The organism is Arthrobacter sp. efr-133-R2A-63, assembly GCF_030209795.1.
GTDB classification, from domain to species: domain Bacteria; phylum Actinomycetota; class Actinomycetes; order Actinomycetales; family Micrococcaceae; genus Arthrobacter; species Arthrobacter bambusae_A.
The window spans coordinates 1-56,846 of sequence record NZ_JARVRG010000032.1; the positions used below are offsets into that span (position 1 = coordinate 1).

The window sequence follows — 56,846 nt, forward strand, 5'->3', positions numbered from 1 at the left end:
ACAACCAGGAGCCGCTCATCCATGCCTCTTGACAACCAGACCCACATATCAGCTCCCCAACTGACTCGCAGTAGATGCCGTTATGAGGCCCCAAAACGACATCAAATGCGAGTCAGTTGGGTGGGGGTGGAGGCGTCGGCGTCCTTCAGCGCCAGGTAGATCTTGTCCCGGGCGATGGGGAGCGCCGCGAACCTCACCCCGGTAGCGTTCCGGATGGCGTTGGCCAGCGCAGGCGCCACGGGGTTGAACGGGCTCTCGCTCATCGACTTCGCGCCGAGCGGCCCCATCTGGTCGTTCGTTTTCGCGAAGTACACCTCGCTGCGCGGCACGTCCGCGAAGGAAGGGATGTGGTACTGCCGCAGGATGTCGGTAGTGACCTTGCCTGCGTCGTTCACGCGGACTTCCTCATACAGTGCGACACCCAGTGCCTGGGCGATTCCGCCTTCCACCTGGCCGCGGCATTGCCGTGGATTGACCACGACTCCGGCATCGGCCGCCTGCACACTCTGCAGGATCCTCAGCTCCCCCGTGCCTGTATTCACGGCAACGCGGAATCCGTGGACGTTGAACGCGACCGAACGCGGGGTCCCTCCCCAACGCCCTTCGGCTACGGGTTCAACGCCCTGCTGCCGCGCGGCGTCGTACACCTCGGTGAAGGGAACCAGCCGCGAACCGCAGCGCACGGCGCCGTCCTCGAGCACGCAGTCCGCCTCCGGCACACCGGCAACCTCGGCCGCCACCGCCCGGATCCGGAGCGCGAGCTCCTGCGCCGCGAGCAAGGTCGCTTGCCCCGCCACCACGGTTCCTGCGGAGCCGAACGCGCCGGTATCGTGCTCCACGAGGTCCGTATCGGACTGGCGAACGGCCACGTTCGACGCCGTCGTGGACAGGGCGGTTGCCGCCAGTTGGGCGTGGACCGTGGTGGTGCCGTTGCCGAACTCGGCGGTCCCGACGGCGGCGTCGAACGTCCCGTCCGGCAGGAGCCTGAGGCGCGTGTGGGCGAAGTGCCCTCGAGGCGGAACGGTGTCGATCATGGACAGCGCGGAACCGACGCCCGTGACCCACCCCGGGCCGAAGTTGTCGAGGCCGGCATCCCGGTAGCGTTTCTCGCCCCGCTCGAGGGCATCCCGCACCAGAGCCACGCACTGGTCCAGTCCGTAACTCCCGTAGAAGACGTCCTCCTCCGGTTCCGGGTGCGTGGACAGCATGTGGTCCCCCGGCCGGACCATGTTCTTGAGGCGGAAGTCCAAGGGGTCCATGCCGATTCCCACGGCGAGTTCATCCATGGCGGACTCAATCGCGAAGATCATCTGGCTCAACCCGTAACCACGGAAGGCACCGGCCGGGACCGTGTTGGTGTACACGGCCTGGGCATCCACCTTCTTGTTGTCGCAGTTGTAGACGGCCAAGGACTCGCCGCAACCGTGGAACATCACTCCGGGCGCGTGGTTTCCGTACGCACCGGTGTTGGTGACCACGTCCACCCTCATCGCGGTCAAGTGGCCGTCCCTGCTGGCTCCGGCTTTGACCTTGATGGTGAAGGGGTGGCGAGTGGTGGTTGCGGTGAACTGTTCGGTGCGGGTGAACTCCACTTGGACGGGCCGGCGCAGCTTGAGCGCCGCCATGGCCACGAGGTCCTCGGTGAGCACTTCCTGCTTGCCGCCGAACCCGCCGCCCACGCGGCCGGCCACCACGCGGATGCGGTCTTCGGGAAGATCGAACACGCGGGCAAGAGTGCGCCGGACCAGGAACGGGACCTGGCTGGAGGAACGCACCATGAGCCGGTCCTCCCCTGGGTTCTCTGAGGGCTCCACCCATGCGATGGAGCAGTGCGTTTCCATGGCGACGTGCTGCACCCGCTGGGTCTGGTACGTGTTCTCGTGGATGAAGTCGGCCGCCGCGAATCCGGCTTCGACGTTCCCCAGCTCGGAGTGGACCTCCGCCACGACGTTGTTCTGCGGGCGGGAAATCCGGGCCGTTTCTCCGTCCTTCTCCCCATGGATCGCGGGCGCACCGGGCAGCAATGCGTCCTGCGGCGAGAAGACAGCGTCCAGGAGTTCGTACTCCACTTTGATGGCCCGGGCCCCGGCTTCGGCTGCGCCCACCGATTCGGCGACGACGGCGGCAACCCGCTGGCCGATGAAGCGCACCACGTCGTCGAGGACGCGGGTGTCGTCGGGATCATCGGTGTAAAGCTCGTGCTGGGCCGTCGAGAACAACCGGTCCGGCGCGTCCTCATGCGTGAAGACCGCGACGACGCCGGGTACCTGGAGGGCCGTCGTCGTGTCGATGGAAATAATCCGGGCATGCGCGTGCGGCGAGCGCAGCAGTTTGAGGTGCAGCAGACCCGGGAGCTGTTCTGCCGGGATGTCGAGGGTGTAGCGGGCGGTGCCGGTGACGACGGCGTGCCCCGCCGGGGCGGGTACGTTGTCGCCGAGCTGCCCGGAGCCCTTGGCGACTGCGGCGGAACCGGCTGGCGCGCCGGAGCACGCCACGCCGCCGTCGGGCGCGTGACTGCCACAGACCGCGTCCGCGATCGAGCGGTAGCCTGTGCAGCGGCACAGGTTTCCCTTGAGGTTTCGCGGGAGGTTCGCCTTCTGTTCCTCGTCGAAGGTGGCGGCGGTCATCATCATGCCGGCCGTGCAGAAGCCGCACTGGAAGCCCTGGTTTTCCAGGAACTTTTCCTGGACCGAGTGCAGCTCGCCCTCGCTGGAGAGCCCCTCGATGGTGGTGACCGAGTGGCCTTCGGCGCGGACGGCCGGGTAGATGCAACTGTGCACGGGTTTACCGTCCACGTGGACGGTGCACGCGCCGCAGTCGCCGCCGTCGCACCCTTTCTTGACGCCGAAGTTGCCCTGTTCGCGGAGGAACGTCCGAAGGCACTGGCCCGGGCGGGGTGCGGCCTCGGCGGCTGTTCCGTTGATCTCGATTGCCATGCTCAGGCCTCCTTCTGCTGCTCGGTGCTGAATTCAGGTTGCGTGGACGGTTGCGGCGACGTGGCATGCGGCGGCCAGAAATCGCCCGATACGGTGGGCGGTCCGTCTGGAACCGGATCGAGCAACTCGGAGCGGATCTCCTCGGCCAGGCGAAGGGTCATGTCGCGGCGCCATTCCGGGAGCCCGTGGATGTCGTCGTGGTACAGCTCCGCAGGGATTGAATGCCCGACGGCGGCGGCCAGCCGCTCGGCGTCGGGCAACTCCGCTGCGGCGAACCGCAGTTGCCCGGGCCGTTTGGTCGCGGCGGTGACGCTGAGGACCAGGCCGCCGTCGGCGTCGAGCCTTCCGATCAGCAGCACCCCGGATCGCCCGAGGTTGCTCAGCGAGAGTCGGCGGAAGGCCACCCTCCCCGCCAAGGCCGACGCCGGCAGGTGGATGCTGCGCAGGAGCTCGCCGGGTGCCAGGCAGTTTTTCCCGTCCCCGGTGACGAACTCGGCCACCGGAACAGTTCGGCTGCTGCCGTGGCGTCCGAGGATGGTGGCCTTGGCATCCAGGCCGGCGCACAGCGAAATCATCGGCCCGGCCGGGAGCGAAGTGCACACGTTGCCGCCAACGGTGGACATGTTCCACACCTTGAAGGACGCAACGAAAGAGTCGCAGCAAGGCCGGAAAAGATCCAGTCCCGGCCAGTTCCGGCCGGCCACGGCGTCGGACACGGGCACAGCGTAGAGCTCGGCGATGGTGCAGGTGGCGGCCAGCTCAATGCCGGCGTCGCTCACGGTGACGGCGGGCCAGCCTGCTTGCCCCAGATCGAGCAGCCGTTTGAGGGGTTCTTCGCTGCCCACCGGGCTGCCGTAGGAAAACAGGACCGTGCCGCCGGCAAGCCAGGCATCGCCGTCGCGCCACTGGCCTGGATCCGTGGTGGCAACCACAGACTCGATGGTGTTCATGTCCATGGGGTCACCTTGCTTTGTTCGAGGGTGTTGGTCTGATGGATCGGTCCCGTTCCGTCTTTGAGCGAACCCCGGGCGGAGGCCGGGTGCGGAGCGCGGGATGCGAGGATTTCGGCGGTAATGGAAACGGCCACTTCGGCGGGAGTGACCGCGCCCAGATCCAGTCCGATCGGCGAATGAAGGCGTTCGAGGGCCTCGGCCGGGACGCCGCAGTCCAGCAGTCCGTCGATCCGCTGGCGGTGGCTGCGCCTCGAACCCATGGCTCCCACATAGGCGAGATCCAAATCCAGGGCGGTTTCCAGCAGCGGAATGTCGAACTTGGGATCGTGGGTCAACACGCACACGACCGTGCGGGAATCGATCCGGTCCGCGGCTGCTTCCGCGGCAAGGTAGCGGTGCGGCCAGTCGGTGACCAGGCGGTCGGCGGCAAGGAATCGGCCCTGGCTCGAAAAGGCAGGCCGCGCATCGCACAAAGTGACGTCGTAACCCAGGAGTTTCCCGGCGGGGAGCAATGCAGCGCCGAAGTCGTTGGCGCCAAAGATCAACATCCGGGCTGCGGGCAAGCGGCTTTCCACGAAGAGGGTAAGGGGTTCGGCTTCCACCGCTGAGCCCGCGCAGCCCTCGGCCGGAGCGAGCCGCACCAAGCCCGCACGGCCTCCATGCAGGAGTGGTTCGAGCTGGACCGCGGCCGCGCGGATCACGGCGTCATCCCCGCCGAGAAGGGCCGAAAGTTCCCGTGAACCTGCGGCGGAAAAACCCGCCGGATCAGGAACGACGACGGCGCCTCCCGCCGCGTCGAGCCTGCGGATGAGTGCCAGGGAAGAGCCACCGGCGCTGTTCAGGAGTGCCAGGTCAAGCCCGGCGGCGCTGGTTGATTGGATTGGCTGGATGTGGACTTCCAACTCGCCACCGCAGGTGAGTCCGACGGCGAACGCGTCCTCGGCACTGTAGCCGAACCACTCGAGGCGGCTGCCGCCGTCGTGCATTGCTTGAAGGGCGGCCTCCACCACGGCGCCTTCCACGCAGCCTCCGGAGAGGCTGCCAAGCACGTCGCCGTATTCGGAAACCAGCATTGATGTGCCGAGGGGCCGGGGCACGGAGCCTCCCGCGGCCACGATGGTGGCGACGGCGCACCGTTGGCCGGATACAGCGGGCCGCCAGGTGCCCAGCGAGGGCATCAAATCCAGCATGGCAACACCTCCATAACCGAGGTCCCGGACCGGAAACCCGCCCGGGGCAGTGTGCGATCTTGCCTCATATTCTCATTCCTTGCGTCGGTACAGGAGAGCTTCGGGTAAACAGGCACCCCGTTGCGTAAAGAGGACCGGGGCGGGCCTCTCATTTCCCGCCCCGGTCCTTGGCGGAGCGGCCGCATCTCGCCGCCGCCCGCCGTCGTCGTCCGCGTTGTGCGGGTGGTGACGATCGGCGGACGCCTATTCATTGCGGTGACTTGCGGCCGGACCGCCGTCTCAATGGCCGGCTACGCTCCTGGCCGGCTACCCTCCCATGAGCGTGCTGATCGGGCCGCGGGCGAAGTAGATCAAGAAGCCCACGGTCACTACCCACATGAGCGGATGGACTTTCTTGCCCTTCCCTGCTGCCGAATGGATCACGGCCCAGGAGATGAATCCGACGCCGATGCCGTTGGCGATGGAGTACGTCAGCGGCATGGTGACGATGGTGAGGAAGGCGGGCAGGGCCACGGAGAACTTGGAGAACTTGATCTCGCGGATCTGCGCCATCATCATGGCACCCACGACTACCAACGCCGCGGCTGCGACCTCGAGCGGAACCACGCTGGTGAGCGGGGTCAGGAACATCGAGCCCAGGAACAGCAGCCCGGTGACTACCGACGCCAGGCCGGTACGGGCTCCTTCGCCAATGCCGGCCGCGGAGTCGATGTACACGGTGTTGGACGAGCCCGACGTCGCGCCGCCGGCTACCGCGCCCAGGCCTTCGACGATGAAGGCCGACTTGAGCTTGGGGAACGTCCCGTCCTTGTAGGCCACCCCGGCGCTCTTGGCGAGGCCGGTCATGGTACCCATGGCGTCGAAGAAGTTGGTGAACACCAGGGTGAACACCAGCATCGTGGCCGCCAGGCCGCCGATCCTCGAGAACGAACCGAAGAGGTCGAAGTGGCCCACCAGGCTGAAGTCCGGGGCGGAAACCAACTGGCCGGACAGTACCGGGGTGTTGAGGTGCCAGCCACCGGGATTGGCGGCGCTGCCAGGCCCGATGTGCATGACGGCCTCGACGACGGCGGCGAGGACCGTGGTGGCGACGATTCCGATCAGGAGGCCGCCTTGGATCTTGCGGGCCACGAGGATTCCCATGACCAGCAGACCGACAATGAAAACAAGGGTTGGTATTGAGGTGATGGAACCATCGGTGCCGAGCTGGACCGGCGGCCCGCCTTTCGTGGGGCGGACGAAGCCGGAATCGACGAAGCCGATGAAGGCGATGAACAGGCCGATGCCAACGGTGATGGCGGCCTTGAGTTCCTTGGGCACAGCCTTGAAGATCGCGGTCCGGGCACCTGTGACACCGAACAGGACAATCAGGATGCCGTTGATGACCACCAGGCCCATGGCTTCCGGCCAGGTTACTTCGTGGATGACGGCTACGGCGAGGAACGAGTTGATTCCCAGGCCCGCGGCGAGCCCGAACGGCAGGTTCGCGATCAGGCCGAAGAGGACCGTCATGACGCCGGCGGTCAGGCCGGTGACTGCCCCGACCTGCGCCGCGGACAACCATCCGCCGGCCACGTCCGTGGGTGCGTTCTGGGCGGAGAATCCCCCCAGGATCAGTGGGTTGAGGATAACGATGTAGGCCATCGTGAAGAACGTGACGATGCCGCCGCGGAATTCGCGGGCCAGCGTGGAGCCACGCTTGGTGATCTGGAAGAAACGATCCAGGAAGGAGTTCGACGCCGGGGGCTTGGGGCTGCTGCCCCGCCGTGCCAGTCCGGTTGCCGTGTGCTTTTCGCGTGCCTCTGTCTGCCCTGCGCCGGAAGGCGCAGCCTGCTTTTCAGTTGCCGTTCGCATTTCTGCGGGGTCCAGGATTGTCATTTTCAGCCACCGGCCCTAGTAGTCAATCCTGGAGTCAAGCGTGTTCCAGGTGTTGAACGGTTCCAGGATGGCCGGCGCCTGGGGGTCGCCCAGTTCCAGTTTGGCGACCGGCATGAGGGTATTCCGGTCGTCGTTCTCGAAGTATTCGTAGAAGACGGCGTCGTCGAAGCCGACGGACGCGGCGTCGTGCCGGTCCGCTGCGAAAACCACATTGCCGATGCGGGCCCAGAGAGCCGAGGCCAGGCACATGGGGCACGGCTCGCAGCTCGTGTAGAGAGTGGCTCCGCTGAGATCGAAGGTGCCGAGCTCGCGGCAGGCGTTGCGGATCGCGGTGACCTCGGCGTGCGCCGTGGGGTCGTTGGTAGCGGTGACCCTGTTGACGCCTTCGAAGGCGCGGCCGTCCGCAGTGACAATGACGGCGCCGAACGGCCCGCCGCTGTTGAGGACATTGGCTGTTGCCAGCTCAATGGAAGTGGCCAAGAAATGTTCGGCCGTGACGGTGGTACTCATGTGCGACTTCCTTAGTGCTGAGGAAGCCTGTAACCAGGGGGCATCTGAACATGACAGACCAGTGCTGCGATTACCAGGCTTCAGCATGTGCTTTTGAAGGTTTCGCCTGGTAGATAGCTTCCCGGAGTCCGGGTGCCCGCCTTTGGCAAATTGAGATTAGCACCGGAGTTGTGAGCCGCGCCATAGTTTCTGGAAAAAAAGTTTCAACATGTGAAATTCCAGCTTGGTGGCGGGCAGGTGGCTGGGCGAGCGCCGGGCTTGGGCGCCGGTCACATTGACGCACTTCGGGGAGCCACCTACGCTGGGTGCCACCGGCAGGATTGACCTCCGGAACCTGGATCAGCAGACAGGAACCACTGAGCTGGAACGCAACTACGCCGACCAGACAAGGATCCCCGTGTCCCCGACATCCGTTTTCCAGCCAACCACTCCCGCAACAGACCCGGCCTCTTCCCGGCTCTGGATCAAGAATCCCCTCGCAGTGTTCACCGCCAACGGCCTCGACGCCCGCGGCGGCATCGTGGTCAGCGATGGGAAAATCGCCGAGCTCGTCCCCGCAGGCAAGAGTCCATCCGCGCCGTGCCATGAAACGTTCGACGCCGGCAGCCACGTCCTGCTGCCCGGGCTCATCAACACGCACCACCACTTCTACCAAACCCTCACGAGGGCCTGGGGCCCGGTGGCCAACGCTCCCCTGTTCCCCTGGCTGCAGAACCTGTATCCCGTGTGGGCGCGGTTGACGCCGGACAGCCTCGAACTTGCCGTGAAAGTCGCGCTCGCCGAACTCCTGCTGTCCGGCTGCACCACGGCAGCCGACCACCACTACCTCTTCCCCGCGGGACTCGAGGACGCAATCGACGTCGAGGTCGGCGTCGTACGCGGACTCGGGATGCGCGCCACCCTCACCCGCGGGTCCATGACGCTGGGCGAGGACGACGGCGGACTGCCGCCGCGGTCCACCGTCCAGCGTCCGGAGGTGATCCTCGCCGACAGCGAACGGCTCATCGGGAAGTACCACGAACGCGGAGATGGGGCGGTCATCCAGATCGCCTTGGCCCCCTGCTCGCCGTTCTCGGTGACTAGGGAGATCATGGCCGAGAGCGCCGCCATGGCCGAACGGCTGGATGTCCGGCTCCACACGCACCTCGCGGAAACCATCGACGAGGAAGATTTCTGCCGCGAGATGTTCGGACTGCGCACCGTGGACTATTTGGAGAGCGTCGGGTGGCTCGGAAAGCGCACCTGGCTTGGCCACGGCATCCATTTCGACGACGACGAGATCGCCCGGCTGGGTGCCGCGGGCACCGCCGTCGCGCATTGCCCGACGTCGAACATGCGGCTCGCGTCCGGCACCGCGCGGGTGCTGGAACTTGAGGCCGCCGGGGTTCCGGTGGGGCTGGGAGTGGACGGTTCGGCGTCGAACGATGCCTCCAACATGGTCCTCGAAGCGCGGCAAGCGTTGTACCTGCAGCGGCTGCGCTACGGCGCGGACGTCCCGGTGGAGCGGGCGCTCGGCTGGGCGACGCGGGGGTCCGCCGCAGTGTTGGGGCGCACGGACATCGGCCAGATTGCGCCCGGCATGCAGGCAGACCTTGCCATGTTCACGCTTGACGGGCTGCGCTTCTCCGGCAGCCACGATCCCATCGCGGCCTTGCTGCTCTGCGCCGCGGACCGCGCCGACCGTGTGATGGTGGGTGGAAAATGGCGCGTTGTGGACGGGCAGATTCCCGGCCTGGACATCCCGGAACTTATTGCCAAACACTCAGCCGCCGCACAGAAAATCATCAGGGCTTCGGAGTAGCCTCTCGATTAGGTCGTAGATCAGGAGGCACATCATGACCGTCCCCCAGCACAACACGCCGACTCCTCCAGGTTGGTACCCGGACCCCTCGGGCTCCGGGCAACTACGGTGGTGGGACGGCAACGCCTGGACCGGGAACGCGTGGAACCCACCGGCTCAGGCCGGCGCAGGTCAGGCGGGCGCAGGTCAGGCCGGCGCGGCTCAGGCGGGCGCGGCTCAGGCCGGCGCAGCGTGGCCCCCGGCCGCGAGGTCCGGGCAATACGGCGGAACGGGGCAGTACGGGGGACCCGGGCAATACGGCGGAACGGGGCACTACATGGGACCTGTCCAGTCCGCGCCGCGCCCGGAAATCAGCAAGCAGACCCCGGTCTACAATCCGTTCATCTGGCTCGTCACGCTGCTGCCTGTGATCACGCTGATCATCCTGCTGCTCTGGAACCCGGTCTTCCACGTGAGGTACGTCGGTGCCCGCCGCGTACCGACCCTCGATCCCAGCGCATTCAGCGTTCCATATTTCCTGCTCGTTATTTCAGCCTGGCTCATCTACGGAGTCAGCGTTCTCTTGTCCTACCTCGACTGGCAAAAGCTCCAAAGGGACGGGGTAGTCCGCCCCTTCCACTGGGCATGGGCCTTCCTGGGCGCCGGAGTCTACGTGGTAGGCCGTTCAGTGATCGTCCACAAGGTCGCCCCGCAGCGAGGGCTCGCACCGGTTTGGGCACTGATTGGCCTGACTGCACTGAGCTTGATCCTGGTGTCGGTCAAAGCGGGCTCGATCGTTTCCACCCTCGCCAAGGCCATGCAAATGTAGCTTCGCCGGACGGATTTTCCATCGCACGACGCAAAACGGCGGGAGGCACGACCCCTGAGGGGCCGTGCCGCCCGCCTTTTTTGGCTCTGTTGCGCAGAGTCCTTCATCCCCGGGGCAGGAGCCCTAGGAACGCTGGCGGCCGAATACCGGGAGGGCGCGCAGCCAGCGGGAGAACGTCCCGGGCATACGGTCACAATCGGCCGGAATGTAGAAGTCGGGATCCGTGGCGCCGAACGGCAGGTACAGTTCCTGGCCGGGCGCCGGGAAGTCCACGACGTTGTTCTTATCCTGCGAGTCCATCTGTCCTCCTGTTTCATGCGCTCAAGTTCTCCGTGGCGATGTGGCTCTTCTCAGTTGAACTTCCACATACTGGAAAACAGTTTTTGTTATATGGAAATCGTAAGGGGGATTCCGGAACCGCGTCAAGGGGTGCCCAAGAGGCACGCCATCGCCGCCACCCGCCGTCGGTCACAATCGGAAAGTAGATAACGATTCTTCGGAAGTGATGTACACCACTGGCAAACGTGGGCTACGCTTTCTTCAATTCGTGGCGCAGGTCACGTAACCTGGGAGCAGCAGGCAGGGTCGTAATGAGCTGGCATCAACGGATGCCGGCTCTTTTTTTGTTGGGTCGGCTCCACCAGAAACGCGTATGAAACACGCGCTTAATTTCATTGGTGGACCTTAGTGGTTCCACCTCATAGAAGTTGGGATATGACCATGAGCAACAACATCGTCCTCGGCGACAACCAGTACGGCAAGGCAGAAGTCCGCGTCGTCAAAGTCACCCGCGACACCGACCGCCACCAGATCGAAGACCTCAACGTCACCTCGCAGTTGCGGGGCGACTTCCAGGCTGCGCACCTCCAGGGCGACAACGCACACGTCGTCGCCACGGACACCCAGAAGAACACCGTCTACGCCTTTGCCCGCGAGGGCATCGGCTCCCCTGAAGCCTTCCTCCTGCGCCTGAGCGAACACTTCACCTCAAGCTTCGAGTGGGTCACCGGCGGCCGTTGGGAAGCCGAGGCCTACACCTGGGACCGCATCCAGGCACACGGCTCCGAACACGACCACAGCTTTGTCCGCAAGGGGCAGGAAGTCCGCACCGCCGTCGTGGTCCGGGAAGGCAACACCACGCACGTCATCTCGGGCCTCAAGGACCTGACCGTCCTCAAGACCACGCAGTCCGGCTTCGTGGGCTACCCCCGCGACCGCTACACCACGCTGCCCGAGACCACGGACCGCATCCTGGCCACCGATGTCTCGGCCCGCTGGCGCTACAGCACCGGCCTTGACGTCGCCGGGACCGACTTCAACAAGAGCTACGAAGACATCAAGGCCCTGCTTCTGGAAGGCTTCACGGAGAACTACTCCCACGCTCTGCAGCAGACCCTGTTCGACATGGGCAAGAAGGTGCTCGAAGCCCATAGCGAAGTGGACGAGATCAAGTTCTCCATGCCCAACAAGCACCACTTCCTGGTGGACCTTAGCCCGTTCGGCCTCGACAACCCCAACGAGGTCTTCTTTGCCGCCGACCGCCCGTACGGCTTGATCGAAGCCACGGTCCAGCGCGACAACACCACACCTGCCCCGGCTGCGTGGAACGGCATCGCCGGCTTCTGCTAAGCCCCCAGGTACCCGCCCAACTGGCTCGCAGTAAGTGTCGTTTTGGACCCTCAAAACGACATCAAATGCGAGTCAGTTGGGCAGCCATACCCAAAACCACATTGTTAGCCAGACAAAGTTAGCCAGACAAAGACGTCTGCCATGAACCAAGAGAGTCTGCCATGAACACGAAGAAGAAATCCCGCCCCGCAGAGTCCGGGCCGGCCCGACCCGAGGACAAGCGCCTCTCGCTCGGAAGCACGTTCGCCTACGGCTTCCAGCACGTCTTGACCATGTACGGCGGCATCATCGCCCCGCCGCTCATCATCGGAGCCGCCGCAGGCATGTCCTCGCAGGACATCGGCCTCCTGATCGCGGCCTGCTTGTTTGTGGGTGGCCTCGCGACCATCCTGCAGACGGTCGGCATCCCGTTCTTCGGATCGCAACTGCCACTGGTCCAGGGCGTGTCCTTCGCCGGCGTCTCCACCATGGTGGCGATCGTCAACGGCGGGGGCGGGATCCAGGCGGTGTTCGGCTCTGTCATGGTGGCCTCCCTCATCGGCCTGCTGATCACACCCCTTTTCTCAAAGATCATCAAGTTCTTCCCACCGGTAGTCACGGGTACTGTCATCACCACCATCGGGCTGACGCTCATGCCCGTCGCGGCCAACTGGGCCATGGGCGGCAACAGCGCCGCACCCAACTACGGAAGCGTGGCGAACATCGGCCTCGCGGCGGCCACTATGGGCATCGTCCTGCTCCTGAGCAAGATCGGCAACGCGGCCATCTCCCGCCTGTCCATCCTCCTGGCCATGGTCATCGGAACCGTCATCGCCCTCGCTACGGGCATGGCCGATTTCTCCAAGATCGGCCAAGGTCCGGTGGTGGCTTTCCCTACGCCTTTCGCGTTCGGTGCACCCACCTTCGAGATCGCTTCCATCGTTTCGATGCTGATCGTCATCCTCGTCACCTTGACCGAAACCTCGGCTGACATCATCGCCGTCGGGGAAATCGTGGAAACCAAAGTCGATTCACGCCGTATCGGCAACGGCCTCCGGGCGGACATGCTCTCCAGCGCCATCTCGCCGATCTTCAATTCCTTCACCCAGAGCGCCTTCGCCCAGAACGTCGGCCTTGTAGCCATCACCGGCATCAAGAGCCGCTTCGTGGTCAGCGCCGGCGGGTTCATCCTGGTGATCCTCGGCCTGCTGCCCGTCCTCGGGCGAGTTGTCGCAGCAGTTCCCACGCCGGTCCTGGGCGGCGCCGGCGTCGTACTCTTTGGAACCGTGGCCGCCAGCGGCATCCGGACGCTCTCCAAGGTGGAGTACCGCAACAACATGAACCTGATCATCGTGGCGGCGTCCATCGGCTTTGGCATGATCCCGATCGCGGCCCCGAAGTTCTACGACCAGTTCCCGGCGTGGTTCTCCACGATCTTCCACTCGGGCATCAGCTCGGCCGCGCTCATGGCCATCCTGCTGAACGTGCTCTTCAACCACCTCAAGGCCGGCAACTCGGACAACCAGTCCGTGTTCGTGGCAGGAACGGGCCGCGTGGTCAGCGAAGCGGACATTGCCTGCCTCGCGCACGGCGACCGTTTCGAGAACGGCAAACTGATCGACGCCGAAGGCAAGGAAGTGCCGCTCAAGTCGGACAGCCCCGCCGAGCACTGACGGCCCTCCTCCGACGCCCGCTCACGTATATGGGCTGTTTTTGAGACCCTCGCTCACATGAAGAACTGCTCCCCGGAAATTGGACTGAGAATTTCAGTTCCGATTTCCGGGGAGCAGTTGTGTTGATGCAACTTGTTCAAGGAGCGTAAGTGAGCGAGCGTCCGCCCGAACCCCCACATAGGTGAGCGAGCGAGCGTCCGGGACGGGTTAGTTCTGGTTCAGCTCGGCCGAGATTGCCAGGGCTGCCTCGCGCAGGAGCGGCACGGCGCGGTCGGCAAAGTGCTGGTCCACGCGGGACACCGGTCCGGACACGGAAATGGCGGTAGGCGTCGGAGCGTTGGGGACGGCCATCGCGAAGCAACGGACGCCGATCTCCTGCTCTTCTTCGTCGATCGAGTAGCCTCGTTCGCGGATCCGGTCGAGATCGGCGAGCAGGGAGTCGATGTCCCCGATGCTCTTGGCCGTGGGGGTCGGCATTCCCGTGCGGGCCACGATCCCGCGGACCACCTCGTCGTCGAGCTGGGCCAGGATAGCCTTCCCGACGCCGGTGTCGTGCGTGTGTGCGCGGCGGCCCACCTCGGTGAACATGCGCATCGAGTGCAACGACGGAACCTGGGCCACGTAAATGACCATGTCGGAATCCAGCACGGCCATGTTGGACGTTTCGCCGAGCCGGTCCACGAGGGACTTCAGCTGGGGGCGGGCCAAGGCTCCGAGTTGCTTGTTGGCGCCTTCGCCAAGCCGGATGAGGCGGGGGCCCAGCGCGTAACGACGATTGGGCAGCTGCCGGATGTAGCCGAGGGACACCAAGGTGCGCAGCAGGCGGTGGATGGTGGGGAGCGGCAGGTCCGTCGACGACGACAGTTCGCTCAACGTGACGTCTCCGCCGGCGTCGGTGATGAGTTCCAGCAGTTCGAAGACGCGCTCGACGGACTGCACGCCTCCCGAGGGCTTTTCAGCCATTCCGTTGTCTCCTATGGCTCGGAATCCGACAACTCTTATCCGCATCGTGAAAAGAATTGCTTAGAACACTCAAGATACAGCACGCGACGCCGGAATGCTCGCTCACCAAGCGGGGCTTGTGTTTCCACTTTGTAGATAATAATATCCATAATACGAAAACATTCAGTTTGAGCGGAGGCCCGTCACGGGCCTTGTACGAGGAGGAAATTCAATGGCGAACCCGAGCCCCGGAAATTCGATCACCCTGCGCGTCGCCGCGCCGTCGAGCTTCACTGCTACGAGCGAGCTGGCCGCAGCCGTCGGCGCTGCCGGCGCAGCCGTCACCGCACTGGATGTGACCGAGTCGCACCACGACACCCTGGTTGTCGACGTCACCTGCAACACCACGGACGAAGACCACGCCAACCGCGTCAAGGACGCCCTCAACGCGCTCGACGGCGTCACGGTCCAGCACGTCTCGGACCGCACTTTCCTCATGCACCTGGGCGGCAAGCTCGAGGTCGTCCCGAAGGTGGCCCTGCGCAACCGCGACGACCTTTCGCGCGCCTACACCCCCGGCGTCGCACGCGTTTGCCTCGCCATCGCCGAGGACCCGGCCGCTGCACGCAACCTGACGGTCAAGCGCAACACGATCGCCGTCCTCACCGACGGTTCGGCCGTCCTTGGCCTGGGCAACATCGGCCCTGCCGCGGCGCTGCCTGTCATGGAGGGCAAGGCCGCACTGTTCAAGCAGTTCGCCAACGTCGATGCCTGGCCGGTCTGCCTGGACACCCAGGACACTGAAGAAATCATCATGATCGCCAAGGCCATGGCCCCCGTCTACGGGGGTATCAACCTTGAAGACATCGCAGCCCCGCGCTGCTTCGAAATCGAGAAGCGGCTCCGCGACGAGCTGGACATCCCCGTCTTCCACGACGACCAGCACGGAACCGCGATTGTCACCCTCGCGGCCCTCGTCAACGCATTGCGCGTCGTCGACAAGAAGCTGTCCGAGGTCAAGATTGTGGTTTCCGGCGTCGGTGCTGCCGGCTCGGCGATCATCCAGCTCCTCAAGGCCCAGGGCGCGCAGCACATCGTCGCCGCAGGCCGCTCCGGCGCCATCCACTCAGGCGAAAAGTACGACGACGAGCACCGTTCCTGGATTGCGGCGAACACCAACGAGGCCGGCTTCTCCGGCACGCTGCACGAAGCCCTCAAGGGTGCCGACGTGTTCATCGGCGTCAGCGCACCGCACGTTATCGGCGAAGAGCAGGTCGCCTCGATGGCCGAGGACGCAATCGTGTTCGCCATGGCCAACCCGACCCCGGAAATCGACCCGGTGATCGCGTCCAAGCACGCAGCCGTGGTCGCCACAGGCCGGAGCGACTTCCCCAACCAGATCAACAACGTGCTGGCCTTCCCGGGCTTCTTCCGCGGACTGCTCGACGCCGGAGCATCGGACATCATCCCGGAAATGCTCGTGGCCGCCGCAGAGGCTATCGCCAACCGGGTCGCAGATGATGAACTGAATGCGAGCTACATTATCCCCAGCGTCTTCGACCCCCACGTTGCAGCCGACGTCGCCGCAGCCGTAGCCAATGCAGCCAACGCGGCAAACGCGCGGCAGCAGCAAACGCAGGCCACCAGCGCTCTCTAGGAAAGGACCATCCCATGGCTCTCACAGTCACAGACCCCCGGCCGATCGAACGAGCCGAGGAGATCCTGACTCCCAAGGCGCTGGCCTTCGTGGAGGAACTGCACCGCCGTTTCGCGGGCACCCGCACCGAACTCCTCGCGGCCCGCGTCGCCAAGCGCGAAGAAGTGGCCCGTACCGGCCGCCTCGACTTCCTGCCCGAAACGCAGGACATCCGCGACGGCGACTGGAAGGTCGCCGAAGCACCCAAGGCATTGCAGGACCGCCGGGTCGAGATGACCGGCCCGGCCTCCCCTGCCAAGATGGCCATCAACGCCCTGAACTCCGGCGCCAAGGTATGGCTCGCCGACCTCGAAGACGCCAGCACGCCGACGTGGGCGAACGTCATCGATGCCATCCTGAACCTCCGCGACGCCGCCCAGGGCACCCTGAGCTACACCTCCCCGGAGGGCAAGGAATACCGGCTCCGCACGGACGCGCCGCTCGCCGTCGTCGTCGCCCGCCCCCGCGGCTGGCACATGGACGAACGGCACCTGCTGCTCGACGGCGAACCCACCGTGGGTGCGCTGGTGGACTTCGGCCTGCACTTCTTCCACGTGGCCAAGCAGCTCCTGCTCAACGGCCACGGCCCGTACTACTACCTGCCCAAGATGGAAAGCCACCTCGAGGCCAGGCTGTGGAACGACGTCTTCGTCTTCGCCCAGGACTACCTCGGCATCCCGCAGGGCAGCGTCCGCGCCACGATGCTGATCGAAACCATCCCGGCCGCCTTCGAAATGGACGAGTTCCTCTACGAACTGCGGGACCACGCGTCCGGCCTGAACGCCGGCCGTTGGGACTACCTTTTCAGCATCGTGAAGTACTTCCGCGACGCCGGCGAGTCCTTCATCCTGCCGGACCGTGCGTCCGTGGTCATGACGGCCCCGTTCATGCGCGCCTACACGGAACTGCTGGTCAAGACCTGCCACAAGCGCGGCGCTTTCGCCATGGGCGGCATGGCTGCCGTCATCCCGAACCGCCGCGAGCCCGAGGTTACTGCCCAGGCGTTCGAGAAGGTCCGCGCGGACAAGACCCGCGAGGCCAACGACGGCTTCGATGGTTCCTGGGTGGCCCACCCGGACCTCGTCTCCACGTGCCGCGAAGTGTTCGACTCGGTGCTGGGCGAGAAGCCGAACCAGCTGGACAAGCAGCGACCCGAGGTTTCCGTGACCGCCGAGCAACTGCTGGACATTTCCTCCGCCGGTGGCCACGTGACCGAGGCGGGGCTTCGCTTGAACCTCTATGTCGCCGTCGCGTACACCGCCGTGTGGCTCTCCGGCAGCGGCGCCGTTGCCATCCACAACCTCATGGAAGACGCCGCCACCGCGGAAATCTCCCGGTCCCAGGTGTGGCAGCAGATCCGCAACAAGTCCGTCCTGGCTGACACCGGCAACACGGTCACCCGCGAACTGGTGACCAAGATCCTGGGCGAAGAGACCGACCGCCTGCGCAGCGAGGTCGACGCCGAGACCTTCGGGAAGTTCTACGAGCCGGCCAGCCGCCTGATCGCGGACATCTGCCTGTCCGAGGACTACACGGACTTCCTCACCACTCCCGCCTACGAGCTGGTGTAGGAATGGCCGCATCCTCCTTCTCGGCGGCCGATCTCGCCGCGATAGACTCCCAGCTGGCCGCGACCGACCAGCTGCTGGAACGCAACTACCCTGGCGACGACGGCACCCGCCAGCCCGTGCACACCGTGTACGTCCCGGCGGACCGTTTCACGCCGTCGCTCTCCGCAGAATGGGGCGCTCAGGCGATCACGACGGCGGAGGCCCACGGCGGTCTCGAAAGGCTCGGCACGCTTCTGGGCCAGGAGCCTGAACTGGCTGCCGCCGTCGCCACCCGTGTGGCTGCCAAGTTGCGCAGCGAACCGATCGAGGACTTGCGCCTCGACTTCGAGGACGGCTACGGCGACCGCGGTGACGAAGCGGAAGACGTCGCGGCCGTAGCGGCGGCCCAGGCTGTCAGCGAAGCCGTTTCCGCGGGTTCCGCCCCGCCGTTCATCGGCATCCGCTTCAAATGCTTCGAGGCCCCCACCCGGGCACGTGGCCTGAAGACCCTTGACCTGTTCGTCTCCACGCTGGCCTCCGCCGGGGAACTGCCCGAGGGTCTTATCCTGACACTGCCGAAGGTCACCACAGTGGCCCAGGTACAGGCGATGGACTTCGCAGTGTCCCGGTTGGAAGAGATCCACTCCCTTCCGGCGGGCCGGCTCCGTTTCGAAGTCCAGGTGGAAACGCCGCAGCTGATCCTCGGCCCGGAGGGGACCTCCCCCGTTGCCCGGCTTCCGCACGCAGTTCCGGGCCGTATCAGCGCATTGCATTACGGCACCTACGACTACTCCGCTTCGCTGCAGATTTCCGCGGAGTACCAGTCCATGGAGCACCCGGTGGCCGATTTCGCCAAGGAAGTCATGCAGCTGGCCGTCGCGGGAACGGGCATCCGGCTCTCCGACGGCTCCACCAACATCATCCCTGTGGGGGACAACGTGGAAAACGCGTGGAAGCTGCACGGTCGTTTGGTCCGCCGCTCCCTTGAACGCGGCTATTACCAGGGCTGGGACCTGCACGCTGCCCAGTTGCCGAGTCGCTTCGCGGCAACGTACGCCTTCTACCGCGAGGGCCTGCCTGCCGCCGCGGCCCGCCTCCGCAACTACGTGGAGCGTACCGAAGGCGGCGTCATGGACGAACCCGCCACCGCCCGCGCCCTGGCCGCCTTCGTCCTGCGCGGCGTCCAATGCGGAGCGGTGGGTTCCGAAGAAGTGCTGGCGCTTGCCGGCGTCGAACTCCCCCGGCTGACTGCACTGGCGCATCCGCGGCTCGCACACACCACCTCCAAGTAAGGATCCAATGATGGGAAAGTACTACTACCCCCAGGGCGGGCTGCCGCCGCAGACCCACCTCACCACGGAACGGGCCATCGTCACCGAGGCCTACACCGTGATCCCCAAGGGTGTCATGACGGACATCGTGACCAGCACCCTGCCGGGCTTCTCCAACACCCGTTCCTGGATCCTGGCCCGCCCCATTTCCGGATTCGCCACCACGTTCTCTCAGTTGATCGTTGAGATCGGCCCGGGAGGCGGCGCTCCCAAGGCCGAGTTCGAGGCCGGCGTCGAAGGCGTCGTCTTCGTCACCAAGGGCAAGGTCAACCTGACTCTCGACGGCGAACTGCACGAGCTCGAGGAGGGCGGTTATGCCTACCTCGCCGCCGGTGCCTCCTGGGGCCTGGAAAACGTCTCCGACGACATCGTCTCCTTCCAATGGATCCGCAAGGCCTACGAACGGCTTGAGGGTTACGAGGCAAAGTCCTTCGTAACGAGTGATGCCGAGGTGGAACCCACCGCGATGCCGGACACCGATGGCGCCTGGAAGACCACCCGCTTCACGGATTCCAGCGACCTGGCCCACGACATGCAGGTGAACATTGTGACGTTCCAGCCGGGCGGGGTCATCCCGTTCCCGGAGACCCACGTCATGGAGCACGGCCTCTACGTGCTTGAGGGCAAAGCCATGTACCTGCTCAACAATGACTGGGTGGAAGTGGAAGCCGGCGACTTCATGTGGCTCCGCGCCTTCTGCCCGCAGGCCTGCTACGCCGGCGGTCCGGGCCAGTTCCGTTATTTGCTGTACAAGGACATGAACCGGCAGATCAAACTGACCTAGGACTCGTCCTTCCGGCTTCCCCAACTGGCTCGCAGTTAATGTCGTTATGAGCGCTCATAACGACAACTACTGCGAGTCAGTTGGGTTTGGGGGGCACCTGCGTTCTCGGCGTTGACCCCCTCGCTTGGGAAGAGGACGATCGAAGCTAGGGGGCAAGGGCGCCCAGCCGTTGCCCTGCAGCGTTGCTTCAGGAGGCAGCCATGGAGGCTGCGCGGGCCTCTCGGACTTCCCGGACGTCGCGGCGAGCGCGGGTCGCCGCGGTCCTGGCTTTGAGCTTGGTGTCCGGAGCTTGCACCTACCCCCTGACAAGCGAACCCCCGGCGGACACTTCGCTATCCGATTCGCAGGCGGCACTTCCTGAGTCCCCTGTTGCGGATTTCTTCGCGCATGAAATGCTCAACCGGGGTGCGCCGGCCGTCGTCGTCCAGATCAAAGTCCGGGGTCGGGAATGGTCCCAGGCCTATGGAAGCCAAGACGTCGAAACCGGCGAACCCGTGGCCGTAACCGACCGGATCCAGGCCGGCGGCATCACTCAGTCGATGGTGGCGGTCTCGGTGCTCAAGCTGGTCCAGGAAGGAAAGCTTGGCCTTGAGGACCCCGTCACGGAATACTTCCCGGAATTCGAGCAGCTCGACCATCCGCCTGGCCCCGTCACCATCCGCTCCCTTCTGAACCACAGTTCCGGCCTGCCCGATGCGCCGGAAGCCATCTTGAAGTCCATGCCGCCCAAACAGGCCATCGACACGAGGTTCAGCATCCAGGACTATCTCCGGATGGCCGGGACGGTGCCGTGGGCGAACGCAAACTTCCAGCTCTTCCGTTACTCGGATGCCAACTACTTCGTCCTCGCCGCGATCCTGCAAAAGCTCCGCGGCCGACCACTCGGCGATGTCCTGAATTCGGACATCTTCGCGCCGCTGGGAATGAGCCACACCTCGCTGGCAGCCGAGCCGGATCGCGATGCCCGCGACATGATCCAGAGCTACGAATTCATCGACGGCGAGCGCATCAACGCCTCGCAGCCGGAGTATCTCATCGCTTCCCCCGCAGAGGGGGTCATCTCGACGGTGGGCGACATCAACACGTTCTACGCAGCGCTCATGCAGGGCCGCCTCCTGACGGCGGACACCCTCCGCGACATGCAAACCATGTGGCAGGAGGACCACGGACTCGGGCTGCAGCGTTGGAATGACGAATGCACCAACGGTTTCTACTACGGCTATGGGGGCAGCACCTGGTTTGCGAGCATCGCGTTGTCCACGAGCGACGGGAGCCGCCAGATAGCGATGAGCTTCGCCTATCCCTCCGACACGGAAAAGCACCTTGAGTCGACCGACGGGAGCGGCCAGCCGGAGTTCGAACAGCTCCGGGAGGTGGCCATCGCGGCGATGAACGGACTCTGCTGATTCACTCCGATGCCGGCGCCCCTGACCATGCAATTCCCCTCCTGCTAGGGTCTGACCATGGATGAGAATCTGGGGAAATTCATCGAGGACTTCGCAACACTGACCCGATTGGCCCAGTCTGGATTGGACCAGTCCGACGCCGAGCAGCTGCTGCAGGCGCTGACCGGGCATCTCGGCGTGCCCGCACATGAACTATCCGTGGTGGCGGAGGAGATCCCGCCGCACCGGTTGGTGGATGTGGACATCGTCATGGAAAGGCTTGCCGGCCGGGATCCGGACTATCGGCTGGTAGGCATCGGCGGTGGCGATCAACGCCACCATATGTCCTTCAGCGATATGCTCCAGCAGTCCCGGAGCTATCCCCGCTTTCCCATCGCCCAGCCGGATTACACCAACCTGGCCACGGGGCCGGATTCCCAGCGCCAGGCCGTGGCGCTGGGACTGTGGCTTTTCAACTATGGCGGCTCGCCCGTGGCAGTTCTCCAGTGCGAGGCCAAGATGGAACGACACCGGCAGACTGTCTCGCTCGAAGTCCTGGCCACCCGCCCTGCCGTCGCATCCGGGCTTCTGGCGGAGGTGCGTCGCGACATGGAACGCCAGAGTGTTTTCAAAGGCCAGATCGTCGCCCTCGCAGTCAGCGATTACGGGCCGAACATCAGCGGGGTGACCTTCATCAGGCGCCCGGAGCTGGCCAGCAGCGACGTGGTCCTTCCGGCCGGCCTCCTCGACAAAGTGGAGGGCCACACCCTGGGCATTGCCCGGCAATCGGCCATCTTGGCTGCGCACGGACAGCATCTCAAGCGCGGCCTCCTCCTCTACGGGCCGCCGGGCACCGGTAAAACACACACGGTCCGGTACCTGCTGAGCCAAAGCGAGGGTACGACGGCGGTACTCCTCTCCGGCGGTTCGCTCGCCAGGATTGCCGAGGCAGCCAAGATGGCCCGGGCCTTGGCGCCGTCCATCGTGGTGCTGGAGGACTGCGATCTGATCGCCGAGGACCGCAGCTTCGGCCACGGACCCAGGCCTTTGCTTTTCGAAGTGCTCGACGCCATGGACGGGTTGGACAACGACGCTGACGTCGCGTTCGTGTTGACCACCAATCGCGTGGAACTTTTGGAACGCGCACTCTCCCAGCGGCCTGGACGAGTGGACCTGGCGGTTGAAATACCCCTTCCGTCCAAGCACGAACGGGTGAAGCTATTGAAGCTGTATTCGAGCGGACTCCAGTTCTCCCCTTCGGCGATCGAAGGTGCCGCTGCCCACACAGCCGGCACTACGGCGTCGTTCGCCAAGGAACTGATCCGACGCTCGGTGGTAGCGGCCGCCGCGGCAGGCAAGGCTCCCGGCGATTCGCACCTGGGCGACGCGGTGGGCCAGCTCATGGCCGATGGCGAAGCCCTCACACGGAGCCTGCTCGGAAGCGACGACCGTGGGCCCCTCGCAAAGGAGTAGCCGCCGCCCAAGCTCAGTACGCCAAGGGCGCGCTCAGCCGGGGTTGCCCTCCTGTTCGGGCTCTTGGTCCGCGGGCGTCCACGTGAGCTTGACCGTGGCTCCGCCGTTGTTCTCGTCGATCCTCAGGCGCAGTTCCTCGCCGTAGAGGAACTCGTGTTCAAAATGCCGTCCGTCAATCCGAGCCGCATCCAGGAGCTTCGTCATCGCCGTTGCCATCGCCCGGCCCCAGTCATGCGGATTCTTGCTGGACGCGTCTTCAAGGGCTGAATAGCTGACCATAGATCAATTGTTCTCCGGCGCACGAAGTTCTGCCAGCGTCAATCTTGGCGCAGGTCCGTGACTGTGGAGACGGGTCAGTTGGCAGGATCCGCAGGCAAGCGAAGTCCCGCCGCGGCCATGTCTGCCGCCAGGACACCAGCGAGCTTGGCATGCCCGGCAGCATTCAGGTGCACGCCGTCCACCAGGTCCCCGGCGACCTGATATTTGGTGATCCAATCGCCCACGCTGAAGAAGGTCGCTCCGGCCTTTGCCGCGATAGTGCCCAGTAGCGCGTCAACCTGCGTACGGCGGCCACCGCCGGCGTTGGTACCCCTTGCCAGGGTTCCGATCATCGCAATCTTCGCCAGCGGATACCTCTTCCTGAGGGCTGCAATGAGCCTGTTGGCATTGCTCGTGATCTGCTCATCGCTCACTTTGCGGGAAGCATCGTTGCCGCCGCCTTGGAGGACGATCAGGGGTGGCGTCCCATACGGCAGTACCCAGTCTCCGCGTTGCAACGCATCGATATAGTTGCCGGTGGTGCTCGTGGCGGCCACGAAACCCGTTCCGCCGCGACCGACTGTGTACACCTTGTAGCCAATGGCGCCCAAGGCTGCCCGCGGCCAGGATCCTTCAGGCTGGGACTGTGAGTCGCCAATCAGGACGGCCGTGTGCCGGACGTCCGCGAGGATGATCTCGTTCCGGTTGTCGCCGGGATTCTTGTACAAGGACCCCACGGGAAGCTTCGACGGGTCCTGCCCCGAATCAACCTTCCTGGGACCTTGGCCCGCTGCCGCCGGACTCCCCGAGGGGGCAATCGGCGCCGCTGTTTGCCTGCCGCCGGATGAGTCGGACGGTACGGTGGCCGCTTGCGAACAGCCGGCCAAGAGCACTCCGGCGGCGATCACGGATGCAGCGAAGCGGAATATGCGAGATTTGTGCATCGTCCTGTACCGGGCTTGCTTTCTGTTCGGTTTAGCGGTGGTGAAGTACCATTCCATTACTCATAGGCGGGTGACGGTGCGAGCCGCCGGCCTGCCTACGTCGGAGTCTATTGGATCGGGACCGGGAAGGTCACCGCGACGTCGGAATTAACCTCGTCGGACGGCCGGTGTGGAAGAATTTCATTTCGCCCCCATCCTTCCGACGCACAGATAGGAACCCCGTGCACGCACCGGCGCCCAAGCCGGGAACCCCACCTGTCCCGGACGTCCGCTTGCGGCGATCATGGACGGGAAGGCTGCGCTCAGCGCAGCTCACGTTGGGCTTTGTCATCGTTTTCTGGGGATTGGGAGTCCTGACCTCAAGTCTTGCCACCGGACCGGACGCGCAGTGGCGGCTCAACGTCGCCCTGACCCCCCGCTCCTTGCCTGATCACTGGGAGGCCATCGTGGCTTCCGCCGCCTGGGCCAGGGATCTGACGGGCTATGTGCTGGATACTGCGTTGGTGCTGCTGCTGGGTGTGCCTTTGGAACGGCGAATGGGGCGGCGAGCGTTCGCCATAGCTGCGGTCTCCAGCCAGATTCTTGGCGTCGGCATTGCCCTTGGATTCCTTGCTGTGGCCCAGGGCCTGCTCGGTAACTGGACCGAGGAGATAGGCAGTCACCTCTTCTTCGGTCCGAGTGCATTCATCATCGGTACGGCGATGGCGGGAACTGCGTCCGTGCCAACCCTGTGGAGGCGCCGCATCCGGCTGGTCGTCTCCGCCCTGCTCCTTCTCCTGGCCCTGTACAGCGGAGGCTTTGCGGATCTGGTCAGGCTCGGCGCCGCAGGTGCGGGCATGGCTCTCGGTCCATTCCTGATGGGCCGTCGGCCGCGGTTCGCGCGCCCGGTCAGTTCCCGGCACGAAGGCCGGGTGCTGCTCTCGCTGCTCATTGCCGCATCGGCGATCGGACCGGTGGTCGCCGGCCTGATCCCGCATGCGGTGGGACCGTTGTCCATCCTGCGTTTCCTGTTTACCAACATCCAACCTGTCGATCCCCAGACACTCCAGAGCCTCTGTTCGGATCCGGCGCAAGCGAAGGACTGTGCCGTCGCACAGCTGCAGTTGCGCGCCGGCGCCGGTGGGATCTTCATGGCCATCCTTCCGTCCTTCCTCCTGCTCCTGCTTGCGGAGGGCCTCCGCCGTGGACGGCGCTTTGCATGGGTGGGGACGCTCGTGATCCAGGTGGGCCTTTCCGTCCTGGCCGGAATTGCACTCGCCGGAGTCCTGCAGCCGTCTACTTCGGACACCGGTGCGAGCGAGGGGATCGTCGCAATCGAAGGTTCGGCCTCCTCGCAGCCATTCACCTTGGCACTCCCCCTCCTTTTGCCCCTTGCGTTGACCATCATCCTGCTCGCAACCCGGAAGCTGTTTCACGTCAAGGCGCCGAAGGGGACTTACAGACGCCTCGCCATCAGGGTTCTCGCGATGGCGGCCGTGCTCAGTGTTGTCTATGTGGGCGCCGGGCTCTTCCTTGCCCGGGAATTCTCCCCTGTTCCGGGGCTGCCGGACCTACTGGCGGATGTCCCTGACCGCTTCCTTCCGCTGGGCTTCGTCCTGGACGTGCCCCCGGCCATCTTCCCCCTGGGCACGGCCGCCGTTCTCGTGTACGAGGGCGTGGGGGTCGTCTTCTGGGCCGTCGCGGGTGTCCTGATCTTCAGGACTTTCCTCCACCAGTCCCACACCCGGCACGACGCCAGTACGGAGCGTGCCCGGAAGGTCATCAAGACGTGGGAGGGAAGCTCGCTGTCCTGGATGACCACCTGGCCGGGAAACATGTACTGGTTCTCAGCGTCCGGGCAGTCCTTTGTCGCCTACCGGGTCAGCACGGGGGTCGCCCTCACGCTCGGCGGCCCGGTGGGCCCCAAATCCGAGATGAAGGCCGTCTTCGACGAATTTGTCCTCTATTGCAGGGGCAATGGGTGGACGCCGTGTTTCTACTCCGTACCCCAGGAATTGCGCGACCACGCTGATGCCTCCGGTTGGAGCTCGGCACAAGTAGCCCAGGAAACGATCCTGCCTTTGCATTCGGTGTCCTTCAAGGGGAAGAAGTTCCAGGACATCCGCACGGCGTTGAACAATGCCTCGAAGGCGGGCATCCGCTACGAATGGACGCGTTACGCCTCGGCGCCGTTCTCCGTCCAGGTCCAGATCGAGGAAATCTCCGAAGAATGGGTGGCTGACAAGAACATGCCCGAAATGGGCTTCACCCTAGGCAGCCTCGACGAGCTCGACGACCCCGAAGTGCGTTGCCTGCTCGCAATCGACCAGCGCCACACCGTTCACGCCGTCACCTCCTGGTTGCCCGTTTACCGCAACGGGCACATCGTGGGCTGGACCCTGGATTTCATGCGACGACGCAGCGGCGGCTTCCGTGCCAGCATCGAATTCCTCATCGCTTCCGCGGCCCTCAGCCTCAAGGATGAAGGATGCGAATTCGTGAGCCTTTCCGGTGCGCCCTTGGCACGGGTCGAAGAGGATCCTTCCGAGATGCCACGCCCGAGGCTCCGATCCCGGCCTCCGGGCAACCTCGACCGCTTGCTCGACTGGTTGGGGGCGACTTTGGAACCGGTGTACGGGTTCAGGTCCCTCTTGGCGTTCAAGGCAAAGTTCCGGCCCCGGTACGAGCCCCTCTACATGCTCTACCCCGATGCCGCGTCCCTGCCTGCCGTTGGAACCGCCGTGGCGCGGGCCTACCTGCCAATGCTCAACCTCGGGGCCGGGCTTGCCTTGGCAGGCCGGATCTTCCGCTGGCCCAAGCGCGCCGGAACCTCAGCTCAAGGCCGCTCCTGAAGCCGGCTACGATTCATGCGACCCTGGCGACGTGTCCGACGGCGGGACCCCGCCGATCGGTACATTGCTGTGGTGCGCTTTGCCGTGGTGAAGTTGCAAGGCACTGAGCACCATGCCGAAATGGCTGAAGGCCTGGGGGACATTGCCAAGTTGCCGGCCCTCCTGGACGTCCCATTCTTCGCTCAACAGTCCCACATCATTGCGCAAGGCCAGAAGCCGCTCGAAGAGTGCCGTCGCCTCCGCGCGGCGCCCGGCCCCCAAAAGCGCGTCCACCATCCAGAAGGAACACGCAAGGAAGACTCCTTCCCTGCCCGGCAGCCCGTCGTCGCTGTCCTGCGGACGGTAGCGCAGCACAAAGCCGTCTTCCGTGAGCTCGCGCTGGATGGCGTCAATGGTGCCGATCACGCGTGGATCGTCGTGCGGCAGGAAGCCTACTTTGGGGATCAGGAGAAGGCTCGCGTCCAGTTCCTTGCTCCCATAGGACTGGACAAAGGTGTTGCGGTCCGCGTCGAATCCGTGGGTCATGACTTCGTCATGGATGGTGTCCCGCAAAGCCTCCCAGCGATCCAAGGGGCCGGGCATCCCCGATTCACGGATTCCGCGGACCATGCGGTCAGCTGCAACCCAGGCCATCACCTTGGAGTGCACGAAGTGCCGCCGCGGGCCGCGTACTTCCCAGAGCCCGTTGTCCGGCTGGTCCCAGGTGCTCTCAAGGTGGCGCATCAGGGCGGTCTGGATTGCCCAGGTCTCATCGCCGACGTTCATCAACGATGCGCGGGTCAGGGACAGGCAGTCGAGGACTTCTCCCCAGACGTCCAGCTGAAGCTGCTCCGCTGCCGCATTCCCGGTGCGCACCGGCGTCGACCCCTGGTACCCCGAAAGCCAGGTCAGCTCCGCCTCAGGCAACCTCCGGCGTCCGTGCAGGCTGTACATGATCTGGAGGTCGGCCGGGTCGCCTGCCACAGCACGCAGGAGCCAGTCCCGCCACGCGGCGGCCTCCTCGGTATAGCCCGCTGCGAGGAAGGCCTGGAGGGTCAACGTGGCGTCACGGAGCCAACAATAGCGGTAGTCCCAGTTCCGCGGGCCGCCGATCTGCTCGGGCAGCGAGGTGGTGGCGGCGGCAACAATGCCCCCGGTGGGCGCGTAGGTGAGGGCCTTCAACGTGATCAAGGAACGCAGTACGGCTTTCCGGTAAGGCCCCCGGACGGTGCAACGCTTGGACCAGTCCATCCAGAACGCCGCGGTGTCGTCGAGCGCGATATCTGCCTCGACCGTGCGTGGCCGCCGTTCGTGGCTCGGAGCCCAGGTCAGCACGAAGGGGATGTGGTCGCCGGCGTTCACCGTGAATTCGCTGACCGTCGTGAAGTCCTTGCCTTTCAACGGCGCCGGGGTCTTGAGGTAGACGGAGTCCGGACCGGCAACGGCGCGGAGGCCATGCCTGTCGCGGCGCACCCAAGGCACGACGTGCCCGTAGTCGAACCTCAGGATCAGCTCGCCGCGCATCTTGACCGTCCCGCGGATCCCTTCAACAACCCGCACGATGTCCGCGACGGCGTCGCGCGGGGGCATGAAGTCGATGACCCGGACGTGCCCCTCCTCGGTTTCCCAGTCTGTTTCCAGGATGAGGGTTCCGTCCCGGTACTGCCGGCGCGTGCAGATTCCCCCGGCCTCAGGCGCCAAAAGCCAGCGCCCTGCTTGCGGTGAATCCAGGAGCGCGGCGAAACACGCGGGCGAATCGAAACGTGGGAGGCACAGCCAGTCTATGGAGCCCGTCGTGCTGACCAGGGCCGCGGTGTGCAGGTCCCCGATCATCGCATAGTCTTCGATTCTCTGGCCGATAGGCGGTTGACCGTTCACAGTCCCTTTCCTAGTGCTGATTCAATGGCGGTTATGGCCTTGGCAGTGATCTCTTCCCGCTGGCCGGAACCTTCCACAGCGAGCACGATACCGCGCTCGGAGTACCGCTCCACCACGGCCTGCGTCTCGTTGCGGTAAAGCTCCAGCCGACGCCGGATCACCGGCGCTGTGTCATCGCTGCGGCCCCGCTCCTGCGCCCTGCGGAGCATTCGCGCCACGAGTTCGTCGTCGTCGACGGTTAGTTCGACGACGGCGTCAAGCTCCTGCCGGTTGCCGGCCAGGATGCCGTCCAAGGCATCGATTTGAGCCGTTGTGCGGGGGTATCCGTCCAGGAGGAACCCAGCCAGGACATCGGCGCCGCCAAGCCGCTGGCGGACCATGGCATTGGTGACGTGATCCGGCACGAACTCGCCGCTGTCCATGTACTTGCTCGCTTCGGCTCCGAGTTCCGTCCTGCCTCCAACGTGCGCGCGGAAGATGTCTCCGGTGGAAATGGCGGGTATACCGAAATGCCCGGCAATATGTTCGGCCTGGGTGCCCTTGCCCGAGCCGGGAGGGCCCATGATGATCAATCGCAAATGTCACCTGTCCGTTCGTGAAGCGGTTTCGCGTGCCCCGGCATTGTGGCTCGAGCTTAGCAACTGCGGAGCGCTCGCGGCAGGGCTTGACTCGCCCCTAGACCGTGGCGGGGTCGGTGTTGGCACCGCAAAGAATCACGGCCACGCGTTCCCCTTCGGCAGGAACATACGCTCCGGAGTTCACGGCCGCGAAAGCAGCTGCTGCGCCGTGTTCCACGACTATCCGGTACTGCTCCCAGAGCAGCGAGCGCGCCGCGGCGATGTCGTCGTCGGACACCAGGACCGTCCGGACGCCCGTGCGGACGGCCACGTCGAAACCGATCCGGCCGATCTGCCGGGCGCCGAGGGAATCCGCGGCGATCCCGGAGACGGCAACGTCGACAGGTGCGCCTGCGGCGAGGGCCGAATAGAGGGTGGGAGCATTGTCCGGTTCGACGCCGACAACCCGGGCGTGGCCTTCGACGGCGGCCGCGATTCCCGCCATGAGCCCGCCGCCGCCAACGGCCACCACCACGGTGTCGATGTCGCCCAGCTGGTCCAGGAGCTCCGAGCCCACGGTTCCGGCCCCCGCGGCGATTTCGGCTTGGTCGTAGGCATGGCAGTAGACCGCCCCGGTTTCCGTGGCGTAGTCGAGGGCGGCCTCAAATGCTTCGGCGTACTCGGTTCCGCGCTGGACCACCGTGGCTCCGCTGGCCTTGAGTTTCCTGACCTTCACGGCAGGGGCGGTTTCCGGGACAAAAACGGTTGCGGGCACACCGAGTTGGGCTGCGGCGTAGGCATTCGCCAACCCCGCGTTGCCGCCCGAGGCGACGACGATCCCGATTTCTTCCTTGAGCTCGCCGCGTTCCCGTGCGGCCAGCACACGGTTGAGCGCGCCCCTCGCCTTGAACGTCCCCGTGTGCTGCATGAACTCGCATTTGAACCACAATTGTCCGGCCACCGTCCCGGCATCCGCCTCGAAGACGGGTGTGCGGCGGATCCTCCCCGCAATCCGGGCAGCGGCTTCATCGACGTCGACGCGTGTGATCATGGGAGGTCCTCGTTCCGTGCGGTCCGATCGTGGGCAGGCGCTAGCCTCAGGCTATCGCCTACCGTGTGGGCTCACGCCGGTGGGGACTTAGAAGGACTCGACGTCGGCCGATCCGAGCTGCTGCCGGCGGGCCTGGCGGTTCCGCAACCAACGGCGGGCAAGGTCCACGGCGGCCCAGATTCCAGCGAGGGGAGACAGCACAACCACGCCGTAGATGAAGATCAGCCACGTCAGGATTGCCAAGGGCTGCTGGGCTCCGCTCAACCAGGACAACCCGCCGAGCAAGCCGATTGTCCAGAACAAAACCACGCCCAACAGCACGGCTCCCGCCGGAAAATACTCGCTCCTCACTACAGCCATCAGCGTCTCCACCGGCTGCCACCTGCCTTCCATCACCGCGCCCGAATAACTTCAGTATGCATCCGCAAAAACGCCGGACACGGTCAGCGCGCGGGCGAAGTGACGAACATAACCACGAGGGCCGTGTCGCCACGGATTTCAGGGCCTATGTGAAGGGACGAATGGCGGCGTAATCTGTAAACACGCACGCTCGATAGCTGGAAAAATGGCTCCGAAGAACAGCCCGAAAAGTGGTTTGGCGCGGGTCCTGCGAAGGATCTTCGGATTCTTCGTGGTGAGTGCGCTGTGCGGCGTGCTGGCTGCCGGGCTCGTGGTCCCCGGCGTAGCGTCGGCCGGGATGGCCGTCAGCGGTTCGATCGAGTACTTCAACAACCTCCCGGGTGATCTGGTGGTCAACCCGCCGTCGCAGTCCACGAAAGTGCTCAGCGCGGACGGAAGGACGATCGCCACCTTCTATGCCGAGAACCGGGTTCGGGTCAGCCTGGACCAGATGTCGCCCTACATCAAGGAAGCGATTGTCGCCATCGAGGACAACCGCTTCTACGAGCACGGCGGCATTGACCCCCAAGGGATTCTCAGGGCATTGGCATCCAATTTCACCAAGGGCACCAACGAGGGTGCCTCGACCCTGACCCAGCAGTACGTGACCAACGTACTCAACGAGTCCCGTTTGGCGGCAGGCCAGACCGGGCAAGTGGTGCTCAGCGGTCAGAAAACCATTGGCGACAAGGTGCGCGAAATGAAACTCGCCGTCGAACTGGAGAAGAAATTCACTAAAGACCAGATCCTGGAGGGCTACCTCAATATCGTGTTCTTCAACCGGGACGCGTACGGCATCGAAGCCGCGGCGCAGCACTTCTTCAGCGTTTCCGCCAAGGACCTGAGTCTTCCGCAGGCCGCCCTGCTCGCCGGCCTCGTCAATAGCCCCAGCTACTTCGACCCCTCCGTCCATCCGGACAACGCCATCCAGCGCCGCAACCTGGTGCTGTCCGACATGCTCGCTCAGGGCAAGATCCAGCAGGCAGCGTATGCCGCCGCCGTCGTCACTCCCTTGAAGCTCACCATCACACCAGCGAAGCAAGGCTGCGCCGCCGCAAACATGGCCGCGTACTTTTGCGACTACATCTCCCACCTCATCCTCAACAACCCTGCGTACGGTGCCAGCGTCACGGACCGGGAACAGCTCCTGTACAGCGGCGGCTTGACGATCACCACCACGCTGGACAGCCGGCTCCAGGCAGTCGCCCAAACACAGGTCGATGCCACGGCAGGCGCGAACCCGGACAAATGGGGCGCCTCCTTGGTCACAGTGCAGCCCGGCACGGGCAAGATCCTGGCCATGGCGCAAAACACGGTATTTCTTCCCCAACCCAGAAAATTCGATACCCAACTCAACTTCAATGTCGATTCCAAAGACGCCAACGGCAATGATCTCAACGGAGCCGGAGGCTTCCAGCCGGGTTCCGCCATGAAGCCGTTCACTTTCACGGAGTGGCTCAACGAGGGCAAGTCCATGACCACGGTGGTGGACGCGTCGAGGAGGGTCTACCCACTAGGATTCCCTTGGAGGGACAGCTGCGGGCGGGTACTGGGCGGCTACAGCACGGCCCAGAGAATTGCCGGCCTGGGCACAGCTGACGATCTCCGCAACAACGACGAGGGCTACTACCGTCCCATGCCCGTCAACTATGGGCTCTACAACTCCATCAACACCGCAACCTTTGCCGAGGCGGCCCAACTGGACTTCTGCGGCATCCAGAAGGTGGTGGACGCGGTGGGCCTCCACAGTGGCGTGGACAACGCACCGGTCAACATGCACCAATTGGGCAATCTCCTCGGCGGCACCGAAATATCGCCGCTCGTGATGGCCGACGCCTTTGCCACTTTCGCCGACGACGGCACGTACTGCTCGCCGATCGCCATTGTGGGCATCACCGATCCCTCCGGCGGGAAGCTGCCCGCCCAAGCCGGTTCATGCCACCCCGCCATCAAGCCCGAGGTTGCCCGGGGCGTCAACTCGGCACTCCAGGACGTCTTGAAGCGGGGATCCGGCATTTACATTCAGCCGAAAGTCCAGGACATGTTCCCCACCGCGGCAAAAACGGGAACGAACAACAGCAACGGCTCCACGTGGGTGGTCGGATACACCACGGGGCTCGCCACGGCGTCCTTCTTCGGCGACACCATGGCAGGACAGAGCCGGGCCGGACAAAACGTCACGATCAACGGCAAGTTCTACACCGCCATCGACGGATACATGCTGGCGGGGCCGCAGTGGGCCAACTACATGACACAGGTCGCCGGGCTGTACCCGGCGGCTGCTTTCCCTGCGCCGCCCGCGTCCATGACGGGCACGCCCCCGCCGAGTCCTTCCCGGTGAGAATTCCGGTCGATGAGGGACACGACGGCCTGCACAACCCCGGGGGTTACGCGGATTTCCTGTGAGTTCCGGAAGAGTTCGGCTACCCGCAATTGAACCTGTCGTGAACGTTTCTGCCGTGCGGCCCAATTCGGGGGACGGAGGCCCTCCCCGCAACAAGAATCAATCGGGGACGCATTCTCGAACGATAAGAACGCAATAGCGAAGGGTCTTACTTCCATGAAGACAGCCAAGAAAAACAGGCTTGCCACAGCAGCGGTCCTGGGGGCCGTGCTGGTGGCCGGGTCCGCGGTGGCGCCGGCGATGGCCGACGACGCTTCACGCGGCGGCCAGGACGTCCAGGGCCAGCAGGCATCAGACGGCAGCAAGGGCCAGGGCGGCCAGGGCGAAACGGCGAAGCACGTCCTGCTGCTTTCGGTGGACGGCCTTCACCAGAAGGACCTGGATCTCTACGTGAAGAACCACCCGACGTCGGCGCTCGCGTCGCTGGTCAACCACGGCACCAGCTACACGCACGCCCAGACTCCCGTGCCCTCGGATTCCTTCCCCGGCATGGTCGGCCAGCTGACCGGCGGCAATCCCGGGACCACCGGCGTCTACTATGACGACACCTTCAACCGGGCACTCCTGCCGGCAGGCACTACGGATTGCAAGAACACCGCGCCCGGCGCCGAGGTGGCCTTCACCGAAGCGGCGGACAAGGACCAGAACGCCCTCGACGCCGGCCAGGGCCTGCCCGGGCTTCCGGGCAGCATCCTGAACATGACCGGACAGCCCGGTTCGCTCCTGGACCCCGCAGCCCTCCCGGTTGACCCGGCGACGTGCAAGCCGGTCTACCCGCACCAGTACTTGAAGGTGAACACGGTCTTCGAAGTGGCGAAGAGCGCTGGCCTGACCACCGCATGGTCGGATAAGCACCCGGCCTATGAAATCCTGAACGGCCCTTCCGGGAAGGGCCTGGATGACCTCTTCACCCCGGAAATCAACAGCAAGGCCGCCGCTCCGTTTACTGGCGACTGGACGCAGGACAACGCCGCTACCCAGCAGTACGACGGCTACAAGGTCCAGGCCGTGCTGAACGAGATCGACGGCAAGGACCACTCCGGCACCAAGACAGCCGGAGTACCGGGCATCTTCGGGATGAACTTCCAGGCCGTCTCGACGGCACAGAAGCTCCCGACGTCGGACGGCCTCACCGGAGGTTACCTTCAGGGCGGCACCGTCCCCGGGCCGCTTTTGAGCAAAGCCCTGGACTTCGTCAACGCTTCCGTGGGCAAGTTCGAGTCCGAGCTGGCCGCTTCCGGTCACGCCAAGGACACCACGGTGATGCTTTCGGCCAAGCACGGACAGTCGCCGATGGACTCTTCGACGCTGACCAGGGTTCCTGACAGCGCAATCATCGATGGCCTGAACGCGGCATGGAAGTCGGCGCACCCCGGCTCGGCAGACCTCGTGGCCTTCTCCACCGACGACGACATCATGCAGCTGTGGCTTTCGGACCACTCGCAGGCGGCAGCCAAGTTCGCCAAGGACTACCTGGCAGCGCACTCGGCCGCCGGCAACGACGTCAACGGTGCCGCCAAGACCGTGACAACCTCGGGGTTGAGCAAGGTCTACGCGGGCAGTGAGGTTGCAAACTACTTCGGCACCAAAACCAGCGACGCACGCTACCCGGACATCCTGGGCATCGCTCAGACCGGCGTGGTGTACACGGGCGGCAAGGCCAAGATCGCTGAACACGGCGGAGCCAGCGCGGACGACCGCGATGTGCCCCTCGTGATCTCAGGCGGCAACGACCAACACGCCCGGACCGTGACCACCGCCGTTGAGACGACGCAGATTGCGCCGACCATCCTGAAGACGCTTGGCCTGGATCCGAACAAGCTGCAGGCCGTGCAGATCGAGGGGACCAAGGCACTCCCCCAGCGCTGATCCAGCGCACTTCGAACACTGGAGGGGCCCCGCGGCCGGACGGCCGCGGGGCCCCTCCCTTGTGATCTTCGAACCCGTGGCCGCACGAAATGAACCGTTCGGCTGGCGAAGCTGCATTGGGCGCCACGCGACGTCTGCTTACAATCAAACGTCAGCAACTACTGAGGGAACCATGAAGAAAATCACCACAGCCCTGCTCGCGGCCGGGCTCGTCCTCTCCGCATCGGCTTGCTCCGCACCGCAGCAGCTGAGCACCGCGGACACCTGCAGCCGGGTCAAGACCGTCATCTCGAACCCCACGAACACCACGGACAAAACGGGAACCATCCGGGTAGCCAACCAGCTCCGCCCGATCGAAACCGTGTCCTCGGATGAGCTGAAGCCCACCCTGAAGACGATCGTGGACTACCTTGACGAGTCCTCGAAGGACAGCCCGGATACCGCGAAGCTCAACGCGCTGAAGAACGATTACCAGAACGCGGGCACCAACTACAGCAAGTACTGCGGCGGCTAAAGCCAGCTTGCATTCCGGACCCGAGGACTGGCCATGGCTGCCCAGTCCTCGGGTGCATTGCGTCGGTATGGCGTGCGCTGTGTCGGCTTCATCCTGCCTGTGAACGGACGCTGACCGCATGGATGGTTCGAACCCGCGGGACGTTTTCCGGATTCCCGGCTACCTGGCTTTCTGGTCGGCCTACACAGTGTCGGGTTTTGGAACCTACATCACCACTTTGGCCCTGCAGGTCCTGGTGCTGGATTCGCTCCGAGGAACAGCAACCGACGTCGGTCTGCTGAACGCTGCCCGGTGGCTCCCCTATCTCTTCTTCGGATTGCTCGCAGGTGCCCTCGTCGACCGACGGCCGCGGAAGCCCGTGCTCGTGGGAACAGACCTTGCGCGGGGCATCCTCCTGCTGGCCATTCCTGTTCTCTACGCCGTGGGACGGCTGAACCTCGTTGTCCTCATCGTCTTCGTAGCTTTCTTCGGCGTGTTCTCCCTCTTCGGCGACGCGGCATCCCAGTCGTTCCTCCCTCGGATCGTGGGCAGGCAGGACTTGCTGGCTGCACACGCGAGGGCCGACCAAAGCGATGCCGTCGCCCAGACTTCCGGCCCGCTGGTTGCCGGCGGCTTGGTCACGCTCCTGGGGGCTCCCTTCGCTGTCCTCGCCGACGCCGTGTCCTATCTCTTTTCCGCGCTGGCGATCTCCCGGGTGCGTGTTGTGGAGCCCCGGGAAGTATCCGGCTCATCCCTGCGAGGCCTCCGCGCGGAGATCGCCGAGGGACTCCGCTGGGTCTACCGGCACCGCGTTCTTGCGCCAATGGCCGTCGGATCCCACGTCTGGTTCCTCGCCAACAGCATGCTCGGAACAGTCTTCGTATCCTTCGTCTTGCTCGAATTGAGGTTGTCGCCTTTCGAGCTTGGCATCACGCTGGCGGCCGCCGGCGTCGCGGGGCTGCTCGGGAGCAGCTTCTCGACCAGGTTCGGGATGCGATGGGGTGCCGGGCGTGCGGTGATCATTTGCAATTTCCTCATGTCGGTCGGCTGGGCGATCATCGCCGTCGTGCCTACCGGCAACGGACAGAAGTGGCTCGTGATTCTCTTGCTGGCCGCGGGGCAGGCCGTCTACGGACTGGCCCTGGGACTGAGCAACGCGAACGAGATGGGTTACCGGCAAGCGGTAACACCGGACCATCTGCAAGGACGCATGAACACCACAATTCGGTCCGCGAACCGCGCGATGATCGTGGTCGGCGCACCGGCCGGCGGACTCCTCGCGGTATCAATCGGATACCAGCCGACGTTGTGGATCGGAATTGCGGGATTCGCGGCGGCGGCGTTGCTCCTTGCGGCCTCTCCGTTCCGCTCTGCGCGGCACGGCGACGCTGTCCAGGGCAGACGCCAGTAAGGGCTGGAGCTTCGCGACCCGCAGCCCGGCCGCCGTTACAGCGCGGTGTGCTTCCCGAACGGATGGTGGCCCGTGGCCGGCTGTCCGTGGCTCCCCAGCCATTCGGACAGGGCCTCGCGCAAGATCTCGCTGGGCGTGAGGCTAAGCGTTTGTGAAGCCGACTCCAGGGCGCGGTCCAGTTCTCCGGGAATCTGGAAGTCCAAGGGCGAGGGACGGCGGTCTTCCTGCGATTCGGAAGGCACGCCATCGCCGCGCAACAGCTTGCCGACGGCTGGCTTCATGTCATCTTCAGTCCACGCCGAAAGGCGCTCGAAATGACTCACATCTCGTGTCATGATTTTCCCTCCCATCAATCAAGCATCCTCCGTTGTCGGGCCGCCGTCACCCTCTGCGAGTAATTACTCTCTAACCATCGCGAGTTGCGTCGGGCGCGCGGCGAGGCCACGGGTTCATGTCCCGTTTTGGCGGCCCTGTTGGCTGGTCCCGGCGGAGGTCGACCGGGCCCGTTCGAAGACCCAGGAGTCGCAGAACGGACCCGGCGCTCACGCTTAAGGGTGAGACCGCGACGGACATCGATCAGCGCAGGGCTGGTGCCGTCAGAGTGATCTTAGGGCTTGGGCGGATTCCGGTCTAGGGAATCGAAGGACCGGGGTTGTAAAACCTTGACCGCTCTTTCCCTGCAGGAGGCCTAGTGGGAGGATGCCTATAGGTGCGGACCAGCTACGAGAAGGACGGGAAACGGCATGTCGACCCAGGAATCCGTGGAAACAGAGCGCAAGTACGACGCCGACTTGGAAACGCCCCTTCCCGCGTTCGAGGACATCACCGGCGTCGAACAGGTCGCAGATCCTGCGGATCATCAACTCGAGGCCGTCTACTTCGATACAGAAGGCCTGGTCCTTGCCAAGCACCGGATCACCTTGCGGCGCCGCTCCGGAGGCATCGATTCAGGCTGGCATTTGAAACTGCCGGCAGACCGGGACAACCGCGTGGAGATCCAGGCGCCGCTGGGGCAGCCTGAGATCGTCCCGGAGGAGCTGGCGGAGCGTCTCATCGTCTTCACCCGCGGCGAGGAGCTCAGGCCCGTGGCCAGGATCCATACCCGCCGCACTTTGCACCGGCTACACGGAAGCGACGACGTCACGCTGGCCGATTTCATGGATGACCACGTGACCGCAGAGACCTTGCACCCGAGGCAACTGGAGAGGCGCTGGCGGGAATGGGAAATCGAGCTGGTCCACGGCGACGAATCCCTGTTCGAGAGCGCGGAGAGTGTCTTGTCAGAGGCCGGCGCAACCCCCTCCGGGCATGCGTCCAAGCTTGCGCGTGCCTTTGGCACGGCCTGGCCGGCAGCCGTGCCGGCGCCGCCGAAAGCACGTCGGAAGGGTTCTGCGGGCGACGCAATAGTTGCCTACATCGCCGCGCAGATCGCTGAAATCACCGAACTGGATTCCGGAGTCCGGCAAGGCGTCGACGACGCTGTTCACCGCATGCGCTCGGCCACCCGCAGGCTCCGCTCGACGTTGTCCGCTTACGGCAAGCTCTTCGACGCCGATGCCGTGGATCAGCTCAAGGCCGAACTCAAATGGCTGAGCAAGGTCCTGGGCAAGGCACGGGATGCCGAGGTGTTGCGGGACCGGATCGGGGAATTGATGAATGAACAACCCGACGGCTCGGTGTCCGCTCCAGCTGCCAGCAGGATCAATGACGAACTCGAGGCCGCCTTCAACTCCGGGTATCGCGAGATGCTCCGCTCCTTGGGAACGAAACGCTATTTCCGGCTCCTGGAGTCACTCGAGGAATTCCGCGACGAGCCTCCCGCGAAACCTCGTGCGGGGAAGAAGGCCCGTCCCGTCACGGCCAAGCTGGCCGGGAAAGCGGTCAAGCGGTTGCGCCGGTCCCAGAAGGCAGCGGCCGGGCAAACCGGCGTCGAAGGCGACAGGGCATTGCATCAGGTCCGTAAAGACGCAAAACGGCTGCGCCATGCAGCCGAAGCGCTGCGGGACGTCCACAGGAAACCCGCTGTGAAACTGGCCCGCAACGCCCAGAAGATCCAGAAGATCCTAGGAGAGCACCAGGACAGCGTTGTCAGCCGCTCGGTGCTGCTCCGGCTCGCGAGCGATACCGGCGGATCGGTGGAGGACAACTCGCCATACCGCCCCTTGCTCGCTGCCGAAGAGCAGCGAGCAGCGGATTCCGGGGCACGTTATGAAAAGCTCGCCAAGAAGAAGCGCCTACATCCCCTGTGATGAACGTAACGGTGAGGGAGATGGCTAAGCGGCACGTGGATTGGATCTCAGAGGCTCAGCCTTCGCACTCTACGCAGTACGCGTGACCGTTCTTTTCACGGGCAATCTGGGAGCGGTGACGGACGAGGAAACAGGAGTAGCACGTGAACTCGTCTTCCTTCTGGGGAACGACCGCAATGATGAGTTCCTCGGCCACGAATTCGCCGCCTGGTACCTCGTTGCCTTCAAAAGCATCGGCCTCGTCAAGCTCCCGTACAACGCTGCGGGCATCCGGAGCATTGGCAGACTGCAGGGCCTGAAGTGACGTGCTTTGGGATTCCGCGACGTCGGAGCGGAGTTCGTCGTAATCGGTTGCCACCTGGGGTTATCTCTTCTCTTGTATATTTGCTGGCGAATGTGCAACATACACCATGCGGCTGCTATTCCCCACAATGTGGCAAAAATCGTGCCCTATTCGTCACGTCCGTTCCAGGCGGCTTAACGCGGCCCGATAGCCGGCTCAGGGCCTGGATCGGCCGTCAGGTCCGCCGCCCCTCCACGCTCGCGGCCGACGTCGCGGTGGAGCTCCCTGTCCAGCCCGTGGCCGTTGGCGAGCTGGACGAGCAAGTCGCCAAGTTGCGTGACCTGCTCCGTTGTCAGCGGGGCCAGGATCTCTGCTTCATGCTGTTCCGCGATTCCGCGCAGTTCCCGCAGCACGCGCTTGCCGGCGTCGGTGAGATGGAGTTCATAGTTCCGCCGGTCCGTGCTGCTGCGGACCCTCTCCACGAGGCCGCGTTCCTGAAGCGAGTCGATGAGTGAGACCACCCGGCTGGGGACGGCACCGAGCCGGTCCGCAAGCCGGCGCTGGCTCAATCCCGGAGCGCGACCGAGCAGGCGGATGACACCGGCGTCGCTGGGCGTGAGCCCGATCTCCCGGGTGCGGTCGGCAAAGCGGGAGGAGGCCACGGCCCCTAGCTGCGACAAAAGAAAAGCAGTCCGTTTCGGCCGGCCCGGCGTGGCTAAGTCCATGGATTCAGGATACATGCTTGACAGAATAATTCTAGAGGTGAACTATTTTAGTAGTGATGCAATTACGAGATATCGGCCAGCACTAGAAAGGTCCAGCCATGAGTAGTCGTTCTATTCCCGATGAAGGCGGCCGTCCAGCTCGGTCGGGCGGCCCGCACCCCGGCGTTCTAGCCCTCGTCAGCCTGGGCATTTTCCTCGCCAGCCTCATCACGTCCGCAATACTGACGGGAGGCCAGACCTTCGTCTCGCCCTTTGCCCAGGCGGAGCATGTGGCCGCATTCTTCCAGCAAAACGTCGCCGCGACGCGAGTCGGCGGAATGCTCCAATTCGGCTCCGCAGTGCCATTGGGAATCTACGCGGCTACCATCTACGCCCGGCAGCTCCGGCTCGGGGTTCGTGTTCCCGGACCGGCCATCAGCTTCTTTGGCGGCGTCAGCTCAGCGCTCTTCCTGATGTTGTCAGGTTCCGTGACGTGGCTGTTGAGCCGGCCCGAAATCACCGCGGATGTGACGCTCACCCACGCACTCGCATTCCTCGCGTTCATCACCGGCGGCGTCGGCTTCGTCGTCGGAATCGGCCTTCTCATGGCGGGCGTGGCCGTCCCCGCCTTGATCCTGGGCTTCATGCCACGTTGGCTGGCTTGGACCGGCCTGGTCATTGCCGCACTGTCAGAGTTGAGCTTCCTGTCCATGGCGATCGAGCCCCTTCAGTTCCTGTTGCCGATCGGACGCTTCGGCGGCCTGCTCTGGTTGGTTGCCGCCGGCTTCCTGCTCCCGCGCACCCGGGCAGCAGCGAACCAAGAACCCCGGGCGCATGCGTCCGGGGCAAGCCAAATGCACCGCGCAAGCCGGACAACGCCATGACGACGGCGGATCCCATCCGGCCGCTGTCCGGCAAGGTCGCGCTAGTCACCGGAGCGAGCCGCGGAATCGGTGCGGAGGTCGCAGCTGTGCTGGCTGGCGCCGGCGCCGACGTCGTCCTTGCCTCTCGTGACGACGCCCGCCTCTCCCAACAGCTTGCCGCCATTACTTCGGGCGGCGGGAATGCGGTGGCTATGACCGTGGATGTGGGCGACGAGGACTCGGTGAAAGCCCTCATGGCCCGGATCCGGGATCGCTTCGGCCGGCTGGACGTCGCGGTCAACAATGCCGCAGGCGGCGGTCGAATCCCGGCACCCCTGGCCGAGTGGGCGAGCGCGGAGTTCGACAGCGCGATCTCTATCCTCACCGAGCGGCTTGCAGAGGCGGGCCAGGCCGCCCAGGATCGCGTCGCCGCCGCTGTGCCGCTGGGCCGGATCGGCTCCACGGCCGATGTTGCTGCGGCGGCCCTCTGGCTCTGCTCGGACCAGTCCTCGTTCGTCACCGGAACCGTTCTCGCCGTCGACGGCGGCCGGCTGGCAGGAACGCCAGCGTTCAACACCAGCAGAAGCCACTGAGGCCCGACCTACCCCGATCCTTTCCAGATACGGCGCCACCACGGCCGCTTGCCCGCAGGTTCCTGGTTCACGGATTCCCGGGCCGCGGTTGCCTCGGCAGCCGCCGCCCGGCGCTCGCGCCAGCGTTCCAGCTCGACGCCGACGTCGCGGGTTTTCGTGATCACCGGCGGGCCGCCCTGGAGCTGGCGCCGCGCGTCGATGACCCGGGCGTTGAAGTCCTCCACCAGATCGCGCACCTGCTTTTCCGAGTAAAGCGCATCGAGCTTTGCATCCAGTTCGGCATCCTCGGTCCGGAGGAGAATGGCCTTCGGGCCAAGGCCACTGAGATGCTCGCGCTGAATGAGGCCTTTGACCCACCAATCGGGATCGTAGCGCTCCCCCAGCCCGGGGATCGGTTTGCCTGCGTACTTCAGGTTGTCGAACTTCCCTTGTGCCATGGCGTCGCGGATCAGGTATTCAACCCGCGCGGCGTCATCCACCTTCTTGCGCTTCTGCCGTTCTTCTTCTTCGGCGGCTTCCAGTTCGGCTTCTTCTTCGGCCGTCATGCCGGTCGCGCGGACGTTCCGCAGCTCCATGGCTCGCTCCAGCCGGCGCTTGAATGCACTGCTTTCGCCGTTCACGGCTAATCACCGCCTTCGCTTGCGGAAATCTTGAATCTGCGTCCTAGTATTCCGCAAACCGAAGACCTCCGGCATGGCTCTGGCGAACACGGGCTCTGTTCACGCCCAGCGCACCTCACTAACCTGACTGGTAACGGCTAGTTCAGGAAGAGGGTCACCATGGACGAACAGGGCATTCTCCACCGCATCCAATCACTCGTGGAGGAGGAACGGGAGCTCCGGGAGAAAGCTGAGGCTGCCCCGCCGGGTCCTGCGCACGCCCCGGACCGCGCAAGGCTGGAGCGCATTGAACAGGACCTGGATCAGTGCTGGGACCTGCTGCGGCAACGACGGGCCAAGAGACAGTACGGGGAGAACCCGAACGAGGCGAAGCCACGGCCCCCGAAGCAGGTGGAAGGCTACACCGGCTGAGCCGCCCTACAGCGCCGACCACGGCACGGGTCAGGCGCATGAGCACGGTGACGTTGATTCACGGGGCAGCCAGGGGCAACGACGATATGCCCCGGCCGCTTTCCTTCGCGACGCGCAGGGCCGTGGCCTGGCCGTTGGTGGCGTTCCACTCTTACATAATGACACTCAGTCTCATTATGTAAGAGTGGATACTGGAGAGATGCCCTCAGACCATACGAAGCCCGTCATCGGGCGCTCCACCGGACGCCCGGCGACGATTGATCCGGACGCCGTGGCCGGCGTCGCGCTCCGGCTTTTTGCCGAGAACGGCTACGAGCGGACATCAATGGAGGACATCGCACGCGAGGCCGGAATCGGGCGGAAGAGCCTCTACCGCTACTTCCCCAGTAAGGCCGACCTCGTCTGGGGCGGCATGGAACCGGTGGTGGAAGCCTCGGGCCGGGCGCTGGAGAACGCCCGCACAGCGGAGCCGTCCGACGGCGGCATCCTCGCCGGGCTGGCGGCGGCCGCCGTCGCCGGGGTTTCGGCGCTCCCGGACCTTACCGTGACGCGCGGGCGCCTGCGCCTGATCGCAGAACACCCGGAGCTGGCGAGCAGGAGCTACGACGCCCTGGCCCCACAACGGGACCGGGCACGGCTATACCTCGTTTCGCAGGGCGTCAGCGAAAGCGCGGCAGGCTATCTGTGCGCCGCGTATCTCGGTGCGACCTTCGAAGCGTGGATGCAGTGGGCCGTGGGGACGGAGCCGGATCTGGTGCCGTATTTGCTTGAGTCCATGGCCGTGCTGCGTGTTCCGACCGCCGGACCCGGCGGATAACTTATGCCTGGGAGGGTAAATGACAATTCGAAGCGCGGGCATTCTGTTATACCGGCGGAATTCCGCGGCGGAGTTGGAATTCTGGATAGCCCACATGGGCGGCCCCTTCTGGGCCCACAAGGATGCACGTTCCTGGTCGATCCCCAAAGGCGAATACCCCGAAGACGAGGATCCGCTCGTCGCCGCCAAGCGTGAGTTCGCCGAGGAGATGGGCACTCCCCCGCCCGACGTCGACTATCACCAGCTGGGCATCTTCCGGCAACCGTCGGGCAAGCTCGTGGCGGCCTTCACCGCGGAGTCGGATTTTGAACCGGAGAGGATCGTGAGCAACACCTTCGAGCTGGAATGGCCACGCGGATCTGGCGTCGTTCGGAGCTATCCGGAGATTGACGACGCCATCTGGGCCACGGAGGCCGTTGCCCGCACCAAACTGGTAGGCGGGCAGGTGCCGATCCTCGACGCGTTGATCCTGCACCTGGGGAGTGGTGGCTGAGCCCGGCCCGGACCGGTCAGGAATGGAGAAGCGCCGCTTTCGGGCCGCGCCTAGAATGGCGGTCATGGACAACCGTCCTCGCCAGCTTCGTCCCCTAATGACTCCAGGAGTGATCATGAGCGACTCTTCCAACGAGGGAATCAAGACCGTGCTGCATCCCGTATCCGACCTCGCCGCGGCCAAGGCGGTGTACACCGCGTTGCTCGGGACACCGCCGCAGGCCGACGGACCGTATTACGTCGGCTTCGACGTCGCGGGCCAGCACATCGGGCTCGTTCCGGGAGGCGGCCCGCAGGCCATGACCTCGCCCGTCGCCTACTGGCACGTCTCGGACATCGAGGCGAAGCTGGCAGAGGTAACCGCCGCCGGCGCTACCCTGAAGGACGCACCCCGCGACGTCGGAGGCGGCCGCTTGGTGGCCACCGTCACCGACCCGGACGGCAACGTCCTCGGGCTGCTTCAAGATCCTCAATAGCCAACCGGACTTGCCCACGGAAACCGCCAGGACGATCCCGCGTGAAAGATGGAGACACGATGAGCACCGCCACGAGCACCGACACGCAGTCGCCTGAGCTGCATACTGCCGACACCCACGATCTGATTCGCGTGCAGGGCGCGCGGGAGAACAACCTCAAGGACATCAGCATCGAGCTGCCGAAGCGTCGGTTGACGGTGTTCACGGGTGTCTCCGGCTCGGGCAAGAGTTCACTCGTGTTCGCCACGATCGCCGCGGAGTCGCAGCGCATGATCAACGAGACGTACAGCACCTTCGTGCAAGGGTTCATGCCGACCATGTCGCGGCCGGATGTGGACCTGCTCGAAGGACTCACGACGGCGATCATCGTCGACCAGGAGCGGATGGGCGCGAACACCCGTTCCACCGTCGGTACCGCCACCGATGCGAACACCATGCTGCGCATGCTCTTCAGCCGTCTTGGCCAGCCGCACATCGGATCGCCCCAGGCGTTCTCGTTCAACGTCGCCTCGGTTTCCGGCGCGGGCGCGGTCACCTTCGAGCGCGGCGGTACGACGACGAAGGAGCGGCGGAGTTTCAGCATCACCGGCGGCATGTGTCCGCGCTGCGAAGGTCGGGGCTCGGTCACCGACTTCGACCTCACCGCACTGTACGACGCCAGCAAGTCGCTCTCGGAGGGCGCCCTCACGATTCCCGGCTACAGCATGGACGGCTGGTTCGGCCGCATCTTCAGCGGCTCCGGGTTCTTCGACATGGACAAGCCGATCAGCAAGTACACGAAGAAGGAACTCCACGACCTCCTCCATAAGGAGCCCACCAAGATCAAGGTCGAGGGAATCAACCTCACCTACGAAGGCCTGATCCCGAAGATCCAGAAGACCATGCTCTCCAAGGACCCGGAGGGAATGCAGCCGCACATCCGCGCCTTCGTGGAGCGGGCGATCACCTTCACCACGTGTCCCGAATGCGATGGCACCCGACTCACCGAAGCCGCCCGCTCGTCCAAGATCAAGGGAATCAGCATTGCCGACGCATGCTCGATGCAGATCAGCGACCTTGCCGAATGGGCGCGCGGCCTCGACGAACCCTCAGTGGCACCGCTGCTCAAAGGGCTGCGGCACCTCCTCGACTCGTTCGCGGAGATCGGTCTTGGCTATCTCTCACTCGATCGGCCGGCCGGCACACTGTCCGGCGGTGAAGCGCAGCGCACCAAGATGATCCGGCACCTGGGCTCCTCGCTCACCGACGTCACCTACGTCTTTGACGAGCCCACCATCGGCTTGCACCCGCACGACATCCAGCGCATGAACAAACTCCTGCTGCAGCTGCGGGACAAGGGCAATACCGTGCTCGTCGTGGAGCACAAACCGGAGGCGATCGCGATCGCCGATCACGTCGTCGACCTCGGTCCCGGCGCTGGCACCGCCGGCGGAGAAGTGGTCTTCGAAGGTACCCTCGAAGGGCTGCGGTCCAGCGGCACCCTGACCGGGCGCCACCTTGAGGATCGCTCAACCCTCAAGCAAGCGGTGCGGACAGCCGCCGGTGCAGTGGAGATCCGCGGGGCCACCGAGAACAACCTGCGCGGCGTCGACATCGACATTCCGCTTGGGGTCCTGGTTGTGGTCACGGGCGTCGCAGGTTCAGGGAAGAGTTCGCTGATCCATGGCTCGTTGTCCAAGCGGGACGGCGTCGTTTCCATTGATCAAGGGGCGATCAAGGGCTCGCGACGGAGCAATCCAGCGACGTACACGGGACTGCTCGAGCCCATCCGCAAGGCGTTCGCGAAGGCCAATGGCGTGAAGCCTGCGCTGTTCAGCGCGAATTCCGAGGGGGCATGCCCCACCTGCAACGGCGCGGGCGTTATCTACACGGATCTCGGGTTCATGGACACCGTCGCCACTCCGTGCGAGGAATGCGAAGGCAAGAGGTTCCAGGCATCGGTGCTGGAGTACCGCCTCGGCGGCCGCAACATCGCTGAAGTGTTGGCGATGTCGGTGAAAGAGGCGGAGGAGTTCTTCTCTGCCGGCGAATCAAGGATCCCGGCAGCCCACGCGATCCTCCAGCGCCTGGCCGACGTCGGACTCGGATACCTCAGCCTCGGCCAGCCTCTCACCACCCTTTCCGGCGGCGAGCGGCAGCGGATCAAGCTGGCCACCCACATGGGCGAAAAGGGCGGCGTGCTCGTCCTCGACGAGCCCACCTCGGGCTTGCACCTCGCCGACGTCGAACAGCTGCTTGGCTTGCTCGACCGGCTCGTGGACTCCGGGAAGTCGGTCATCGTCATCGAGCACCACCAGGCCGTTATGGCGCATGCCGACTGGATCATCGACCTGGGCCCGGGCGCGGGTCACGACGGCGGCCGGATCGTTTTCGAGGGCACGCCCGCAGATCTGGTTGCCGGGCGTTCCACCCTCACCGGCGAGCACCTGGCGGCCTACGTGGGCGGGTGACTAAACGGGACGGCTGGCTAACTCTTGGCGGCGTCCGGCGAGTGGATGAAAAGGCTGGCGAGCGCGGTGAGAAGAAGAAGCGACGCCGCGATGATGAAGCTGGTCTGCATTCCGTGGACGAAGTTGGTGCGGTCCGCGATGAGGGCGCCAAAGACGGCGATGGCGACGGCGCCGCCCACTTGGCGGAAGGTGTTGAAGACCGCGCTTGCCGTACCTGCCTTTTCACTCGGGACGCTCGCGAGTACGACGGCGGTGACCTGCGGCATCGCGATCGATCCCCCCGAACCCGTGAAAATCAAGAAGATACCGACGAGTAGCGGCGACCCCAGCGGCGCAGTGAGAAGCATCGCGGTGAGCCCCACCACCATGGACGTCAATCCGACGACCACCGGCACCCGCGTCCCGAAGCGGTTCGAGAGGGTTCCGCTGACGATGTTCCCGACGATGCTGAACGCCGCCGAAGGAAGGAACGTGAAACCGGCCTGAAGAGGTGTCAGCCCGAGGTGCTGTTGGAGAAACAGACTGACCACAAAGACGGTCCCGAAGTGGCCAACCATGAACGCGAAACCGACCGAGAGCGAAATTCTCATGCCAGTGGAGCGAAACAGCTCAAGCGGCATCATCGGGTGCCGGCCACGCGCCTGGATCAAAAGGAAAGCCGCGAGGCTAACCCCTGCGAGCACCAAGCTACCGATCACGGGCACCGTGCCGAAGCCCTCGGTCCCTCCCGTAATGAGTCCGTACATCAACGCGGCCAAGGCAACGATCGCTGCGGCCTGGCCTGCCCAGTCGAACGGAGTCGGCCGTCGCGGGGACCTGGCGACGGCAGCCAGGAGTATGAGCATCGCGATGCAGACGGGAAGGTTGATCCCGAACACGAGCCGCCAGTCCAGTGTGGTGAGGAGGCCGCCGACAAGCGGGCCTACGGCTCCGGCCACGGCCCCGCCAACCGCCCAGATCCCAAGGGCATGTGCCCGACGGCGGGGATCGGGAAAGGCTTGCCGAATCAGCGCCATCGATGCCGGCAGCATGATCGATGCCGCACCTCCTTGGAGGAAGCGGGCGGCAATGAGCACTCCCGACGTCGGCGCGAGTGCGCACGCGACCGACGCCACCAGAAAGAGGGCGATACCCCATCCCAGCGCCCTTTTCGCGCCGATCCGATCTGACAGGTTCCCTGCGAACAGCAACAACGCGGCGAACATCAGCGTGTAGCCGTCGATCACCCACTGCAGGCCTGCCGTTCCGCCCCCGAGTTCCTTGCCGATGCTGGTGAGCGCGACGTTGACGATCAGGATGTCGAGGGTGATCAGGAAGAACCCTAGCGACGCAATGATAAGCGTGAGCAGTGCCCGGGGAGCATCGGCCATGGCTGAGGGAGGAACCGGAGCCGGAAAAGTGGTTTCGGGACGAGTCATGGTTTAACGAAACAGCCCATGCAGAAAATAAGGGAGTCTCTGTCCTGAGGGGTACTGGCAGTGACCCCCATCGTAAGCACAGCGAGCGCGGTCGGGGCCCCTGACGGTGTGCTAGCCGGCAAGTCCGAGGAACACCAGCAAAGCCCTTTCAATCTCAACGAGCTGAGCGGCTGTCAAGCGGCCGACCCGGCTTTGCACACCGGAACGCCGGACCGTCGTCAACTTGTCGATCATCACGTGACTTTCCTGCCGCAAGCCGGACAACTCCGAGGCTGAGACACTGACCCGCAGGAGGGGTGCATCGATCAGGGTTGTTGTCAGGGGAAGAACCGTGACGGAATCGGTGACGTCGAATCGGTCATCCTGGATGACCAACGCTGGCCGTGGCTTGGAAGCGTAGACGCCGCCGGCCACGGTCCAGAGTTCGCCGCGGTTCACACTTCGTCCCAGGGCGCTGACACAGCCTCGATGAAGTCCTGGTCATCAGAGTGACGGTCGGCAGCTGCGGCGGCAGCAGCTTGCCGATGTGCTTCCGCGTCGAATCCATCGGCTCGAACGTCAGGCACCCACACCTGGATTGGGCGGAAGCCGTGTTCGCGCATCCGCTTACGGTACTCACTAACCCGATCTCTGACTGTCATAGCATCGATGTTACATGTAACGTAATTGTGGCGACAAGCACGGAGATGTCCCTCGGAAACGCGGCGAGCGCAAGGCCGCCCGCCGCCGTCGGGCACCCGCCGTCGGGCGCTTAAGCCACCAGCTCCGCGGCGGCGCTGTCCATGTGCTCGAGGATGGTCTTGCGCGCCAGCGATGCATCACCGGTCTCGATGGCCGCCACGATGTCGTGGTGCCGCTCGACGCTCATGTTCTTCACGCCCTTTTCCAGTCCGGCGAACATGATGGACATCCGGATGGATCCCTCCAAAGATTCCCAGGAATGGAGCAACGTCTCGTTGCCGGTGAGGCGGCACATGGTGCGGTGGAATTCCAGATCGGACTCGATCCGTTCCTCGAGGCTTCCCTTGGCGGCGGCCGCCATGGCGTCGATGGCGGTACGCAGCGAAGTGATCACCTGCTGGCGGTCCGGCAGCTCGCAGAGCGTGCGCGCCGCGAGGGACTCCAGGGCCGCCCGCACGGAGTAGATATCGCGGATTTCCTTGGCATCGAGGTGTCGGACAGAAAGCCGGCCACGCGGTCCAGCAGACAGCAGGCCCTCCTGCTCGAGTTGCCGCAGGGCCTCCCGGAGCGTCCCCCGGCTGATCTGGAGCATGTCCGACAGCTCGGTTTCCACGAGGTGCCGTCCGGGTTCCAGCTCGCCGCTCGTGATGGCGGTGCGCAAGGCGGAGAGCGCCTGCTCGCGGAGGCTCTTCTTTTCCAGTCCCAGAAGGGGTGCTGTTGCTCCGGCCATCTTGTCCGTCCTCAATGTCAGTGGTCGACTGTTTACAGTCGGTGTGTTAACTGTTGATCTTACGTCAGGAGCGCGGAACCGGCCCACGCCTGCTCCGCGCTCCTGCCAAGGAATTACCAGGCTCAGCCGAGTTCCGCGAGGACCTTCGCCACGATCCGCTGCACCGACAATCCGTAGCGCTCGTGCAGGGTGGGCAGGGCACCGGCATCGAGGAACTCGTCCGGAAGTGCCACAGGAACCACGCGCTTGCCCAGCCCGGCCGAGACGACGGCGGAGGCCACGGTTTCGAACAGGCCGCCCACCACACTGTGGTTCTCCAGCGTGACGGCCAGGCGGTCGGTGTTCAGTTCCGCCAGGACGGTGCCGGCGTCGAACGGTTTGATGGTGGGCGCGTGCACGACGGCGACATCCACCTTGTGCGCCGCGAGCGCCTCCGCTGCCTGCAGCGCGCGCATGGTCATCAACCCGCTCGAGACGAACACGACGTCGTTGCCGCCGCGCAGCACCTTCGCCTTGCCGAGTTCGAACGTGTAGTCGTACTCGTCCAGCACGGTGGGGACGTTGCCGCGAAGGAGGCGCAGGTACGTAGGTCCGTCGCTGGCCGCCAACTGAGGCACGGCCTGTTCGATGTCCACGGAGTCGCACGGATCGACGATGGTCAGATTCGGCATTCCACGGAAAATCGCCATGTCCTCAGTGGCCTGGTGGCTGGGGCCGTAGCCCGTGGTGAGGCCCGGGAGTCCGCCCACGATATTCACGTTGAGGTTCGGCTCGGCGATGTCGAGGCACAAGAAGTCGTAGGCCCGGCGCGCGGCGAACACAGAATAAGTCGAAGCGAACGGCACCAGGCCGGTCTCGGCCAACCCCGCTGCCGCGCCGAAGAGCAACTGCTCGGCCATGCCCATCTGGAAGAACCGCTCGGGGAAGGCCTTCGCAAAGATGTGCATGTCCGTGTATTTGCCGAGGTCAGCGGTGAGTCCGACGATACGCGGGTCGGCCTCGGCAGCCTTGACCAACGCGTGGCCGAAAGGCGCGGAAGAAGTCTTCTGGCCGGGATCCGCGAAGGACGCGATCATCGCTGAGGTTTTCAGCTTGGGGGCTGCGCCTTGCGGTGCTGTGCCTCTCGAGGCGGCGCCCTTCGACGCGGTGACGGTGCTCATCGGCCGGCCTTCCCGGTGGATCCTGCGGTCAGTTGCTTGCGGCAGAGCTGCCATTCGTGTTCTTCGATGCGCATGAAGTGCGCCTTTTCACGTTCTTCAAGCAGCGGCACGCCGCGGCCCACCTTCGTGTCGCACAAGATCACGGAAGGGCGCCCGACGGCGGTGGCCCGGGCGGCGGCATTGTCGAACGCCGCCAGCAACGCACCGACGTCGTTCCCGTCCACCCGCTGCGTGTACCAGCCGAAGGCTTCCCACTTCTCCGTCACGGGTTCGGTCCGGAGGACCGTGTCCGTCTTGCCGTCCGCCTGCAGCGCGTTGAGGTCCACCAGGGCGGTGAGGTTTCCCAATTGGTGATGGTGCGCGCCCATGGCGGCTTCCCATGTGGAACCTTCGTCCAACTCACCGTCGGAAAGGAAGTTGTACACCCTCGCGCTGGAGCCCTCCCCCGATTGCGCGCGGTGCCGGAGGCCAAGGGCAATTCCGACGGCGATGGAGAGCCCGTGGCCAAGAGATCCTCCGGAGATTTCCATGCCCGGCGTGTACGTCGACATCCCGGACATGGGCAGGCGGGAATCGTCCGAACCATAGCTTTCGAGTTCCTCCACGGGAATGATCCCCGCCTCGGCCAGAGCTGCGTAGTGGCCGATCGCGTAGTGCCCGGTGGAAAGCAGGAAACGATCCCGGCCCTCCCACTCGGGATCATTGGCGCGGTAGCGGAGCTGGTCCGCATAGACCGCGGCGAGCATGTCCGCCGCTCCGAGGGCCTGGCCTACGTAGCCCTGGCCCTGGACTTCGCCCATGTTAAGGGCGTGGTGCCTGATCCGGTTGGCGGCTGCAGCTACCCGCTCGATGCGGTCCTTCACGGTTTCTCCCACCCGTCCGGCAGTGAATTGATCCTGTACCACCACCATTAGACATTCACCGACTGGGGAGTGCTTTTGGTGGCCTCATCGGCCAACTGGCGCTCCCGCTTGCCCCAGGTTTCGCGGGTAGCCAAAGCTGCCCAGAGACCAATCGCGGCGTACAGGCCGAAGAGCAAGGCCGGGCCCATCCATCCCATGGCGACGAAGAGCAGGGTGGTGATGAAGGGGGTGAAGCCGGAGATCGTGGCGGAGATCTGGTAGGCCAGCGAGGCGCCCGAGGCGCGGGTCTTCGCTTGGAACAGCTCGGGGAACCAAGCGCCTTGGGCGCCGGCGAGGGAGTTCTGGCAGACGCCGTAGGAGACGGCGATCGTGGCAATGATGAAGATGAACAAACCGGTGTTGACCAGCAGGAACATCGGAATGGCAAAGAGTACGGCGAAGGCGCATGACCAGATGTAGACGGGGCGGCGTCCGATCCTGTCCGTCAGCCGTGCCCAGGCCTGGGTCGCGAAGATGCCGATGGCCGAAGCGATGCAGAGGGCCACCAGGGTCTGGGTCTTATCGGCCAAGTGCTGGCCGTTCAGGTAGGAAATCATGTACGTGATGGAGACGGCGTAGCCTGCGGTCTCGGCAATGCGGAGGCCGATGCCCTTGACGATGTTGCGCCAATCGGTCTTCAGGACCTCGACGATGGGCGACTTCACGATGGCACCGCTGTCCTTGACCTCATCGAAGACGGGGGATTCCGGGACCTTGGAACGGATGATCAGGCCTACGACCACCAACACCATGCTGGCAAGGAACGGAATGCGCCAGGCGAGCTCGCCGCCGAGCTGGACGCTGACGAGGAAGACCAGGTTGGCCAGCAGCAGTCCCACGGGGAATCCGGCCTGGACGATGCCCGTGTACTTCCCCTTCGTCTTCCATGGTGCGTGCTCATAGCTCATCAGGATGGCGCCGCCCCATTCGGCTCCGAAGGCCAGGCCCTGGACGATGCGGACGAACACGAGGAGCGCCGGCGCCAGGAGGCCCACTTGGCTGTAGGTGGGAAGAAGGCCGATCAGGAAGGTGGCCACGCCCATCAGGATGAGGGAGGCGACGAGGACCGGCTTGCGCCCCAGCTTGTCACCCAGGTGGCCGCCGATGATCCCGCCGATGGGACGGGCGGCGAAGCCGACGCCGAGGGTCGCGAAGGCGGCGAGGGTGCCGGTCACGGGATCGCCCGTGGGGAAGAATGCCGTTCCGAAGTACAAGGCAGCCGCGGTGCCGAAGCCGATGAAGTCATAGGTTTCGATGACCGCGCCGACGCCGGAGCCGATGGCAACACGCCTGGCGTCCTTGGTGCCGTGGACCGGACCGCGCATGGTCAGAGCTTCTTTGCTCATTGGTGAATCCCTTTCGAAGAGCGACTGAGGCTTGGCGCTTCAGCACTGTCGACTGTTAACACATGATATGCCAGTGTGACCTGCATCATCTACTTCTGTCAACAGTCAACTTCAAGGGTTGACTGTTGACAGTTAACTTAGCTACTGTGGTTCCCATCACTACTGCCTTCGGGCACGACTGGAGGAAACGAAGATGTTCAACTCCCGGCTTGGTTGCTCGTCCATCAGCTTCCGGCACCAGGATCTACCCACGGCATTGCGCACCATCAATGGCCTGGGCTTCGAGGAAATCGACCTCGGCGCGCTCCCGGGCGTCTGCGATCACGTTCCCTATGAACTGGATGCCGACGCCGTCACAGCCGTGACTGCGGAGGTCGCCGCCTCGGGGTTGCGGGTCCGCTCGGTGAACGGCGATATAGGCGACCTGAATGCAGTGCTCGACGCCGGCCAACGCGACGCCCGCCAAAGGCACCTCGATGCGCTGCTCACCCTGACTGCAAACACCGGCGCGAAGGCGCTGGTCCTCCCGTGCGGAGCGTTGTCACACGATCCGGTCCGCAGCCTCGACGAGGATCTGGACACCATCGCTGCCCAACTCATCGGTGCCGGGCAGCGCGCGGCGGAGTTCGGCGTCGAACTCTGGACCGAATCCCTGCACTTCCTCCGGTTCTGCTGGAACCTGGAACGTGCCGAACTGCTGGCCGCACGGCTGGCGGGCTCCGGCGTCGGGATTGTCATGGACTTCAGCCACATCGTCGCCGCGGGCGAAGACCCGCTCGAGTACATCGAGCGGCATCGGGGCAAGTTTGCACATGTCCACCTGCGGGACGCGGTTCCGGGCAACATCAACCTCAGCATCGGAAACGGCCAGGCGGACTTCGCCGCCGGACTCCGCTCGCTCGCAGCCACCGGTTACAACGGCCACTTCTCGCTCGAGCTCGAAACCCGCGACGTCACCCACGACGAACGCCCGGCGGCGGCCGCCAAAGCCGCCAGCTTCATCACAGACCTCATCTGACTTTCACACCAACAAAACCAAGGAGCATCATGACCACCACCATCCAGCGCACCGCCGTCCTCACCGGGGCAACCTCGGACCGGGGCATCGGCATCACCACCGCACGCCGCTACGCCAGTAACGGCTGGGCCGTGGTGATCCTGGACCTCGACGGCGAGAAGTCCGCCAAAGTCGCAGCGGAAATCGGCAACCAGTTCAACGTCCCCGCGTTCGGTTACGAGATCGACGTCGCCGACGAAGCTTCCGTGAACGCGGCGTACAATGCGGTCGCCGCCGAAATCAGCGCAGGCAACCTCCCCGCCGTCGGCGCCCTCGCCAATATCGCGGGCATCACCTCCCCTGTCCCGTTCCTCGAAACCACGCTGGAACTGTGGCACAAGATCATGGACGTGAACGCCACCGGCACCTACCTGGTGACCAAGGCTTTCCTGCCGGACATGATCGCCGGCGGCTGGGGCCGCATCGTGAACATGTCCTCCGTTTCCGCCCAGCGCGGCGGCGGCGTCTTCGGCAAGGTCCCGTACTCCGCTGCGAAGGCAGCCATCCTCGGCTTCACTAAGGCGTTGGCCCGCGAAATCGGCTCCACCGGCGTCACCGTGAACGCCATTACTCCGGGCGCCGTGGACACGAACATCCGCGTCGGCAGCACCGACGAGCAGGAAGCCGCCATCAACGCCGGCATCCCGCTGGGCCGCAACGCTACCACGGAGGAAATCGCCGCCGTCATCACGTTCCTCTCTTCCGAGGAATCCGCCTACCTCACAGGCACCACCATCGACATCAACGGTGGAAGCCACATCCACTAGCAGTCCCGCATCCGTAGCCGAAAGAGCCCACGATGACCAAAATCTTCAACGATCCCGCCGATTTCGCGGACGAAGCCCTCGCCGGCTTCTGCGACCTCCACTCCGGCCTGGTGCGCCAGGTTCCCGGCGGCGCAGTGCGCCGCCACCGCCCCGAGCAGCCCAAAGTCGCAGTACTGGCCGGCGGCGGGTCCGGGCACTACCCGGCATTCGCCGGACTCATCGGCGCGGGACTTGCCGACGGCGCCGTCGTGGGCAACATCTTCACCTCGCCGTCCGCGCAGCAGGCCTACTCCGTGGCCAAGGCTGCCGATAGCGGCGCCGGGGTGGTGTTCACGTATGGCAACTATGCCGGGGACATCCTCAACTTCGGCATGGCCAGCGAGCGCTTGGCGGCGGAAGGCATCGCCGTCGAAAACGTGCTGGTGACGGACGACATCGCGAGCGCTCCGCCGTCGGAATCCGCCAAACGCCGAGGCATCGCGGGTGACTTCACCGTCTTCAAGATCATGGGCGCCGCCGCCGAAGCGGGAGCCGGGCTGGCCGACGTCGTGCGCTTGGGCCGCAAGGCCAACAGCCTGACCCGAACCATCGGCAGCGCTTTCCACGGCTGCACTTTCCCCGGCGCCGAAGCTCCGCTGTTCACGCTCAAGGACAAGCAGATGGGACTTGGCCTGGGCATCCACGGCGAGCCCGGCTTGTTCGACACCGATCTCCCTCCGGCGAAGGAACTCGGCCAGGAACTCGTCGCCCGGCTGCTGGCAGAAACACCGCAGGGGGCGGGCAACCGCCTGGCCGTGATCCTCAACGGACTCGGCTCCACCAAGCATGAAGAACTCTTCGTCCTGTGGCTGACCGTGGCACCGTTGCTGCGCGCCGCCGGGTACACCCTGGTCATGCCGGAGGTCGGCGAACTGGTCACGAGCCTGGACATGTCCGGCGTCTCCCTCACCATCACCTGGCTGGACGAGGAACTTGAGCCGCTCTGGACGGCCCCCGCGGAAACGCCCGCTTACCGGCGCGGCAACGCCGCCCTTGCTGGCGGTTTGTTTGCCGAGGAAGCGTACGACGGCGGCCCAACCGCCACGGAGTTTGCGGCCACTTTGGACTCGCGCAACTACGCCGCGAACTGCGCTGCCGCGCTGGAGGCGGCCCGGAATGCACTGCACGACGCCGAATCGCACCTTGGCGACATGGACGCGGTAGCGGGCGACGGCGACCACGGCCGCGGGATGGTCCGCGGAATCGACGCCGCCACTGCCGCAGCCGCGAAGGCCCTGGCCGATGGTGCCGGAGCCGGCGATATGTTGGTAGCCGCGGGCGACGCCTGGGCGGACAAGGCCGGCGGAACTTCCGGAGTCCTGTGGGGCGCGGGCCTCCGGGCATTCGGCGAATCCCTCGGCAATGACGAGGCGCCCGAACCGGCTGGACTCGCCGCTGCCGTGACAGCGTTCGCCGCGCGGATCACCGATCTGGGCAAGGCCGAGATCGGCGACAAGACCATGGTGGACGCCCTGCTCCCCTTCGCCGAAACGTTCAGCAATCGCGTCGCCGAAGGCGTTCCTCCGGAGCTCGCCTGGACTGAAGCTGCCGAGGCGGCCACCTCGGCCGCGCAAGCCACGGCCTCGCTCCGTCCGCTCAAGGGAAGGGCCCGGCCGCTGGCGGAAAAGAGCCTGGGCACAGCCGATCCCGGAGCTACTTCGCTCGCGATGATCTTCACCGTCATGGGCCCCCACGTTGTGAGTGCCGGGAAGGTCACGGCATGAGCACGAAAGGTTTCCGACTCATCCTGGGTGCCGATGAAGCAGGCGTCGACTACAAGGACCGCATCATGGCGGACCTGCGGGACGATCCGCGGATCAGCGAGATCATCGACATCGGCGTCAACCGCAGCGACTCCACCGAAGACTTCACCACGCCCTACCCTTACGTGGGGATCAAGGCCGGTGAACTCATCCGCGACGGCCATGCAGACCGGGCCATCCTGTTCTGCGGCACCGGGATCGGCGTGGCCATCGCGGCGAACAAGGTGGACGGCATTCGCGCTACGACGGCCCACGATTCCTTCTCCGTGGAGCGATCCATCCTGTCCAACGACTGCCAGGTGCTCACGATGGGCCAGCGCGTCGTCGGGATCGAATTGGCCAGCAGGCTGGCCCGGGAATGGCTCGGCTACGCCTTCGACCCGGCCTCGGCCTCGGCCGACAAGGTCAAGGTGCTCACGGATTTCGAGGGCTG

51 protein-coding genes (1 of these 51 running past the window's edge) are annotated in these 56,846 nt (G+C 64.8%); 27 read left to right on the forward strand and 24 right to left on the reverse strand.

Annotated features, from left to right (window positions below; translation table 11 throughout):
- Window positions 1-101 precede the first annotated feature (101 nt).
- The 5 genes from QRN45_RS17670 to QRN45_RS17690 all read right to left on the reverse strand — a co-directional run bounded on the left by QRN45_RS17670 (window position 102) and on the right by QRN45_RS17690 (window position 7,467).
- Complete coding sequence (locus QRN45_RS17670; protein WP_284764173.1) at window positions 102-2,936, reverse strand: molybdopterin-dependent oxidoreductase; 2,835 nt, start codon at window positions 2,934-2,936, stop codon at window positions 102-104.
- Between the two features lie 2 nt (window positions 2,937-2,938).
- A complete protein-coding gene (locus tag QRN45_RS17675; RefSeq protein WP_241710307.1) occupies window positions 2,939-3,892 on the reverse strand; it encodes an FAD binding domain-containing protein in 954 nt (317 codons plus the stop codon).
- Entirely contained in the window at window positions 3,883-5,079 is a 1,197-nt protein-coding gene (locus tag QRN45_RS17680) for an XdhC family protein (protein WP_241710306.1), read from the reverse strand. The genes QRN45_RS17675 and QRN45_RS17680 overlap by 10 nt, the downstream gene beginning before the upstream one ends.
- Before the next feature lie 306 nt (window positions 5,080-5,385).
- On the reverse strand, window positions 5,386-6,957 hold the full coding sequence (locus tag QRN45_RS17685; RefSeq protein WP_241710305.1) for an NCS2 family permease: 1,572 nt from the start codon (window positions 6,955-6,957) through the stop codon (window positions 5,386-5,388).
- Window positions 6,958-6,972: 15 nt separating this feature from the next.
- Window positions 6,973-7,467: a nucleoside deaminase gene (locus QRN45_RS17690; protein WP_241710304.1), complete on the reverse strand. Its 495-nt coding sequence runs from the start codon at window positions 7,465-7,467 to the stop codon at window positions 6,973-6,975.
- A gap of 397 nt (window positions 7,468-7,864) precedes the next feature.
- Between QRN45_RS17690 and QRN45_RS17695 the strand changes: the two genes are divergently transcribed.
- Both QRN45_RS17695 and QRN45_RS17700 read left to right on the forward strand, forming a co-directional pair.
- Window positions 7,865-9,268, forward strand: coding sequence for an 8-oxoguanine deaminase (locus tag QRN45_RS17695; RefSeq protein WP_241710303.1), 1,404 nt, complete (start codon window positions 7,865-7,867; stop codon window positions 9,266-9,268).
- Window positions 9,269-9,302: 34 nt separating this feature from the next.
- Window positions 9,303-10,076, forward strand: a complete 774-nt coding sequence (locus tag QRN45_RS17700; RefSeq protein WP_284764174.1) for a DUF2510 domain-containing protein — start codon at window positions 9,303-9,305, stop codon at window positions 10,074-10,076.
- A 123-nt stretch (window positions 10,077-10,199) separates the two neighbouring features.
- Here the strand turns inward: QRN45_RS17700 and QRN45_RS17705 are convergent, their stop codons facing one another.
- On the reverse strand, window positions 10,200-10,376 hold the full coding sequence (locus QRN45_RS17705; RefSeq protein ID WP_171983492.1) for a hypothetical protein: 177 nt from the start codon (window positions 10,374-10,376) through the stop codon (window positions 10,200-10,202).
- A gap of 414 nt (window positions 10,377-10,790) precedes the next feature.
- Here QRN45_RS17705 and pucL point away from each other — a divergent pair, with 414 nt between their 5' ends.
- Complete coding sequence (gene pucL / locus QRN45_RS17710; protein ID WP_241710301.1) at window positions 10,791-11,705, forward strand: factor-independent urate hydroxylase; 915 nt, start codon at window positions 10,791-10,793, stop codon at window positions 11,703-11,705.
- A gap of 161 nt (window positions 11,706-11,866) precedes the next feature.
- Window positions 11,867-13,357, forward strand: a complete 1,491-nt coding sequence (locus QRN45_RS17715) for a nucleobase:cation symporter-2 family protein (RefSeq protein ID WP_078107589.1) — start codon at window positions 11,867-11,869, stop codon at window positions 13,355-13,357.
- 207 nt (window positions 13,358-13,564) lie between these two features.
- On the opposite strand, the gene QRN45_RS17720 is transcribed toward QRN45_RS17715, so the two are convergent.
- Window positions 13,565-14,320 (reverse strand): IclR family transcriptional regulator, encoded by a 756-nt coding sequence (locus QRN45_RS17720; RefSeq protein WP_078107586.1) that lies wholly within the window; start codon window positions 14,318-14,320, stop codon window positions 13,565-13,567.
- 211 nt (window positions 14,321-14,531) lie between these two features.
- On the opposite strand from QRN45_RS17720, the gene QRN45_RS17725 reads away from it, so the two are divergent.
- From QRN45_RS17725 to QRN45_RS17750, 6 genes are all read left to right on the forward strand, one after another.
- Window positions 14,532-15,956, forward strand: a complete 1,425-nt coding sequence (locus tag QRN45_RS17725) for an NAD-dependent malic enzyme (protein ID WP_078107585.1) — start codon at window positions 14,532-14,534, stop codon at window positions 15,954-15,956.
- Window positions 15,957-15,970: 14 nt separating this feature from the next.
- Entirely contained in the window at window positions 15,971-17,566 is a 1,596-nt protein-coding gene (aceB, locus tag QRN45_RS17730) for a malate synthase A (protein WP_241710300.1), read from the forward strand.
- Between the two features lie 2 nt (window positions 17,567-17,568).
- Window positions 17,569-18,837 carry a DUF6986 family protein gene (locus QRN45_RS17735; RefSeq protein WP_078107583.1) on the forward strand — a complete coding sequence of 423 codons (1,269 nt, stop codon included), beginning with the start codon at window positions 17,569-17,571 and terminating at the stop codon, window positions 18,835-18,837.
- 10 nt (window positions 18,838-18,847) lie between these two features.
- Window positions 18,848-19,660, forward strand: a complete 813-nt coding sequence (locus tag QRN45_RS17740) for a bifunctional allantoicase/(S)-ureidoglycine aminohydrolase (protein WP_078107582.1) — start codon at window positions 18,848-18,850, stop codon at window positions 19,658-19,660.
- Between the two features lie 200 nt (window positions 19,661-19,860).
- Complete coding sequence (locus tag QRN45_RS17745) at window positions 19,861-21,066, forward strand: serine hydrolase domain-containing protein (RefSeq protein WP_284764175.1); 1,206 nt, start codon at window positions 19,861-19,863, stop codon at window positions 21,064-21,066.
- 57 nt (window positions 21,067-21,123) lie between these two features.
- Complete coding sequence (locus QRN45_RS17750; protein WP_284764176.1) at window positions 21,124-22,518, forward strand: ATP-binding protein; 1,395 nt, start codon at window positions 21,124-21,126, stop codon at window positions 22,516-22,518.
- 33 nt (window positions 22,519-22,551) lie between these two features.
- On the opposite strand, the gene QRN45_RS17755 is transcribed toward QRN45_RS17750, so the two are convergent.
- Window positions 22,552-22,797 carry a hypothetical protein gene (locus QRN45_RS17755; protein WP_241710297.1) on the reverse strand — a complete coding sequence of 82 codons (246 nt, stop codon included), beginning with the start codon at window positions 22,795-22,797 and terminating at the stop codon, window positions 22,552-22,554.
- A 74-nt stretch (window positions 22,798-22,871) separates the two neighbouring features.
- Window positions 22,872-23,720: an SGNH/GDSL hydrolase family protein gene (locus QRN45_RS17760; RefSeq protein WP_264636961.1), complete on the reverse strand. Its 849-nt coding sequence runs from the start codon at window positions 23,718-23,720 to the stop codon at window positions 22,872-22,874.
- Window positions 23,721-23,941: 221 nt separating this feature from the next.
- On the opposite strand from QRN45_RS17760, the gene QRN45_RS17765 reads away from it, so the two are divergent.
- Window positions 23,942-26,551, forward strand: a complete 2,610-nt coding sequence (locus QRN45_RS17765; RefSeq protein ID WP_264636962.1) for a bifunctional lysylphosphatidylglycerol flippase/synthetase MprF — start codon at window positions 23,942-23,944, stop codon at window positions 26,549-26,551.
- A gap of 6 nt (window positions 26,552-26,557) precedes the next feature.
- On the opposite strand, the gene QRN45_RS17770 is transcribed toward QRN45_RS17765, so the two are convergent.
- From QRN45_RS17770 to QRN45_RS17785, 4 genes are all read right to left on the reverse strand, one after another.
- On the reverse strand, window positions 26,558-28,363 hold the full coding sequence (locus tag QRN45_RS17770; RefSeq protein ID WP_241710310.1) for a glycoside hydrolase family 15 protein: 1,806 nt from the start codon (window positions 28,361-28,363) through the stop codon (window positions 26,558-26,560).
- Between the two features lie 41 nt (window positions 28,364-28,404).
- Entirely contained in the window at window positions 28,405-28,980 is a 576-nt protein-coding gene (locus QRN45_RS17775; protein WP_241710294.1) for an adenylate kinase, read from the reverse strand.
- Window positions 28,981-29,083: 103 nt separating this feature from the next.
- Entirely contained in the window at window positions 29,084-30,016 is a 933-nt protein-coding gene (locus QRN45_RS17780; protein ID WP_241710293.1) for a threonine/serine dehydratase, read from the reverse strand.
- A gap of 87 nt (window positions 30,017-30,103) precedes the next feature.
- On the reverse strand, window positions 30,104-30,376 hold the full coding sequence (locus QRN45_RS17785; RefSeq protein WP_241710292.1) for a hypothetical protein: 273 nt from the start codon (window positions 30,374-30,376) through the stop codon (window positions 30,104-30,106).
- A 205-nt stretch (window positions 30,377-30,581) separates the two neighbouring features.
- Here QRN45_RS17785 and QRN45_RS17790 point away from each other — a divergent pair, with 205 nt between their 5' ends.
- The 4 genes from QRN45_RS17790 to QRN45_RS17805 all read left to right on the forward strand — a co-directional run bounded on the left by QRN45_RS17790 (window position 30,582) and on the right by QRN45_RS17805 (window position 36,592).
- Window positions 30,582-32,756, forward strand: a complete 2,175-nt coding sequence (locus tag QRN45_RS17790; protein ID WP_241710291.1) for a transglycosylase domain-containing protein — start codon at window positions 30,582-30,584, stop codon at window positions 32,754-32,756.
- A 219-nt stretch (window positions 32,757-32,975) separates the two neighbouring features.
- Window positions 32,976-34,688 (forward strand): alkaline phosphatase family protein, encoded by a 1,713-nt coding sequence (locus QRN45_RS17795; protein WP_241710290.1) that lies wholly within the window; start codon window positions 32,976-32,978, stop codon window positions 34,686-34,688.
- A gap of 172 nt (window positions 34,689-34,860) precedes the next feature.
- A complete protein-coding gene (locus QRN45_RS17800; protein WP_241710289.1) occupies window positions 34,861-35,202 on the forward strand; it encodes a hypothetical protein in 342 nt (113 codons plus the stop codon).
- Window positions 35,203-35,320: 118 nt separating this feature from the next.
- Window positions 35,321-36,592, forward strand: a complete 1,272-nt coding sequence (locus tag QRN45_RS17805; protein WP_284764178.1) for an MFS transporter — start codon at window positions 35,321-35,323, stop codon at window positions 36,590-36,592.
- A 35-nt stretch (window positions 36,593-36,627) separates the two neighbouring features.
- Here QRN45_RS17805 and QRN45_RS17810 read toward each other — a convergent pair whose 3' ends face one another.
- Window positions 36,628-36,927, reverse strand: a complete 300-nt coding sequence (locus tag QRN45_RS17810) for a ribbon-helix-helix domain-containing protein (RefSeq protein WP_139359653.1) — start codon at window positions 36,925-36,927, stop codon at window positions 36,628-36,630.
- Between the two features lie 408 nt (window positions 36,928-37,335).
- Between QRN45_RS17810 and QRN45_RS17815 the strand changes: the two genes are divergently transcribed.
- Window positions 37,336-38,841 (forward strand): CYTH and CHAD domain-containing protein, encoded by a 1,506-nt coding sequence (locus QRN45_RS17815; protein WP_241710287.1) that lies wholly within the window; start codon window positions 37,336-37,338, stop codon window positions 38,839-38,841.
- Window positions 38,842-38,896: 55 nt separating this feature from the next.
- Here QRN45_RS17815 and QRN45_RS17820 read toward each other — a convergent pair whose 3' ends face one another.
- Together QRN45_RS17820 and QRN45_RS17825 are read right to left on the reverse strand one after the other, a co-directional pair.
- Window positions 38,897-39,199 (reverse strand): DUF4193 domain-containing protein, encoded by a 303-nt coding sequence (locus tag QRN45_RS17820; protein ID WP_059389433.1) that lies wholly within the window; start codon window positions 39,197-39,199, stop codon window positions 38,897-38,899.
- Window positions 39,200-39,318: 119 nt separating this feature from the next.
- Entirely contained in the window at window positions 39,319-39,849 is a 531-nt protein-coding gene (locus QRN45_RS17825) for a MarR family winged helix-turn-helix transcriptional regulator (protein ID WP_241710286.1), read from the reverse strand.
- A 98-nt stretch (window positions 39,850-39,947) separates the two neighbouring features.
- On the opposite strand from QRN45_RS17825, the gene QRN45_RS17830 reads away from it, so the two are divergent.
- Entirely contained in the window at window positions 39,948-40,712 is a 765-nt protein-coding gene (locus tag QRN45_RS17830) for a hypothetical protein (protein ID WP_241710285.1), read from the forward strand.
- Window positions 40,709-41,284: an SDR family NAD(P)-dependent oxidoreductase gene (locus tag QRN45_RS17835; protein ID WP_264636963.1), complete on the forward strand. Its 576-nt coding sequence runs from the start codon at window positions 40,709-40,711 to the stop codon at window positions 41,282-41,284. Before QRN45_RS17830 ends, QRN45_RS17835 begins: the two co-directional genes overlap by 4 nt.
- Window positions 41,285-41,292: 8 nt before the next feature.
- On the opposite strand, the gene QRN45_RS17840 is transcribed toward QRN45_RS17835, so the two are convergent.
- Window positions 41,293-41,904, reverse strand: coding sequence for a DnaJ family domain-containing protein (locus QRN45_RS17840; RefSeq protein WP_264636964.1), 612 nt, complete (start codon window positions 41,902-41,904; stop codon window positions 41,293-41,295).
- Between the two features lie 159 nt (window positions 41,905-42,063).
- Between QRN45_RS17840 and QRN45_RS17845 the strand changes: the two genes are divergently transcribed.
- The 5 genes from QRN45_RS17845 (at window position 42,064) to QRN45_RS17865 (ending at window position 46,550) form a co-directional block, all read left to right on the forward strand.
- Window positions 42,064-42,315 (forward strand): DUF2630 family protein, encoded by a 252-nt coding sequence (locus QRN45_RS17845; protein ID WP_234753344.1) that lies wholly within the window; start codon window positions 42,064-42,066, stop codon window positions 42,313-42,315.
- Between the two features lie 199 nt (window positions 42,316-42,514).
- Entirely contained in the window at window positions 42,515-43,132 is a 618-nt protein-coding gene (locus QRN45_RS17850) for a TetR family transcriptional regulator (protein WP_264636965.1), read from the forward strand.
- A gap of 19 nt (window positions 43,133-43,151) precedes the next feature.
- Window positions 43,152-43,625, forward strand: coding sequence for an NUDIX hydrolase (locus QRN45_RS17855; protein ID WP_264636966.1), 474 nt, complete (start codon window positions 43,152-43,154; stop codon window positions 43,623-43,625).
- A gap of 115 nt (window positions 43,626-43,740) precedes the next feature.
- Window positions 43,741-44,100, forward strand: a complete 360-nt coding sequence (locus QRN45_RS17860; protein WP_078107557.1) for a VOC family protein — start codon at window positions 43,741-43,743, stop codon at window positions 44,098-44,100.
- 59 nt (window positions 44,101-44,159) lie between these two features.
- Window positions 44,160-46,550: an ATP-binding cassette domain-containing protein gene (locus QRN45_RS17865; RefSeq protein WP_284764179.1), complete on the forward strand. Its 2,391-nt coding sequence runs from the start codon at window positions 44,160-44,162 to the stop codon at window positions 46,548-46,550.
- Window positions 46,551-46,567: 17 nt separating this feature from the next.
- Here the strand turns inward: QRN45_RS17865 and QRN45_RS17870 are convergent, their stop codons facing one another.
- The 7 genes from QRN45_RS17870 to QRN45_RS17900 all read right to left on the reverse strand — a co-directional run bounded on the left by QRN45_RS17870 (window position 46,568) and on the right by QRN45_RS17900 (window position 52,787).
- Entirely contained in the window at window positions 46,568-47,968 is a 1,401-nt protein-coding gene (locus QRN45_RS17870) for an MFS transporter (RefSeq protein ID WP_264636968.1), read from the reverse strand.
- Window positions 47,969-48,079: 111 nt separating this feature from the next.
- Window positions 48,080-48,406, reverse strand: coding sequence for a type II toxin-antitoxin system PemK/MazF family toxin (locus QRN45_RS17875; RefSeq protein WP_264636969.1), 327 nt, complete (start codon window positions 48,404-48,406; stop codon window positions 48,080-48,082).
- Entirely contained in the window at window positions 48,403-48,609 is a 207-nt protein-coding gene (locus tag QRN45_RS17880) for an antitoxin MazE family protein (RefSeq protein WP_241710865.1), read from the reverse strand. Before QRN45_RS17880 ends, QRN45_RS17875 begins: the two co-directional genes overlap by 4 nt.
- A 110-nt stretch (window positions 48,610-48,719) precedes the next feature.
- Window positions 48,720-49,379: a GntR family transcriptional regulator gene (locus tag QRN45_RS17885; RefSeq protein ID WP_078107549.1), complete on the reverse strand. Its 660-nt coding sequence runs from the start codon at window positions 49,377-49,379 to the stop codon at window positions 48,720-48,722.
- A gap of 122 nt (window positions 49,380-49,501) precedes the next feature.
- Window positions 49,502-50,539 carry a transketolase family protein gene (locus QRN45_RS17890; RefSeq protein WP_502870731.1) on the reverse strand — a complete coding sequence of 346 codons (1,038 nt, stop codon included), beginning with the start codon at window positions 50,537-50,539 and terminating at the stop codon, window positions 49,502-49,504.
- Window positions 50,536-51,402 (reverse strand): transketolase, encoded by an 867-nt coding sequence (locus QRN45_RS17895; protein WP_350309785.1) that lies wholly within the window; start codon window positions 51,400-51,402, stop codon window positions 50,536-50,538. The genes QRN45_RS17890 and QRN45_RS17895 overlap by 4 nt, the downstream gene beginning before the upstream one ends.
- A 47-nt stretch (window positions 51,403-51,449) precedes the next feature.
- Window positions 51,450-52,787 carry an MFS transporter gene (locus QRN45_RS17900; protein ID WP_284764181.1) on the reverse strand — a complete coding sequence of 446 codons (1,338 nt, stop codon included), beginning with the start codon at window positions 52,785-52,787 and terminating at the stop codon, window positions 51,450-51,452.
- 193 nt (window positions 52,788-52,980) lie between these two features.
- Here QRN45_RS17900 and QRN45_RS17905 point away from each other — a divergent pair, with 193 nt between their 5' ends.
- The 4 genes in view from QRN45_RS17905 to QRN45_RS17920 are tightly spaced (at most 32 nt apart) and all read left to right on the forward strand, a layout consistent with a single transcriptional unit that may run on beyond the window.
- The gene (locus QRN45_RS17905) at window positions 52,981-53,805 is read left to right on the forward strand and encodes a sugar phosphate isomerase/epimerase family protein (protein WP_284764182.1); all 825 of its coding nucleotides are present in this window, start codon (window positions 52,981-52,983) and stop codon (window positions 53,803-53,805) included.
- 29 nt (window positions 53,806-53,834) lie between these two features.
- Complete coding sequence (locus tag QRN45_RS17910; RefSeq protein ID WP_284764183.1) at window positions 53,835-54,611, forward strand: SDR family NAD(P)-dependent oxidoreductase; 777 nt, start codon at window positions 53,835-53,837, stop codon at window positions 54,609-54,611.
- 32 nt (window positions 54,612-54,643) lie between these two features.
- A complete protein-coding gene (locus QRN45_RS17915) occupies window positions 54,644-56,374 on the forward strand; it encodes a dihydroxyacetone kinase family protein (RefSeq protein WP_284764184.1) in 1,731 nt (576 codons plus the stop codon).
- Window positions 56,371-56,846 carry the 5' portion of an RpiB/LacA/LacB family sugar-phosphate isomerase gene (locus tag QRN45_RS17920; RefSeq protein ID WP_078107542.1) on the forward strand. The gene runs 4 nt beyond the window's last position, so only the first 476 of its 480 coding nucleotides appear in the window; it begins with the start codon at window positions 56,371-56,373; its stop codon lies beyond the right edge, outside the window. The genes QRN45_RS17915 and QRN45_RS17920 overlap by 4 nt, the downstream gene beginning before the upstream one ends.

What these genes read in the sequence shown, in the direction of transcription:
- QRN45_RS17865 (WP_284764179.1), top strand. Translation starts at nt 44,160, where the DNA reads ATGAGCACCGCCACGAGCACCGACACGCAGTCGCCTGAGCTGCATACT.
- QRN45_RS17735 (WP_078107583.1), top strand. Translation starts at nt 17,569, where the DNA reads ATGGCCGCATCCTCCTTCTCGGCGGCCGATCTCGCCGCGATAGACTCC.
- QRN45_RS17905 (WP_284764182.1), top strand. Translation starts at nt 52,981, where the DNA reads ATGTTCAACTCCCGGCTTGGTTGCTCGTCCATCAGCTTCCGGCACCAG.
- QRN45_RS17705 (WP_171983492.1), bottom strand. Translation starts at nt 10,376, where the DNA reads ATGGACTCGCAGGATAAGAACAACGTCGTGGACTTCCCGGCGCCCGGC.
- QRN45_RS17690 (WP_241710304.1), bottom strand. Translation starts at nt 7,467, where the DNA reads ATGAGTACCACCGTCACGGCCGAACATTTCTTGGCCACTTCCATTGAG.
- QRN45_RS17880 (WP_241710865.1), bottom strand. Translation starts at nt 48,609, where the DNA reads ATGACAGTCAGAGATCGGGTTAGTGAGTACCGTAAGCGGATGCGCGAA.
- QRN45_RS17670 (WP_284764173.1), bottom strand. Translation starts at nt 2,936, where the DNA reads ATGGCAATCGAGATCAACGGAACAGCCGCCGAGGCCGCACCCCGCCCG.
- QRN45_RS17835 (WP_264636963.1), top strand. Translation starts at nt 40,709, where the DNA reads ATGACGACGGCGGATCCCATCCGGCCGCTGTCCGGCAAGGTCGCGCTA.
- QRN45_RS17855 (WP_264636966.1), top strand. Translation starts at nt 43,152, where the DNA reads ATGACAATTCGAAGCGCGGGCATTCTGTTATACCGGCGGAATTCCGCG.
- QRN45_RS17780 (WP_241710293.1), bottom strand. Translation starts at nt 30,016, where the DNA reads ATGATCACACGCGTCGACGTCGATGAAGCCGCTGCCCGGATTGCGGGG.
- QRN45_RS17685 (WP_241710305.1), bottom strand. Translation starts at nt 6,957, where the DNA reads ATGACAATCCTGGACCCCGCAGAAATGCGAACGGCAACTGAAAAGCAG.
- QRN45_RS17760 (WP_264636961.1), bottom strand. Translation starts at nt 23,720, where the DNA reads ATGCACAAATCTCGCATATTCCGCTTCGCTGCATCCGTGATCGCCGCC.
- QRN45_RS17700 (WP_284764174.1), top strand. Translation starts at nt 9,303, where the DNA reads ATGACCGTCCCCCAGCACAACACGCCGACTCCTCCAGGTTGGTACCCG.
- QRN45_RS17890 (WP_502870731.1), bottom strand. Translation starts at nt 50,539, where the DNA reads ATGAGCACCGTCACCGCGTCGAAGGGCGCCGCCTCGAGAGGCACAGCA.
- QRN45_RS17745 (WP_284764175.1), top strand. Translation starts at nt 19,861, where the DNA reads ATGGAGGCTGCGCGGGCCTCTCGGACTTCCCGGACGTCGCGGCGAGCG.
- QRN45_RS17680 (WP_241710306.1), bottom strand. Translation starts at nt 5,079, where the DNA reads ATGCTGGATTTGATGCCCTCGCTGGGCACCTGGCGGCCCGCTGTATCC.
- QRN45_RS17750 (WP_284764176.1), top strand. Translation starts at nt 21,124, where the DNA reads ATGGATGAGAATCTGGGGAAATTCATCGAGGACTTCGCAACACTGACC.
- QRN45_RS17845 (WP_234753344.1), top strand. Translation starts at nt 42,064, where the DNA reads ATGGACGAACAGGGCATTCTCCACCGCATCCAATCACTCGTGGAGGAG.
- QRN45_RS17900 (WP_284764181.1), bottom strand. Translation starts at nt 52,787, where the DNA reads ATGAGCAAAGAAGCTCTGACCATGCGCGGTCCGGTCCACGGCACCAAG.
- QRN45_RS17790 (WP_241710291.1), top strand. Translation starts at nt 30,582, where the DNA reads ATGGCTCCGAAGAACAGCCCGAAAAGTGGTTTGGCGCGGGTCCTGCGA.
- QRN45_RS17815 (WP_241710287.1), top strand. Translation starts at nt 37,336, where the DNA reads ATGTCGACCCAGGAATCCGTGGAAACAGAGCGCAAGTACGACGCCGAC.
- QRN45_RS17870 (WP_264636968.1), bottom strand. Translation starts at nt 47,968, where the DNA reads ATGACTCGTCCCGAAACCACTTTTCCGGCTCCGGTTCCTCCCTCAGCC.
- QRN45_RS17740 (WP_078107582.1), top strand. Translation starts at nt 18,848, where the DNA reads ATGGGAAAGTACTACTACCCCCAGGGCGGGCTGCCGCCGCAGACCCAC.
- QRN45_RS17715 (WP_078107589.1), top strand. Translation starts at nt 11,867, where the DNA reads ATGAACACGAAGAAGAAATCCCGCCCCGCAGAGTCCGGGCCGGCCCGA.
- QRN45_RS17825 (WP_241710286.1), bottom strand. Translation starts at nt 39,849, where the DNA reads ATGGACTTAGCCACGCCGGGCCGGCCGAAACGGACTGCTTTTCTTTTG.
- QRN45_RS17830 (WP_241710285.1), top strand. Translation starts at nt 39,948, where the DNA reads ATGAGTAGTCGTTCTATTCCCGATGAAGGCGGCCGTCCAGCTCGGTCG.
- QRN45_RS17850 (WP_264636965.1), top strand. Translation starts at nt 42,515, where the DNA reads ATGCCCTCAGACCATACGAAGCCCGTCATCGGGCGCTCCACCGGACGC.
- pucL (WP_241710301.1), top strand. Translation starts at nt 10,791, where the DNA reads ATGACCATGAGCAACAACATCGTCCTCGGCGACAACCAGTACGGCAAG.
- QRN45_RS17915 (WP_284764184.1), top strand. Translation starts at nt 54,644, where the DNA reads ATGACCAAAATCTTCAACGATCCCGCCGATTTCGCGGACGAAGCCCTC.
- QRN45_RS17755 (WP_241710297.1), bottom strand. Translation starts at nt 22,797, where the DNA reads ATGGTCAGCTATTCAGCCCTTGAAGACGCGTCCAGCAAGAATCCGCAT.
- QRN45_RS17725 (WP_078107585.1), top strand. Translation starts at nt 14,532, where the DNA reads ATGGCGAACCCGAGCCCCGGAAATTCGATCACCCTGCGCGTCGCCGCG.
- QRN45_RS17785 (WP_241710292.1), bottom strand. Translation starts at nt 30,376, where the DNA reads ATGGCTGTAGTGAGGAGCGAGTATTTTCCGGCGGGAGCCGTGCTGTTG.
- QRN45_RS17675 (WP_241710307.1), bottom strand. Translation starts at nt 3,892, where the DNA reads ATGGACATGAACACCATCGAGTCTGTGGTTGCCACCACGGATCCAGGC.
- QRN45_RS17800 (WP_241710289.1), top strand. Translation starts at nt 34,861, where the DNA reads ATGAAGAAAATCACCACAGCCCTGCTCGCGGCCGGGCTCGTCCTCTCC.
- QRN45_RS17860 (WP_078107557.1), top strand. Translation starts at nt 43,741, where the DNA reads ATGAGCGACTCTTCCAACGAGGGAATCAAGACCGTGCTGCATCCCGTA.
- QRN45_RS17720 (WP_078107586.1), bottom strand. Translation starts at nt 14,320, where the DNA reads ATGGCTGAAAAGCCCTCGGGAGGCGTGCAGTCCGTCGAGCGCGTCTTC.
- aceB (WP_241710300.1), top strand. Translation starts at nt 15,971, where the DNA reads ATGGCTCTCACAGTCACAGACCCCCGGCCGATCGAACGAGCCGAGGAG.
- QRN45_RS17805 (WP_284764178.1), top strand. Translation starts at nt 35,321, where the DNA reads ATGGATGGTTCGAACCCGCGGGACGTTTTCCGGATTCCCGGCTACCTG.
- QRN45_RS17885 (WP_078107549.1), bottom strand. Translation starts at nt 49,379, where the DNA reads ATGGCCGGAGCAACAGCACCCCTTCTGGGACTGGAAAAGAAGAGCCTC.
- QRN45_RS17770 (WP_241710310.1), bottom strand. Translation starts at nt 28,363, where the DNA reads ATGATCGGGGACCTGCACACCGCGGCCCTGGTCAGCACGACGGGCTCC.
- QRN45_RS17795 (WP_241710290.1), top strand. Translation starts at nt 32,976, where the DNA reads ATGAAGACAGCCAAGAAAAACAGGCTTGCCACAGCAGCGGTCCTGGGG.
- QRN45_RS17910 (WP_284764183.1), top strand. Translation starts at nt 53,835, where the DNA reads ATGACCACCACCATCCAGCGCACCGCCGTCCTCACCGGGGCAACCTCG.
- QRN45_RS17810 (WP_139359653.1), bottom strand. Translation starts at nt 36,927, where the DNA reads ATGACACGAGATGTGAGTCATTTCGAGCGCCTTTCGGCGTGGACTGAA.